The organism is Chryseobacterium sp. SSA4.19 (genome assembly GCF_022601875.1).
Classification (GTDB): domain Bacteria; phylum Bacteroidota; class Bacteroidia; order Flavobacteriales; family Weeksellaceae; genus Chryseobacterium.
Genome location: NZ_JAKVIP010000028.1, coordinates 1 through 48,645, shown reverse-complemented (window position 1 = coordinate 48,645; position 48,645 = coordinate 1). Strand labels below are relative to the sequence as shown.

Below are 48,645 nucleotides of genomic sequence, written 5' to 3'. Positions count from 1 at the left end.
TGGCTCTTTACCAAGTATGACAGCTACAACAGGATTGTCCTTACCGGCTTCTATCCCAATACAGAATCCCGTACAGCGGTGCAGGACTATGTAAACAACCTTCCTTCCACCAGTCTTAATCCCCTGAATAACGAAAGCCGTATTCCCAATCCTGTGGTGATTGGTGGCATGAATGTATACTACCGGAACCTGGCCTATCCTTCCACCGGGACGATTCTCCTCGGGATTAACTATTATGATACCTATCCGCCGGAAGCCCCGGCTGTTCCGGCAACGGTTTTAGGACAGTATATCCTGGGCCAGGCAACCGGTGCAGATAACGATGCCTCCACCAACAGTTTGTCCACGGCTTCCTATATAAGGAACATCGAGGATACCAACTGGACCAAGACCTATCCCTATTACGACACGATGGGAAGAGTGATTTTTACCCATTCTATCAACCACCTGGGAGGCTATACCAAAACAGAATCCCTGCTTGATTTTGCAGGCGTAGTGAAGCAGACCGTTACCCGACATAAAAGACTGAGTACGGATACCGACCGGATTATCACCGAGAATTTTACTTATGACCACCAGAACAGGCTCTTAACCCATACGCATAAGGTAGATAATAATACTCCTGAAATACTGGCTCAGAATACCTACAATGAACTTTCCCAGCTGAGCAACAAGAAAGTTGGAGGTACAGTGGCATCAAATCCGCTTCAGAGCATCGATTATCAATACAATATCCGGGGCTGGATGACCAGAATCAATGATCCTGCGAACCTTAACGGGAAGCTATTTGGGTATGAAATCAGGTATAACAACCCGGTATCTTCAAATATTGCTCCGGGAAGATTCAACGGCAATATTACAGAAGTGGACTGGAACAACGGTTCGGAAAACCTGATGAAAAGGTATAATTATGAATATGATAAACTGAACAGGCTGGCAAATGCCTTTTACAGGGAGCCGAGCACGGGAGTGAGTGGCAGCTTCAATGAGTATCTTACCTATGATTTGAACGGAAATATCAATACCTTAAAAAGATCTGCTCCACAGGTATTTTCTCCCACGGTAACTCTGATAGATGACCTGGCGTATCAGTATATAGGAAACCGCCTTACGAAAATTGTTGAGAACGTCCCTAACAGTACAGGTTATGAAGGCGGGAACAATCCGATAGACTATGATCTGAATGGAAACATGATCACAATGCAGGATAAAGGAATTCAGGACATCACGTATAACCATTTAAATCTTCCGGATGTTTTTGGCATTTCACAGGTTAATCCATTGTCAGGAAATCCTGTGAACTTCGGTTTAAGTTATTTATACCGTGCTGATGGTACTAAAGTCCGCAAAACAAACAGCAGCGGTGGAGGAAGAGGCCAGGCCACCTCATATAAATACACGGATTATTTAGAGGGTTTCCAGTACAGTTTCTCAGAGACGGTTCAGCCCTGTGCCTGGTGCAGGACCAGTGTTGCCTATGAGCAGGAGGCCTTCAAAGATCCCGTTATTATTCCGACTCCCGTAGCCCTGGGCTGGCAGCTGGATTTTGTGTCTACCGCAGAAGGGTTTTACAGTTTCACGGAAAACCGTTATATTTACCAGTACAGGGACCATCTTGGAAATGCGAGGGTGAGCTATGGTAAAAACAGCCACGGTACTCTTGAGATCACAGATACGAATAATTATTATGCTTTTGGAATGAACCATATCGGAGGAATGAAAAGTATGCTGGGAGCCTACCAGAACTATAAGTACAACGGAAAGGAGCTTCAGGAAACCGGAATGTACGACTATGGTGCGAGATTCTATATGCCGGATATCGGAAGATGGGGCGTGGTGGATCCGCTGGCGGAAAAGATGACGAGACACAGTCCTTACAACTATGCGTTTAATAATCCGATTAGATTTATTGATCCTGATGGAAGAGCTCCTTTTGGAGATTATTTTGGAATAAATGGACAGTATTTAGGATGGGATGGCAAGAATGATAACCGGGTAATTGTAGCTTTAACTAATACTACACAGCAAGCAATCCAAAATACACTGTCATCAGGAGGGGTGGTAAATGAAAGTGCCTATTCAGATCTAATTAGCAATCCTACTCAAGGGGAAATCAGTGCAATGGATACTGCTTTCGCAAACACTGAAGCTAACAATATGCAAGAACAAGGTTTTGCTGTAGGGAATAATGGTGGCTCTCAATCAATAGAAACTGTTTCTAATAATAATGCTGGAACTGTCAATGTTGGTCCTGCTGAGCGAGCACTTGTTAAAAATGGTTTTACTGTTGCTTATAATGGGCACAGCCATGGAGCAGTTATAAAACAAGAAAGTAATGGTACTATAAAAATTGGGGGAAATGGCTCGTCAACTACAGATAGAAATGAAATATCAACAATTCCAGATGTTGTATTGGGATACAATGTTGCAGGTAATACAGGGAGTATAACGACTGCAGACTATAGTAGTGCAAGTAATAATGTAGGTAAATGGATGCCGCTTAGTAACCCTGGTTCCTATCCGAAAACAATTACACATTATAATCAAAACGGTAATATCAATACTATGGATTATGGTACTTTTAAATCAAATACAAGTAATATTAGAATTCAAGCACAAGTTTTTCAAGTGATGAGAAATTTAAATACTTTACTTAAGCCCTAAAAAATGAAAAAAAAATTAATTCTATTATTTTCTTTTGTTAGCATTGTATGTTTTGGCCAAAAGATAAATTTGCAAGACATTATTAAAAATTCCTATTCTGCAAATAGGGACATTAACATAGTAAAAGGGTATAAAATCAATTATATATTACCCCATGAAATCGATTTTATAAATAAAAAATATGATTCAAAAAGTAATGTTAATTTATATTCTAATAAGAATGAGTTCTTAAATTATTTAAAAAGTCAAGATGGTGATGTATTAATACTAACTATTATATATGAAAATTTAAGAAATAATTATATAGATCTAGTATTAGAAATTGATAAAACTGATTATCAAAAATATAATAATGAAAGACCTTTTTTGGTATTTGAGGACAAACGTAGTGTTAGATTAAAATATGACGTTAATAAAGGATGGGTATTTGATAAAATCATTAAAATTTACGATGAACCCTCAGTAGACATTACTAATTAATCCCGCTACCTGATCTCGCGGATTTGTAATCCGTGAGCAACAAGAAAGAACCCACCGCAATTGCGGTGGGTTTTGTGTTATAATAAAGCTACATTTTTATTAAAGAAGTCTTTAAATTTTAGTAGTGAGTATTATTTTTTATGTTAATAAATTTTGCAGAAATAATCAATATATTTACCAGTATAAAGATCACTTAGGAAACACCAGGGTGAGCTTTGGAAGGAACAGCGCAGGTGCTCTTGAGATTACCGATGCCAACGATTATTATCCGTTTGGGATGAACCATCTGAAGACCGGAACTACAATGTTTGGAGCAGGGACTTATAAGAATTATAAGTACCAAGAACAGGAATTGCAGGAAACTGGATTTTACTCATTTAAATGGCGACAGTATATGCCGGATGTTGCTCGCTTCTTCAATATAGACCCGCTTGCTGAAAAATATACTCATAATAGTACCTATGCATTTTCTGAAAATAGGGTCATTGATGCTAGAGAATTGGAAGGCTTAGAAGCTGTAAAATTAAATGAAGGGACAAAAAATTTGATTATAGCTGTTAGAGGTTGGCAAGGAGGTAATCCAGACCCAGGAAAAACCCAAGTTAAGAATATAGGGAAAGATAATTTTGCAAGTACGCTTGTTAATGCTTATTCATCTCAAAAAGATACTCAAGTTGCTGTTTTTGATGCCTCATTTAATTCGCGAACCCCAAATGATATTTCGGAATCTATCAAAGCCTTTAGGGAATTAAGTCCTGATGGACAATTAGTATTGGTTGGACATAGTATGGGAGGGGATAATATCGTCAACGTGGCTAATGATAATCCAGATGTTAAAATTAATAAAATGGTAACTTTGGATATTTCAGATTATGGAGTAAATGATAATAAGATTCCTTCAAATACTGATGTTGCGATTAATTATTATCAAACAGAAACGCCAATAGGAGGAACAAAACTTGAACCTACAAGTAATAATAGTATGTCAAAAATTGTAAACGTTAAGACCTCAAATACAACACATACGACTATTGATAATGATTATCGTGTAAATATTTTGAATGAAGTAAAAACAGCAATACCACAAAAGAATAAATAAACTATGAAACGGACAATTCATTTTTCGCAGTTAATTTCATTAATCTCCCTTCTAATATTTTTACCTTCCTTTGGGTTTAATTTAAAAATAACAATTCTATTTATAATAGCACTTGTGCTAAATAGTATATCATTATATATACTTATTTTTAAGGATAAAATACTTAATAAGAGTAAGTTGTGGGTATTTTTAAATAGTGTAGTAATTTTGCTATTTATTTTTATAATGTTATATCTTGCTTTTATGACGTATTTTCTTACGGAAAATTGGTCTTTGTTTTATAAGTAAATTGCTTATAATTTAGATTTTAAGATATATGAAAATAACAAAGAAGCCAACATCCTCGATGTCGCGGATTTATAATCCGTGATTGATAACAATAAACAGAGCCAACTCCTTTGAGTTGGCTCTGTTTATTTTAAATCTCGTAGTAAATTACAGAAAGAGAACACGACTGTTGTAAATGGGATTTCCGGGGAAACCATCCAAAAGAAGACCACGGTTTACCTCGATGGCTTCCAGTACCTGAAAACAGAAAACTTCGGGATCAGCACTGAAATGATGGCCAGCCTTGAAACATCAAGGGCCCTGGAAAGACAGGCATTTTCTATGGAACCGATGGCAGCGGAACTGACAGTGGCCGCCAAGAACCGCAATCTCCAGTTTTTCCCGACCTCGGAAGGATTTTATGATTACCAGAAAAACCAGTATATTTACCAGTACAAGGACCACCTGGGAAACACCAGGGTGAGCTTTGGAAGGAACAGCGCAGGTGCTCTTGAAATTACGGATGCCAATGACTATTATCCTTTCGGGATGAACCATCTGAAAACTGGAAATACCTTATTTGGAGCAGGGACTTATAAGAATTATAAGTACAATGGAAAGGAACTCCAAGAGACCGGGATGTATGATTACGGAGCAAGGTTCTATATGCCGGATATTGGTAGATGGGGAGTAGAGGACGAGCTTGCAGAAAAATCAAGAAGGTTCTCACCTTATACTTATGCTTTAGATAACCCGATTATGTTTGTGGATCCTGATGGCAGAGAGGCTGAAAGGTGTTGTAGCAAATATTGGAAGGATGTTTGGACAGGCTTTAAGCAAGAGGCTAAAAATATAGTTGTAGGTGGTGCTCAATTAGCTGCAAGACCGGGAAAAGTAATTGGAACAACGATAGGAGGAGCAATAAATGATGCGAAAGCTGGTAGGTATACTTCTGCGTCCGATAAAATAACTAATCTGACCCATATGGGTACAACAGATATGGTTAAGAATGGATTCAAGGCAGTTAATGGCAATGGAAAAGCTGCTGGAGCATTAGGAGCTCAAGGCTTAGCAGTACTTGCAGCAGAAGGTGCTGGAAGAATTGCAGGCGTTGGAAAAGGAACAAGAGGAGTTGCTGCTGAAGCCGAATCGTCCAATTTAATATCCGCGAAAAGTACTGCTCCACAAACTGGTGAATCCTTTCAGAGTTTAGGAGTAAGTATAAGTGAAGGTAACATCTCAGTAGGTGGAAGATCTGTTACAAATGGGCGATTTGATTTTGTTGTAACAGAGTCAGGGGAGCTTAAAATTGGATCAGGACATTATTATCTATCTGGTGGAGCCAATGAAGTTCAAGCAGCAGGACAACTTCGTTTGTATAAAGGACAAGTTATGGAAATTAATAATGCATCAGGGCATTATCAACCATCTGCAATAGAAGCTAAAGGTTTCCTTATATCTTATCTAATATGGGAGTGGATGTTAGCAAAGCAAAATTAAAAGCATATACCGTTGATTAAAAGATATGAACAGAATATATATTGACCATCAAGTCAAAGAAATATCAGAATTATTAATTAGAGATTCCAAAAATAAGATTATAGACTATTTTCCAATTGATAGATTTTTTATTGAAAGAAATAGATATTTGGAGAAAATTTTATCACTAAACTATTTGGAACTTTTATTATATAATTTTGAAAAAACCAATCCGACTTATACGGTTCAGTTATTTGTGTGCCTTCCTGAATTATGGGAAAAGGTTTGCTATGAGGATATAAAAATATTAGTAGAAAATTTCACTAATTCTTTTTCTTTTTATTCACTTATAGAGTTTACTTATAAATATTTAGAAATAGATTTATTTGATGAAATAATCTATAATGAAAATATTGAAAATAATTTTAAAAGAGATTGTTTAACTTTTTTTATCAATATATTAGATTCTTTGTATTTAGATGAGTATGATTATTTGGAGTTTGAAGAGAATTTGTTTGGAATAAATATAGAAAAACTTCAGGCTCTTCAATTCAAGTTTAAAGAAAATAGAGAGTTTAAAAAAACTAAATCTAAAAAAGAGCTATATGAAAAATTATCTACAATGCTAAATTAACCTGAGGAAGCAATTATTATTCTTTCGGCTGGTAATGTATCAGAGTTAGTGATGATATGATTTAAATAATTAACTCATTGAAAATAAAAAAAAATAAATTCAAATTAATAGAAACAAGAGTAGATAATTTCTGCTCTTGTTTATTTTTGAACCCAGATGTCTGTATCCGATCTGAGCGGGAAGCTGTTTGCCTACAACATAAAATACACAGGTAAAGAAGGGATTACCAATCCTGATCCTGTTTTATTCCCGGGAAAAAACGTAGCGGGAAGATACAACGGGAATATTGCCGAAGTGGACTGGAGAGCAGTAGAAACGTTAGGACAAAATCCTTCATTAACCCCAAAAAGATACGGCTATGCGTATGATAAACTGAACCGATTGACGGCAGGCTATTACCAGAACCCGAATAACCCGAACAGTAAGGAAAATACCGAGTCCATCGATTATGACCTCAATGGGAACATCATCAACCTGTACAGGACTTCCGTGATAGTGTCCGGCAATACGGCCACCACCATTGACCGCCTGGAATACACTTATGCTTCAGGGAACAAAAGCAACAGGCTGACCAGTATCAAAGACCTGCAGAACAGCCCTACCGGGTATGAAGGCGGCGGCGGAACCATTCCTTATGACCTGAACGGGAATATGACCGGGATGCCGGACAAGGGGATCAGTACAATTAAATACAATTACCTGAACCTTCCGGATCAGCTCAATTATGCCAAAGGGTCTGAAACGGTTACCGTTAAGACGAAATACGGGGCGGACGGGGATAAATTACAGAAAGAGAACAGGACTGTTGTAAATGGGATTTCAGGTGAAACCATACAAAAAAAGACAACGGATTACCTCGATGGCTTCCAGTACCTGAAAACAGAAAACTTCGGGATCAGCACTGAAATGATGGCCAGCCTGGAAACCTCGAGGGCCCTTGAAAGGCAGGCATTTTCTGTGGAACCGATGGCAGCGGAACTGACAGTGGCCGCCAAGAACCGTAACCTTCAGTTTTTCCCGACCTCGGAAGGATTTTATGATTACCAGAAAAACCAGTATATTTACCAGTACAAGGACCACTTAGATAGGCTAGTAAAAGAGAATCTTTTACGAAGACTACGAACGAAGTTCAGCCAGGGTGAGCTTTGGAAGAAACAGCGCAGGTGCTCTTGAAATTACGGACAGCAATGACTATTATCCGTTTGGAATGAACCATCTGAAGACCGGAACTACAATGTTTGGAGCAGGGACTTATAAGAATTATAAGTACAACGGAAAAGAACTCCAGGAGACAGGGATGTATGATTATGGAGCGAGATTTTATATGCCGGATATCGGAAGATGGGGCGTGGTGGATCCGCTGGCGGAGCAATACAGAAGATGGTCACCTTATAATTATGTAGTAAATAATCCTATAAATTTTATTGATCCAGATGGACGTGGTACAGAAAGTACCCATACAGATAAGTTTGGAAATGTTGTTGCGGTTTATAATGATGGAGATTTAGGTGTTTATCGTCATAATGGTAATGCTAAAGAAACCCAAAAAGAACTTAATCAAAACTATTCTAAAGAGAATACTTCCGGAGGTGGGGATAGAATGGGAAGAACATTGGTTTGGGATTCATTCACTCAGTTTGATCAAGGTGGAGCACCGACAGGTAGAATAAATTTTGGATCTTATCAGGCGAGGGATTGGCTTAATAACTTTAGTAGTGAAATGTCTGAAAAAGTGAAAACAAAAGGAGGCTTTTTTTCAAGAATGGATTATGCATGGAATGGTGGTGGAGGCGATAAATATGATTATAAAACGCAAAATGGAGGCGGATTATATGCTGGTTCACAAATCGCAGATGGAGTATACGTTTCAGCAAGAGATGTTGGAAATTTTGCAGCAGGTAGGGCAGCTGAAATAACAGGACAAAATAAAATGGATTTCATGCTAAATGCAGGAGGCTTTAATCTATCAAAAAATAATAAATGGGAACTTATATTTAACAATTCTTACTGGAAAAGTAAAGCCCAAAAAGAAGGTTTCCCAGCTTATGGAGAACATTTTAATTCAAACCTATTTCAGCGTTTAGGGTATGAAAATGTAACAACAGCTGAAGGAATAATCAAAAAAAGCAAAATAATATGGGGAGATCGAAAATAAAAAATATCTTTCTGCTTTTAGCATTATCATTATCTATTATAGCATGTGGAAATTCGAATTTTGATAAATTGGAAGGTATTGGCTTTTCTTATCAAGTAAGTGCAGATAAATCGGATATAATACGTGTTAGATATACTACTGATCAAGGAGCTCCTTCAATTCAGCTTTTTGATATAAAAGGAAGATTTAAAGAAGAAGTTACTATTGCACCAAGTTGGCCATTCGGGATGACTGCAATGAAAAATGATACCATACAAATGACCTATATTGTTGGACAGCGTGACCTTGATATGTTTTTACATTGGTTCAAAAAAAAGAAAAGTAAATACAATCCTACTCATATAGGCCATTATTCGATACATTATAATTATGAAATACAAGATGCATTTTTTGCGGATGAAGATCCAGTACAGGTAGATTCATTGTTTATTAATAAGAATACACAAATGATGTCTTTATTTTTTAAACAGAAATTAATTGTTAAAAAGCCGATGTATTTATTTAGAGTTAAGTCTTCTGAAATATCACTCTATGACCCATCAAGTAAGTCATATACACCTTATACATTTGCAGCTAATAAGAATATTGCTGAGGAGTATCTCAAAAAAGTTCTTGCTTTGTATTAACTTTTAATATTTTTCTCGTTGGCCACCGCTCGTGCCGGTAGATAAGCAACTCCGATGTCGCGGATTTATAATCCGTGATTGATAACAATAAAGAGTCCGTCTCACAACTAGTGAAAACGGACTTTTTTTATGATTTTTATCGACCTCCTGTCAGAGAATGATTTTCGTACAGTCGATTCTCAACCCACATCATTAAGTTGTAAGACTAACTCTTTATTTTAAATCTCGTAGTAAATACAGAAAGAGAACACAACCACTGTGAATGGATCCTCAGGACAGACCACAATTAAAAGTACAGCGGATTACCTCGATGGCTTCAGATGATTGGGCGATTGTAGGTTCAAGAGAGTGGGAAATTGCGATTGCAGGATTCATATCTTTGGAAATGAAAGAAAAATTTTTGAGTTCTTTTGGAGATAATTCAGATATATTCACCTCTATTGAACAACAGGTAAATATATTAGATGATATGTTAAATTTTGATAAGGAGCTTAAAGAAGAATATAATGAACTGGTAAAGAATTATCAGGATATAGAATAATCTCCCGATGTCGCAGATTTATAATCCGTGACTGTTATAAAAAAAAGAAGCCGTCTCGTGAAATGAGACGGCTTCTTTTTTTTATAACATATTTAATTTAGTTGCTTTAATAAATTATCTACGGTAAGTAAAAGACATTCTTTATCTTTTTGTGGCAGGCGTTCTATATCTGCAATCCGATAGACTATGATCTGAATGGAAACGTGATCACAACGCAGGATAAAGGAATTCAGGATATTAATTTTTAAATAAAATATGATCATCAACAGTACTTCCGAAATGCTTAGCGGCAAAATGAGTCCAAGACTTACTTCTCAATCCTGTACACTTCCTCATACGGTTGAATCAGTACCCAGCCATGGCCGGAAAATTTCATCTGGAATTCTTCGCCGCTGCCTCTTCCGATCAGGCTTTTAAGAGAAACATTGGTTTTCAGTTCATGGCTCAGGTTTCCGGACCACGCTACTGTAGCATTCGGATCTGTAAAAACCGGGCTATCAGGTGTTACGATCAGGGTCAGAGGGTCTCCGTGGGTGGTAATGGCAATATGGCCTGTTCCGGATAATTTTACCTGAAAAAGCCCGCCAGACATGACGCCTGCCATACTCTTTAGCATCGTGATATCGCTTTTAATACTTTGCTCGTGCGCTAAAACATCATTCCCGTTGACGCATACGGATTCATTATCCAGATAGAGGATGCGTACTTTTTTCCCTTCATCAGCCACATACAGTTTTCCGGTCCCTTCCGCTTTCATCAGCTTTGAACCTTCGCCACTGATCGCTTTTTTCAATAAATTCCCCAATCCCCCGGCTAGCATTCCCTGTCTTTCAAAACTGATATTGCCGACATAGCTGACCATGCTTCCTGCTTTCGTCCAGACCGCCTGGTTATTAAGGTTGATTTCTAAAAGCTGCGGCTTTTCAAGTTCAAAGTAGTCCCTTTCCTGTGGATTTTCTTTTGTTTCATTGATAAACGCTTCAATTGAATATTTGCTCATAGGTGTAATTTTAATGTGTTCAAAAATAACTTTTTCAGAACTAAAACATGGAAAAATTAACGGCTTTTGAGCTTTATTAAAATTAATCGGCCATATACTTGACAAAGGGGTATCTGATGTCGTATATTTGCAGTCCGAAAATTACACCCTGTAATTTATAATTTTTAAACCGTAATTTAAAAAATGAAAACATCAGATTTTAATTTTGATCTTCCTGCGGAATTATTGGCAGAGCACCCTTCAGAACACAGAGATGAAGCCCGGTTAATGGTTTTGGACAGAAAAAACCAGACGATTGAGCATAAGCTGTTCAAAGATGTAGTGGATTATTTCAGTGAAGAAGATTTATTCATCTTTAATAATACCAAGGTTTTTCCTGCCCGTCTTTACGGAAACAAAGAAAAAACAGGCGCTAAAATTGAAGTGTTCCTTTTAAGAGAGCTTGATAAAGAAACCCGTGTATGGGATGTGCTTGTAGATCCTGCCAGAAAGATCAGGATCGGTAATAAACTCTTTTTTACGGAAGATGAATCTTTGGTAGCGGAGGTGATTGATAACACCACATCCAGAGGACGGACACTCAGGTTTTTGTTTGATGGTTCTTATGAAGAATTCAGAACCAAACTGAAAGAACTGGGGGAAACACCTCTTCCTAAATATATCAAAAGAGCGGTTGAGCCTGAAGATGCAGAAAGATACCAGACCATCTATGCAAAAGTAGAAGGCGCTGTGGCGGCACCGACTGCCGGACTTCACTTCTCAAAACATCTGATGAAGAAACTGGAGATCAAAGGGATCAATTTCGCAGAAATCACCCTTCACGTTGGCCTGGGAACCTTCAATCCGATTGAAGTGGAAGATCTTTCCAAGCATAAAATGGAATCTGAAGAAGTATTCATCGATGAGAAGAATGCAGACATCATTAATAAAGCTGTCGACTCTCACAGAAGAGTATGCGCTGTAGGAACAACGACCATGAGAGCTTTGGAAACTTCGGTATCATCCAATAAAAAAATCTCATCATTCCACGGATGGACCAATAAGTTCATTTATCCGCCTCACGATTTCGGAGTAGCGAATTCAATGATCACCAATTTCCACACGCCAAAATCAACATTGATCATGATGATTGCCGCCTTTGCAGGAAAAGAGTTCATCATGCAGGCTTATGAAGAAGCCGTGAAAGAAAAGTATAAATTCTATTCTTACGGAGATGCGATGCTAATCCTGTAATTAATTTTAAAATGATAGATTATAAATTTTAGATGAGATCACAAACTTGTGTGAAGGATCTTTTCTAAAATTTATAATTTAAAATCTATATTAACACTATTTTGAAAGACATCCGAACTTTATCACTCGACCAGCTTAAAGACTACTTTGCTTCTTTAGGAGAAAAGCCGTTCCGTGCGAAGCAGGTGTATGACTGGCTTTGGAGTAAAAATCTTCATTCGATTGATGAAATGACGAACCTTTCAAAATCTCTCCGTGAAAGGATTGCTGAAGAATATACCATTAATCCCGTTTCCGTTGACCAGCTTCAGAAAAGCACGGACGGAACCATTAAAAACGGAGTAAAGCTTCACGATGGTTTACTGGTAGAGTCTGTTCTGATTCCTACTGAGACCAGGACCACAGCCTGTGTGTCTTCCCAGGTCGGATGCTCGCTGAACTGCGAGTTTTGTGCAACGGCAAGACTCAAAAGAATGAGGAACCTTGAAGTTGCGGAAATCGTAGATCAGGTTGCTCTTATCGACGGTCAGAGCAAAATGTATTTCAACAGGCCGCTTTCCAATATTGTGTTCATGGGAATGGGCGAGCCGATGATGAATTACAAAAATGTAGTGGAAGCCATCCGGAAGATTACCCAGCCGGAAGGTTTGGGCATGTCGCCGAGGAGAATTACCGTATCCACTTCCGGAATCCCAAAGATGATCAAAATGCTGGCTGATGATGACCTCAGGGTGAAACTGGCTCTGTCACTGCATTCCGCTATTGAAACCAAACGGAATGAAATCATGCCTTTTTCCGATAAATTTCCGTTAACGGACATTATGGAAGCACTGCAGTACTGGTACCAGAAAACCGGCTCTGTCATTACTTTTGAATACTGTGTCTGGAAAGATATCAATGATAAGGATGAAGACATCAAAGCGTTGATTAAATTCTGTAAACAGGTTCCTTCCAAAGTAAACCTGATTCAATACAATCCTATTGGTGACGGAAAATATGATCAGTGCAATAAGCAGGCAGAGGAAAACTATATCCGTCAGCTTGAAAATGCAGGAGTCACCGTCATGGTACGAAAAAGCCGTGGGGGAGATATTGATGCCGCATGCGGACAGTTGGCCAATAAAAGCACGGATTAAATTTTCATTAAAAAATAAAAAAAATCTCTTAACATTTTCTTAAAATCCTAACTTTGTATCAAAACCGGTATACATGAAGGATTATTTTTGGGGCGAAAACGGACTTGAATATGTCTATTCATGGTCAATTCCGATACTTGCTGCGGTTATTCTTGCGGAGATGATCTACAGCCATGTTTCAGAAACAAAACTATACAGCGGAAAGGATGTGGCCACTAATATATATCTGGCTATGCTGAATTTCGGTCTGGATTTTATCATGAAAGCCTTTGCCATGGGCGTGATGTTCTTTTTTTACAATCACCGCTTCTTTTCATGGGATTTTACCGTATGGTATATGGTCATCTGCTTTGTGGTTACCGATTTTGCCTATTACGTTCTTCATTATATAGATCATCACTCAAGGGCATTCTGGGCAGTACATATTACCCATCACAGTTCTGAATATTTTAACCTTACTACAGGTTTTAGAAGTCCGGTACTTCAGCCATTGTACAGGTATTTGTATTTTTCTCCTCTTGCTTTCTTGGGTTTTAATCCATGGCATATTATGGTGGTATACGCCATAGGCCAGGTGTACGGAACCTGGGTACATACCCAGGCTGTGAAAAGTATGGGAATCTTGGAATATATTTTGGTAACTCCTTCTCATCACCGGGTACATCATGCCTGCAACATCAAATACCTCGACCGGAATATGGGCATGTGCCTGATTATCTGGGATAAAATATTCGGAACTTTTGAAAAGGAAGATCCTGCGGTTCCTGTAAAATATGGAATTTATCCTAAAATGCCGGACAACAAACCGGATACTGTTCTTCTGTACGAATGGCGTAAAATATGGAAAGACATGAAGCAGCCCGGATTAAAATTCTCAGACCGGGTCAATTACATTTTCAATTCTCCGGGGTGGAGGCACGACGGAAGCGGTAAAACGGTGAGACAGTATCAAAAGGAATATTGGGCAAAAAAGAACACAAAAAAGGAAGTTGCTCCAAAGAAATCGGCCTGAAGGTGTTTTGAAAAATTAAATATTGCAGATCCTTTGTAAAAAGATTTAATTTTATCCCATGAAAAAGTTTTTGCTGGTATGTACCTTTATTTCTTCCTTCGTATTCTCCCAGCAAGCGGAGTTCCTAAAAATAAGGCCGTACAGGATAAGTCATTTGGATGAAAAAATCCGGGAAACATCGGGATTAAGCCTTTTTAACGGTAAACTGTATACTTTCAACGACAGCGGCAATGCTCCGGAACTTTTCGAGATTGACAAAACATCTGGGAAAATAATAAACACAGTTGCTGTAAATGCCGAAAACAAAGACTGGGAAGCCCTGACAAACGATGGACAGAACTTTTATATCGGGGATTTCGGAAACAATGCCGGCACTAGAAAAGATCTTGAAATCTATAAAATACCTTTTGAAAACAATGAACTGAAAAATGACAGTGCTGCTTTAATTCGCTTCGAATATCCTGAACAGACGGAATTCATCCCCGGTTACCTGAAAACAGATTTTGATGCGGAAGCCATAATCTGGCTGAACGGTAAAATTCATCTTTTTACTAAAGAATGGAGCGCGAAATCAACTTCCCATTACATTATTGATCCTGAAGTTTCAGAAAAGCAGAAGGCTCAGAAAACAGAATCTTTTAAAACAGGTTTCGTGGTTACAGACGCATCTTATTTTGATGGAAAGCTGTATCTGGTCGGTTACACGAAAAAAACAGAAGTGTTTTTAGAAATTTTCACTGAAACGGAACCGGGAATCTTTTTTGAAGAAGCTCCTAAGAAATATTACATGGGAAGTGCTTTATCCATCGGCCAGATTGAAGGGATTACAGTGGATGAAACGGGGCTTTATATCTCAGGGGAAAAATTTCATTCTCCGCTAGGAAGTACAAAACCGGCATTGTATTTTATTCCGAAAGAAAAACTCAAAGATTAATTTCTGTTAAATTAAATGAAAAAAATTATCTTTGTGGTAATTAACAATTTATCCATCATTCGAATATTGTGGCCAACACTGTAGAAGAAATCAAGCGACCGATTAATGAGGAAATGAAACTTTTCGAGCAGAAGTTTTATGAATCGATGCAGAGCAAAGTACCTTTGCTAGATAAAGTCACCCGCTTTATCGTTACCACAAAAGGAAAGCAGATGCGGCCGATGTTTGTGTTTCTCTGTGCAAAGCTGGTTGGTGACGTTAATGAAAAGACCTACCGTGGCGCTTCGATGATTGAGCTGATCCATACCGCTACGCTGGTACATGATGATGTGGTGGACGAAAGTTTCAAACGCCGTAATTTCTTTTCCATTAATGCGTTGTGGAAAAATAAGATCGCAGTTCTTGTAGGCGATTACCTTTTATCAAAGTCCGTTCTTTTATCAACGGATCACAAAGACTATGACTTGTTGAGCGTAATTTCAAGAACCATCCGTGAAATGTCGGAAGGGGAACTTCTTCAGCTGGAGAAAGCCAGGAAGCTGGACATCACGGAAGACGTTTATTACGAAATCATCCGTCAGAAAACCGCTACATTAATCGCTGCCTGCTGTGAAATCGGGGTTTTATCAAACGATGCGGATGAAAACCTGGCGAAAAAAATGATGGATTTCGGAACCTATACCGGAATGGCATTCCAGATCAAAGACGACCTTTTTGATTATCTTACTTCCAATGTGATCGGCAAACCGGTGGGAATTGACATCAAAGAACAGAAGATGACCCTGCCTTTGATTCATACCTTGAAAATAGCTGATGAAAAAGACAGGAAATATTATTTCAACACGATCAAACGCTACAATAATGATCAGAAAAGAGTAAAGGAATTAATAAGTTTTGTTAAAAGTTCTGGCGGTTTGGAATATGCGGTCTCTGTCATGAAAAATTTTCAGCAGAAAGCAAAAGATATCCTGAATGAGTTCCCGGATTCCGAACCTAAAAAATCTTTGCACATCATGCTCGATTATGTTATCGAGCGTAAATTTTAGATTAAATAATTTTCAGCGTTACGATAATAACAGCCAATACAATACAAAATAAGGCGGTTAAAAATAAATAATCCGCAATAGTTTCAAATCTGTTTCCACGGTGTTCATGTCTGCTTCTGATGGCCAGGAAGGAAAAAAAGCAGCTGAATGCGAAAAAAAGGCATGCCACTCCTGCAAATTCATCCAGATACGTGTTGTGGCTGATTTTTGAGATCTTTAATGAGGTAATGATCACCAGCGAAAACCCCAGAAGATTACTAGATGCATTAAGAATATGAGTGGATTTTTTTTCCATCGCCTACAAATTTAATCCAAGATAAATACAATTTCTTTTATTATCAAATTTTTAAAAAATATTATTGAAAATTAAAATTAATTTAAAAATTGTATATTAGCAAAATACTTCAGGAACAAAAACTTTTTATTGGTTTATATGCAGACAACTTATATTGAAACACAGCAGATTTCTTTTCAAGATTTTAAAAATCAGATACTTGAAGATTATAAGCTAGGGAGGATCTCCCGTGAAATGTCTTATCTGGGAAGAAGGGAAGTGTTGACGGGGAAAGCTAAATTCGGGATTTTCGGGGATGGTAAGGAACTTCCTCAGTTGGCTATGGCGAAGGTTTTCAGGAACGGGGATTTCCGTTCGGGATATTACAGGGACCAGACATTTTCTCTGGCCGCAGAGGCATTGACGGTTGAAAGTTTCTTTGCCCAGTTGTATGCAGATACCAGCGTAGAAAGAGAGCCTGCTTCAGCAGGAAGACAGATGAACGGGCATTTTGCCACAAGAAGTTTACATGAAGACGGAAGTTGGAAAGACCTGACGGCCCAAAAAAATATTTCTTCAGATATTTCTCCTACAGCAGGGCAGATGCCAAGATTGTTAGGATTGGCTCAGGCCTCAAAAATATATAAAACCGTACAGTTTGAAGGTTCTGAAAAGTTTTCAAAAGACGGGAATGAAATCGCATTCGGAACCATTGGTGATGCTTCTACAGCAGAAGGCCATTTCTGGGAAACCCTTAATGCGGCTTGCGCACTGCAGGTGCCGATGATTGTTTCGATCTGGGACGACGGGTACGGAATTTCGGTTCCTACCATGAAGCAGCGGGCAAAAGCGGATATTGCGGAAATGCTGAGCGGTTTCCAGAGAAAAGAAGGCGAATTCCAGGGTTGCGAAATCATTCAGGTAAAAGCATGGGATTATCCGGCTTTACTGGATGCCTATGCAAGAGCAGAGCAGTTTGCCAGAGTGGAAAGCGTACCGGTTGTAGTTCATGTGATTGAAGTGACTCAGCCTCAGGGCCACTCAACTTCAGGATCGCATGAGCGATATAAAAATGAAGAGCGTCTTGCCTGGGAATCCCAGTTTGACGGATTGGTAAAATTCAGGGAATGGATCCTGAATTATTCCATTGAAATTGACGGGAATGAACAGATCATTGCAAGTGCAGAAGAATTGGATGCTATTGATGAAGAAGCTAAGAAAACAGTAAAGTCCGGTCAGAAAAATGCATGGGAAAATTACCAGAAAACCATTACCGAACTGGCTTTTTCCGTATTGCCTCTGGTAGAGAATTTAAAAGGCCAGCATGCTGACATTGAAACATATGTTAATCAATACAATAAATTAGTTTCCAAAGCCAAGAAAGATGTTTTCCATCTGGTAAGAAAATCTTTACTGGCTACAAGAGGAACGGATTCTGCAGAAAGAAATCAGCTGATGCAGAAATACCATGAGATTTTCGAGGTGGAAAAAGACAACTATTCTTCTCATCTATATTCACAATCTCAATGGAAAGCTGAAAACGTAAAAGAAATCAAGCCGGTCTATTCCGATGCATCTGAAGATGTCGACGGACGGGTAGTAGTTCGTAATAACTTTGACAAAATATTCGAGAAATATCCTGAAACTTTGGTCTTTGGTGAAGATGCCGGAAATATCGGTGACGTCAATCAGGGCCTTGAAGGAATGCAGGAAAAATACGGTGAAATCCGTGTGGCAGATACCGGGATCCGTGAGGCTACGATTTTAGGACAGGGAATTGGAATGGCGATGAGAGGATTGAGACCGATCGCTGAAATCCAGTACCTGGATTATATCCTATACTGCTTGCAGGGAATGAGTGATGATCTGGCAACCGTTCAGTACAGAACGAAAGGCGGTCAGAAAGCTCCTGTAATCATCCGGACAAGAGGCCACAGGCTGGAAGGTGTATGGCATTCCGGTTCTCCGATGGCAGGAATCCTGAACCTTTCAAAAGGAATATTGGTATTGGTTCCGAGAAACTTGACAAAAGCTGCCGGATTCTACAATACCATGCTTCAGAGTGATGATCCTGCTGTAATTGTGGAGTGTTTGAACGGATACCGATTAAAAGAAAAGCAGCCTGACAACTTAGGGGAATTTACCGTTCCTGTCGGAAAAATTGAAGTAACCAAAGAAGGAAAAGATGTTACTCTGGTAACGTACGGTTCGACCTGGAGAATTGTAATGGAAGCAGCAGAAGAATTGGAAAAACTAGGTATTTCTTCTGAAGTGATTGATGTTCAGTCCTTGATTCCTTTCGATTTAACACATGAAATTGCTGAAAGCGTGAAGAAAACCAACCGTTTGGTGGTCATTGATGAAGATGTGGAAGGCGGAACTTCAGCATTTATCCTTCAGCAGATCTTAGAAAAGCAGAAAGCCTTCAGGTATCTGGATTCTGATCCGTTAACGATTGCTGCGAACGATCACAGACCTGCGTACGCCAGTGACGGAGATTATTTCAGTAAGCCTTCTGCGGATGATATGGTAGAGAAAATCTATGCTATGTTTAACGAAACCAATCCTCAGAAATATCCGGCGATATTTTAATTGAGGATTCAGATAAATTTTGAAGAGTCCGTCTCACAACTAGTGAAAACGGACTTTTTTTATGATTTTTATCGACCTCCTGTCAGAGAATGATTTTCGTACAGTCGATTCTCAACCCACATCATTAAGTTGTGAGACTAACTCTTTTTGTTGTGTAATGTGTAAATTTGGAAATCTTCTTCTTACCAAAAATGATCTAATGAAAATCACGAAACTTGTTATTCTTTTCAATTATCAGAAAATACTGTTGGGAATTATCGTTTCAATTCTTCTTTTCGCATGGTCATTTTGGATAGAATCACAGGAATTTGTCTTAGTCTTAAGAATACTGAGCGGTCTTATTTTTTTGAACATCATCGCTTCACTTGTCGCTTCTTATATGTTGTATGATCATTCGGATGTATATACCTTAAAAAATGTAAAAGGTATATTAGACTGGCATAAAACCAAAGATGCCGTTCTGGTTCATGCAAGCTTCGATCCTTTGTCCAGAACTCTGGAAGAAGAACATCCCGAACTGCATCTGACCGTTTGTGATATTTTTGAAAACAGACACGAAAAAGATAAAGGAATAAAAATTTCAAAAAAAGTATTTCCGCCCAATCCTAAGGAAATCAAGATTTCACCGGATAAATTACCTTTCGAAGACCAATCCCAGGATGTCATTATTGCAGTCACTGCGCTCCACGAAATTTTGGATCATCACCAAAGGGTTTTATTTTTTAAGGAAGCCAAAAGGGTTCTGAAAGATGGAGGGATCATTATGATGTCCGAACAGTTCAGGGATCTCATCAATTTTATTTTCTTCAATATCGGAGCATTCCATTTTTTAAGGGAGAAACAATGGAAGAAGGCGATTCATGAAGCAGGCTTAAAGATTATTAAGAATAAGAAAATTACACCTTTTGCAAATATGTTGGTTGTAGGAGAATAATTTGAAGCATTTTAAATAAATTCCGGAATTGAATGTGATATTCAAAACGTACTTAAATTTATCTGGAAAATAATCACTCAAAGATTATAACGATTACGCAGATGTAAATGCAAACAAAAATCTGATGAATCAGCGGACATAAATTCAAAATAAGATTTAAATCAGTTATATAATTTAAAATATCTTTTTAAACAGATTCTACTGTATTGTTGCAAACGAAAGCTTCTTTACTTTTATTATTTTTATCCATAACATTACAGCCCTCCTCGTTGTTTAAATCCTTTACATGATATCTCGTTTCCCACTCCTCCAGCAAATAAAGAATCGGAAGTAGAGCCAGTCCTTTCTCCGTTAAAGAATATTCCACTCTTGGCGGAAGTTCCTTAAACTCTTCACGAATAACCAGGCCATCCGTCTGCATTTCTTTTAATTGGTCGGTTAACACTTTTCTGGAGATCACGCTGATTCGTACGGCAAGCTCACCGAAACGTAATTTCCGATCTTTGATCACCAATACAATAATAGGCTTCCACTTGCTTCCCAGGGCAGACATCGCTTTGCCTAAAGGGCAGCTGTATTTCATCAGTTCATTTTTTATCATGTGTTACTTTTATGTTACTAATGTAAGTTACTGCGAAGTTACCACTTTTTTCTTATCGTAAGATACAAAAGTGAACTATTATTAGTTACTTTGTGTAACAATTATAAACAGTTAATATAATAAGATGAGCACAGAATCATTATTTAAACCTTTTCAATATAAAAATTTACAGCTTAACAATAGAATCGTAATGGCTCCGATGACGCGGGCTCAATCCGATAATGGTGTTCCGACACAGCAGATCACAGAATATTATGCAAGAAGAGCAGCTGCAGAAGTAGGCCTGATTATTTCCGAAGGAACCGTGATCGACAGGCCGGCTTCCAAGAACATGCAGAATATTCCGGATTTTTACGGGACAGAAGCTTTAGAAGGCTGGAAAAATGTGATCAATGCCGTTCACGAAAACGGCGGAAAAATGGGGCCTCAGATCTGGCATGTTGGTGATACCAGAAGTTCTGATGATTACCCTTCAGCTCCTATGGAAAAAGCGTCTGCTATGACACTTGAAGACATTCAGGATACGATTGCACAGTTTGCAGCATCTGCAAAATCAGCTAAAGATTTGGGATTTGATGTGCTGGAAATCCACGGAGCACATGGTTATCTGATTGACCAGTTTTTCTGGGAAGTCACCAATACAAGAACCGATGAATACGGAGGGAAAACCTTAAAAGAGCGTAGTAGATTTGCTGTGGATGTTGTAAAAAACATGAGGGCGGCAGTAGGAGAGGATTTCACCATCATTATCCGGCTTTCCCAGTGGAAGCAGCAGGAGTACTCTGCAAAACTCGCCCACACACCGGAAGAAATGGAAGAATGGCTGTTGCCGCTAAAAGAGGCAGGCGTAGATATTTTCCACTGTTCTCAGAGACGTTTCTGGGAACCTGAGTTTGAAGGTTCTGACCTGAATTTCGCGGGATGGGCAAAGAAGATCACCGGACAGCCGACCATTACGGTAGGATCAGTAGGCCTGGAAGGGGATTTTATGTCGGCATTTGCCGGACAGGGAACTGAAAAAAGTGATTTGTCAGAATTAACCTACAGACTGGAAAGAGGCGATTTCGACCTCGTGGCCGTCGGCCGTGCCCTGTTACAGGATCCTGAATGGGTTAAAAAAATAAAAGAAGGAAAGACAGAAGAACTTCTTGATTTTTCCGCAGAAAGCATGGGCGTATTATATTAATGTGAATCGTCAATTATGAGTTTGTTCGGCGTCGGTTTGATTTTACAATTTTTTCTGAGCCGGATGTTCACTATTCACTTCCGTGCAATGCTCACTTTTGATGATTCATATCTTATATAAATCTTGATTTACCTATTTAAATTTTTTTTAAAAACCGCTCCTAGATCATTCTTGGAGCGGTTTTGTTTTAATTTGGACAGCCGGGAGTTATTGGTACACATCGCCAATATCCTGCATTTCCATTTTTGGGTGGATAATAACACTCTACTGTGTTAGGTGCACAATCTGGCGGATTTCCGCCGTTAATTCTTTTTAAATCTGATTTTGTTAATTTTTTTAAATTTTTCATATTCATTAATTTGATGATGATCAAATATAAATAAAAAAATAAAACCGTTCCCAAAAATGAAAACGGTTTAACAGATTAAATATCTAAAATGGCCATTTTTATGGCCATAGAGATTAATAATTTAAAGGCCAATATTTTTGGTCGGCTTCAATTGCTTTTTGATATTTTTAGGCAATGCGTTTTTGTGAACGAGGATGGCTGTCGATTTATATTCAACATAAGGTTTTGTTACATAAATATAACCTGCAAAATCATTGGTCACACCCCAGGAATTCTTCACCATATAATATTCTTTTCCGGACTGATCTTTGGCAAGGCCTACAATGTGCATTCCATGATCATCAGTAGTGGAAAGATTATTTAATGCCTGCTGGCGCATATCTTCAGTAATTGTTTTATCTTTTTTCGGTTCTGTAAACAATGTTCCCTTATTTTCTGTATTGATCTGGTTCAGATCCATATCAGGAACATAGGCCACACCGTTTTTATAGGAAAAGTAAGGTTCTGAAACATCAGTCGCCCATCCTATCGAATATCCTTTATTCACGGCGTTATCGATGATGGCTGTTAAATCTTTCATAGGAACATTCCAGTCGGAATCGTGGCTCCAGTTATCAGGGATCGGAACGACAAATTTCTGGTAGTACGGATAATCTTTGTAAGAAGACAATTCCACATAATCTTCAGGATTGATTCCTACTACTTCTTTTGCAAAAGTCTGCGGCGTATATGATTTCCCTTCATACATAAAGTTCGCAGGAACTTTCCCTAAATACTGGTCAAGAATGGCATCTACAGAAGACATCCAGTTATCCGAAAGTTTGCCTTTTGATGCGGCCTGGACAAGGCTGTCTAAAACAGGCTTTAATTTACCCTGCATTTCAGAGAAATTATTCATAGTCTGTCCCTGTTGTAATCCTGTATACACATCCTGGGGAACGGCTCCGTATTTTTTATACATATTGATGACATCATGCAGTTCGCCTCCGTCGCCCCAGCTGATGGAACCATTGTTCAGAACATATAATTTGGCTTTATCGTGATAAGAATTCCTTGCGGTAAAAATTTCTGCCAGGTCAACAGGCTTTTTACCCATTCTCTGCATTTCCGACTCAAGAAAAGAATTTCCGGAATAGCTCCAGCACGTTCCTGAAGAACCCTGGTTTTTCACCGAAGTGGCTCCTACATCTTTCAGGGTGGTAAACTGGAAATTGGCATTTTGAGACTGGTTGTTTTTTAACTTGTTGATAAGATCATCCTGAGCAAACATCATACTTCCTGCAGACAAAACAAAAAGCAATGATACAAATTTGGTATTCTTCATTACTGTAAAAAGATTATTTATATGAATAGTCGTTCATACTACAGATTCGTTACAGGCGTCAAAGTTAAATTGTACTGTAGGTTTTTATGAAAAGTATTAATAATAACAGGAGGAAATCAATAATTGCCGGGAAACTAATTTCTTGCTTTTAAATAAGCGAAAAATTTATTCAGAAGTTTCAATCCTTGGTTTTACCTGATCAGTTCAATATTCATTCTTTGTATATCCATTATTTTCAGGTATTTTTAAAAAAAATTAAAAGATTTCCAACCTGTTTTACATTTTATGCATCTATATAAGTATAAAGCCTGATTATGGAACGAGAGCTATTATTGGAATGTCAGCGGAACGACCGCAATGCGCAGCGGAAAGTCTATGAAAGGATGGCCGGAAAACTCTATCTGGTCTGTAAAAGGTATCTGAAAAATGATGAAGATATTGAAGAAGCTCTTGCCGACACTTTTTATAAAATTTTCACAAAGATAAGTCAGCTTAAGGATCCTGATATTTTTGAAGCATGGGCCAGGAAAATTGCGGTTAATGAATGTCTGCAGAAATTAAGAGCTGCAAAACAGCTGCATATCCCTCTTGAAGAAGAACATATCATCTATGCCGATTCGGAGATACAGGATGTTTCCTTTGAAAAAGATATCCTGAGCCTTCTGAATTTTCTTCCGGAAGGCTGCAGGGCCATTTTTAATCTCTTCGCAATCGAAGGCTATCCTCATAAAGAAATTGCAATCATGCTTTCCATCAGCGAAGGAACATCAAAATCACAGCTCAGCGTGGCAAGAAAAAAGCTTCAGGAACTTTTGGCACATCATAATCTCTAATTTTTACGGCAATGGAAAACAATCACGATATCGATAAAACATTCAGCGAGGCTTCTAAAACTTTGGAAGAGCCTGCGACTTTTCCCGGATTTGATAAGGTCTGGAATATAATTGAAGAAAAATTAGATAAAAAAAAGGATAAGAAAAAAAGTATCCCGGCATGGATTCCTTATGGTGTTGCTGCTTCTCTGTTGATCGCTTCAGGAATTTTTTACTTTACTGATAAAAAAGAAAGTAATGGTGCTGTTCATCCTGTAATCACTCAGAATAGAACACACTATCAAAAAAGTACAGCACCGGCTCTTCCGGAACACATCTTAAAACTGGACAGTATGGTAAAAAGTAATGTGCAAAAGGAAACCCGACAGGCAGCTTCAACAGAAATCGCCTATGAAAAAGTTCCTGAATTATATGCTTCTCCTTTATCTTCTCCAATACATGAAATGAGCGTTCCCGCTTCCGGTGCGGCACCTGTTGCAGAAAAAAATATGATGGATACGGTAAAAAGGCAGAATCTGGAAGAAGTGATTGCGATGGGAGTAAGGAAGGAGCGCGCTTCTATGGTGAATACCGTTGCTTCATCTGCTAAAAAGAAAATTTCGGATATTAATGGTGTTGCAGATACTGCAGAAGTAATATATCCTGGTTCTGCATCCAGCTTCGGTCAAAAAGAAAAAGAGCCGGAGATTTTAGCCTATAACAAAGAATATGCAAATAAGCATAAAGCTGTTGCTTCAGGCTCGGGATTTGACAATAAATTGGCAAATAAACCGGATGTCAATACCCTCAAAGGATATGTTTCCGGATTGAATGTCAGTTCAGGTTCAGAAGGAGTTCCTGTTTCAGGAAGAACTGGGATTTCTGTAAGGGGAAAAGCAAATACAGAAACTCATCCTTTGATTGTTATTAACGGAGTATATTCAGATACCGGATTATTCAAAAAGCTGGATCCCAAAAAAATTGAATCAGTGCAGGTTTTTAAAGGGGATAAAGCTGTTTCTGTTTTTGGCAGCCGTGCAGTTAACGGAGTTATCTTTGTGGTAACAAAAGATATTTCAAGAACAGAAAAAAGAAAACTGAAAAAACTTCTCAGCAATGATTTGCTTACCAATTAAATTCTGATATTTTAAAACTAATACCAATACTCATATCCTCCGGAAAAGCAATTTTTAAAATTGCTTTTCTTTCATCTCCTGTAAACTATAACAAAATGAAGAAAATTTATGTATTGCTTGCTTTGTTCATAGCCATTCATTTTTTTGCTCAGAATTCGCAGCTGTATTATTCCGGATATTTCCTAAATCATAAAAACAAACCTCAGAATTTTCTTAAAGTTTTTAATAAAAACAGCGGTGTTTATGAAATGACAGATGAGAAAGGTTTTGCTGTTATTGCCGGAAAGCCTTTTGATACACTGGTTTGGAACAATGATAAAAATAAGGCAGTCCTTAAGGATTATCAGTTAAGGGAACTTAAAGATATACTTACCTCACGAATTAAGAATGAGACGGTTAAAAATATCTATAACAAAACCTATGACAGTCTCGTTTCAAATCACCAAAATGATCCATACAGTATTGAAAGTGCTGATAATTTTCTCAGTAAGAATTACAATCCTTATTTTTTTAAGATAAAAAATATTAAACAGAAAAATGACTCAGTCTATAAGATCCAACAGCTTTATCAGGAAACGCTTGTAATCAATGGTAGTTTTACGGCTTCTTTTGAAATTAAATCAAGAAATGCCATTCCGCATGTCCAAAACAGATTTGTCCAGGGAAGATCCGAAAATGGATTATTGGTTTGGAAAGGACCGGAAACTCATGAAATGTTCAGCTTCGGACCTGATATTTCTACCCTTGGATTTGACCATGAACCTTATGAGTATGATCAGAACGGAAAACTGGTTGGTCTGGATAGTGGTATTTCTCCAGCAAAAGCATATGACAATAATATTTTTAAAACTACGGTAGGATTCAGTAATCAGCTGAGGGTTAATACAATTTTAAAAAAAGACCATTATGAAATACTTCGTCTGGCGGTAGATCTGGGGCAGCAGAAAGATCAGATGTATTTTGCTGACCAGTTTAATATGATCAATTCTTTAAAAACAAAACTAAGCTCAAATTTTAAAGGTTACATAGTAGACCTGTCATTTAATTATGATGACAATAAAGCAACCCATGCCAATCGGATAGGGTTTTTCAACAGGGTGTACCAGAATGCATTGCTCACTCCGGTTTCATTTTCGAATATGCAAAATGTATTGCTGTCAGACGGTTCACAGAGAAGGTATAGCCGGTTTGCAGATAATCCTATGTTTCTTCTTAAGCAGGAAGATAAATATACGTACCAGAGCAAACGGAAACAGTTCAGTGTTAATGCGATAAAAACATTCGGGAATTTCAGATTGAATTTCAGCCAGTCTTATGAAAATGACAGCTTCTGGAATATAGAACATTATCAACCATCCACGAATGGCTTTATCAATGGTTTACGGAATGAAAGAGTACAAAATAATTTTCTTTACAATTCTACTGTTTTCGGGAATTATTCATTCGGAGATTATGATTTTAAAAATGATTTCAGACTTAATTTTATTTTAAACAACCAGGAATCAGATGTTAATAATAGTTTAACGGATAAAAAACAGGTCTACCAAAGAACTTCTCAGGATTATCTGTTTAATTACAATCTAGAAATTCATAAGAATGATCTTGAAATGGGTGCTAACCTGGGCAATTCATTTTATATTTCCAACACTTCTGCTGAAAATAAGTATTGGCTTCCCAAAGCAAATGCTTACCTGCTTTTTAAAGATGTTTTTAATTGGCGCCGGTTTAATTTTAAAGTGTTGGGCGCCTACACCGCATTAAGTTCCGAACAGGAAATTACACGGTCATATGCATCTTATGCAACAACTTTGCTGAATGCGGAAAATGCCTTTCAATATTTTCCTGTAAATGAGGTAGAAACATTCAGAGGGCTTTCCAGTATCAATACAAAGGAATGGAAAACAGGTTTTAAAATAGATGCAGGGTTTAAAATAAGCATTGAAGGGGAATATTTCAACCGGAAGATTTTTAATGATGTTTTTCCGGTATATGAAAATAATCAGCTTATCTTAAAAAATCTTGCTGATCATACATATAGCGGATATGAATTTAATTTTTCCTACCATAATTTCAGGATCAGTAATAATTTTTTCAGTACTCAGAAAGTATCGTTTTTCAGATACAGAGATATGGTAGACCATGTGGAAAATGGCTATAATAATCTGGCAGTTTCAGGTTTTAATGATCTGTATAAAACTTTAACGCAGGGACAGACTCTGGGTGCTGTGATGGGAAGTTATTTCCTCAGAAACGGAAACGGGCATTTGGTAATTGATGAATCAGGTTATCCTGAAAAAGCAGACGGAGTAAAAATCATTGCAGATCCGACTCCTGATTTCGTAATGAAGTTTAACCACAACTTCAGTTTTAAAAGATGGACACTGGATATCAACTGGGAATGGCAGAAAGGCGGCCAGCTTTGGAACGGTACCCAGGCTGTTCTGGATTACTATGGACGCTCTCAGATTTCTGCAGATCAGCGGAATATTAAAAATTATATTTTTGAAGGGGTACAGGCTAATGGAAGCATCAATCATACACCTGTGGATTTTTATGATCCGAACCGGAATGTGAACCAAAATCGATGGATTAGATACGGATATCTGGGAGTTGCGGAAGAATATGTTCAGAAAGCAGATCATGTAAGAATCAGCAGTATTGCTTTATCAGCCAATCTACCCATTAACCGGACCGGAACTTCACTGATCATTACTTTCTATGTGAATAATATTGTTGTCTGGCAGGCGAATAGCGGAGCAGATCCCAATCAGAATTTTTACGATCAGGAAAACGGGAGGGGTCTTGATTTTTTTAATCTTCCGTCCTTTAAAACGTACGGATGTATGGTTTCATTTAAATTTTAAAAGATGAATTTTAAAACGACAGCATATCTCATTTATATTTTTTTGTTTTCAGGTACTTTTCTGAAAGCACAACATCAGTTTGAGAACTTTCAAAAGGAGAAAACATATATCCAGACCAGTCATGTATTTTACAAACCGGGCGAAACGATGGATTTTAAAATGTACGTGATCAATGCTCAGGACAATCTTCCCGCAACTTTAAGCAAAGTTGTTAATTTTGAGCTGATAGATCCGTCAGGAACTGTGGTTAATAAAGCAAAGTATGAAGTGAAAAACGGTCATGCTGAAGGATTTTTCTTTTTTAATGCTGAAATGAAAGGCGGGATTTACAGAATGAAGGCTTACACGGACTGGATGCAGAATGAAGGTGGTAAAAATTTTTTTGAAAAAGAAATTACCCTTCAGAAAGCAGTATCTCCCAGAATTCTGATGAAACTTGACTTTCCCAAAAAAGGCTATGGAGCCGGAGATGAGGTTTTAGCGGATTTTTCAATGCGGAGCCTGAGCAATCTCCCGATTCCTTTCCATGAAGCGGATTTTATGGTGATGCATCATGGTGAAAAGATTTCCGAGGGTAAGCTGCTGACCGATAAAGAAGGGAAATGCCAGCTTAAGTTTAACCTTCCGGATGTTTTAAAATCTTCTGATGCACTGCTTACTGTTAAAGTGGATTTTGATGGTTTTACAGAATCTATTTCACGGAATATCCCCATTGTCCTGAATAACATTGATGTGAAATTTATGCCGGAAGGCGGAACTTTTATCAACGGGATCGAACAGAACATCGCTTTTAAAATCCTTGATGAATTTGAAAAACCGGTGGATGCGACATTAGCTATTTTCAATCAGCACCATGAAAAAATGGCAGAGGTTTCAGCCTATAATTTCGGCATGGGAAGTTTTCTTTTTACTCCGAAAAAAGGAGAAAATTATTATGCAAAAATTATGAAGCCGGAACATATTCTGAAAATGTATCCGTTGCCGGATGTTAAAGAGGAAGGCATTGCTTTTAATATATCCAAAGAAAACGGACATGTCAGGTTAAAAATAATAGCTAAGAACAGAAAAAATGTTGTTGTAAAAGGCCATTTCAGGAATGAAGAGATCTACAGCCAGGAGCTAGCTTTACAGGACGGCAAAACTTTCATTACACTTCCTGAAAATGATTTACCAACCGGGATCTGCAGATTTACCATTTTTGAAAATAGTGTCCCGATTGCTGAACGTATTGTTTTTACCAACGAGGACAGGCAGCTTAAAATAAAAGCCAAACCATCCAAACAGCATTATGTACCGAGAGAAAAAGTAATTGTTGATATTGAAACTTCAGATCAGAATGGTAAACCGGTTTCCGCAAATCTGGCCTTAAGTGTAATTGATGATAAGCTCTGGACCTATGCTGATGATAAACAGAACCATATTATTTCCTGGTTTCTAATGGATTCTGAATTGCACGGAAAAATTGAAAAGCCGCAGTTTTATTTCGACAAAAACGAAAGCAAAGCTAGAAAAAGTCTCGATCTTTTGATGCTCACGAATGGCTATAGATATTTTGAACTGATTCCTGAGGTAATTAAGAGACATACTTATAAATATACTCCTGAAAAACGCAATCCGATCTACGGGATTATTGAAGATGAAAATAACAAGCCTGTGAAAGCAGAAGTATTTCTCGTAGAAGAAAGCTATCACACAAAAAGCAAATTAATAAAGCAGGTTACAGGTGAAAACGGACAGTTTTATTTCACTGATCTTACCTATTCAGGCAATTACAAAATCATCGCAAAATCTTTTCAGCCAAAACAGAATATTAAAATAAAAATGTTGGCCTACAGGCTTAATGTAAATCCTCTGACAAAACAAAACAGGAATAATGTACAGGTTGAAGAAGTAATTGTTGAAGCGGTAGAAAAAACGAATGCGAAAGAAGTGAAAAATAAAGTTCAGAATATACAAAAACCAGCCGGCAGAAATCTGGCAGTTGATACAATACAATCTCAGGAAATTAGTGAGGTGGTTGTAACGGGAGCATTGGGAATGAAAAAAGAAGCACTTTCAAATTCTGTAACCCTTGTGAGGCCGTCGGAAATTAATAATCCGGGTTACCTGTCATTGCTGAACGGAAAAGTTGCCGGAATTCAGATTTCTCAGCCATCCAATCAGATGGATGGTAATGTCATGATCAGAGGAACGCGTTCCGGACTCAATAAAAGTGCTTTATTTATTGTTGACGGAGTTCCGGTGGAGCATTTTAACACCCACATAAACCCGGATGATATAGGTTCAGTAACAGTACTAAAAGATGCTGCTGCAACCGCACTGTATGGCAGTCAAGGGGCAGCCGGTGTAATTTTGGTAACATCTGCAAAACAGGGGAATTCAAATATTAAATTTGATCTCACTCCTAAAACCTATTTTGCCGTCAGTGCCGTTCCTCGGGACAGTCTGACTCAATATGCATCAGCCCGGCAGTTTGCTTATCCGGTTTACGAAACAACAAATACTTCATATCGGTTTGACTATCGTGAAGTTATCTACTGGAATCCCGTGCTGGAAACAGATAAAAACGGAAAAGCAAGAGTGGAATTCTATAATTCTGATGCCAACACAACGTTCAGGATACGGACAGAAGGCATTTCAGCCAATGGACTCTTGGGCAGAGATGAAACTTCCTATGCGGCACAAAGTATGATTTCGATTGATGCTAAAATTCCGCAATATCTTACCAGAACAGACCAGATGATCATTCCTGTCGTGATTAAAAATAATTCTTCCGAATCGAAAACAATGAAGATGAATGTAATTGTTCCAAATCGTGTAAACTTAATGGAATCTGACAGCCTGATCACGTTAAAACCATTAGAATCAGGAAGGTTGTTTGTGAAAATTCAGACGGATCAGGTTATTAATTCAAATATCCAGTTTGTGATAACATCAGATAATTTCAGGGAAACAGCCATTCTTCCATTCAGCGTAGGGGAGAAGGGTTTTCCGAATCAGTATTCAATCATTAACAATAAAAATGAAAAGTTAGCCATTGAAATTCCTGAATATATTAACGGAAGTTTTTCTTCTTCGTATTACATATTTGAAAATTCCGCATTTCAGCTGTTTGAAGATTTGGAAAGGCTGAAACGTGAGCCTTACGGTTGTTTTGAACAGCTTTCTTCAACGGTGTATCCTAACGTTTTTATTCTGGATTATTTAAAATCAGGTCATAAAATTAATGCTGAAACTGAAAATATGGTCATTAAGAATATGAAAAAAGGCTTTCAAAAGATGTTGAGTTATAAAAATATAGATGGCGGCTTCGGGTATTTCAATGCTTCGGAATCCGATGTTTCGCTGTCTGCATTTGCTTTGCTGGAATTCAGGGATCTGAAAAAATATATAGCTGTTGATCAGAAAACAATCAATAATCTTAAGGCTTTTATTCTGTCTAAGAAAAATGGGAACGGACTTTTCGAAACGAGAAGAAGGTATGAAATCAGCAGTCCGTACTCAGAATATGCATGGTCACGAAATATGTATGTTGTTTATGCGCTGTCGAAACTTGGCTTTACAAAAGAGATTGAAGATTCTTACGAGGTCAGTCTGAAAAAAGCTTTGGCCACAAAAGATTCTTACCAGTTGGCATTAATGAGTAATGCTGCATTCAATCTTAATAAAATTCAGGATTATAATACTATTATAGACCTTCTGAATGTACAGTTTGAAAATAAACAGGTAAATCCCAATATTACATTTACAGGTTCAAAAGGACTGTCTGCACAAGCGGAAACTTTATCGCTTTATATGATGGCTTTGCAGAAAAATATACAGGTTAATGAATCAAGAATCAGGAATGTTGCTGATGCTTTAATTGAATATAATGGATACTATGGCTTCGGGTCTACACAGGGTACAAGTTTGGCTTTGGAAGCATTATCAGAATTTTTTTCAAAAAATGAAAAAATGTACGGAACGGAAAAGCCGGTTATTACAGTTAATAACGCAGTAATTATCCCGGATATAAATGCAACATCCGCCTATAAAACCGGTAAAAATGAAATTATTGTTGATTATCCGATGGCTCAAAAAGGCTTGCCATACAAACTTGAATATCAGTATTACAGTATGCAGCCGCCAAAAAGTTCAGAGATTCCTATACGACTTGAAACAAAGCTAAAATCTCAGGAATCAAAAGTAGGAGAAACGGATAGAATGACGGTAACCATTAAAAATAAAATTAATAATCAATTGCCGATGGTGACTGCTAAAATAGGAATTCCTTCCGGATTAACCCTGCAAAATGCGCTTCTGAAAGATTTAATGGATAAAAAGCAGGTATCTTATTACGAAATCTTCGATAATTATCTCGTCTTGTACTGGGAACATTTTGATGCCAATGAAACAAAAACAATCCATCTTGATCTGAAAGCGGAATTTGCAGGAGAATACACCGGAAAAAGCAGCAATGCCTATCTCTATTACATGCCCGAAGCGAAATATTGGAATGAAGGTATCAGAGCTAAAATTGAACCTTAACACTAAAAGTTTATGAAAAATCAGAAAATACTGAAACTTTTTTTGATTTCTGCATCCTTACTATAAACAGGCATACGCTCAGCCGTTAATTTTAATAGCATTAAAAAATAAGCATGAAAAAAGTAAGTGTAACGATAGCAGTTTTGGCTTTATCGGTGGGTTGTACAACCAAAACGGTTCCTGATGCGTCAAAAACTTCCAAAACCTTCGGCATCGAAAAAGACAAAGATCAGGATGGCGTAAGAAACAGCCGGGATAAATGTCCGGAAATTTCCGGACCGGTGGAAAATAGAGGCTGTCCCTGGCCGGATGTGGATAATGACGGAGTTCCTGATAAGGATGATTCCTGTAAAGAGATTCCCGGGCCTGCGGAAAACAGCGGTTGCCCGTGGCCGGATACGGATGGAGATGGTGTGTTTGATAAAGAAGATGCTTGTCCTACAGTGGCGGGACCGGCAGAAAACAATGGCTGCCCGTGGCCGGATACGGATGGTGACGGTATACTTGACAAAGATGATGCGTGTCCTACCGTTCCCGGGCTGCCGGAATACAATGGATGTCCGAAACCTAAACGGCAGACTGCGGTTGAAATTGAATCTTCATTGGAAAGTGTGGTAATAACCGGTTCGCAAAGGAAACAGCAGCGTCGGGTAAAACAGGCTAAGGCTGCTACTGATAACAAACTGTACGGTAAAAAGATAACCACTGTAAAAGGGAAAAAAGGAATCAGGCAGCTTAGCAATACCGACGAAGAATACAATGCTTTGATTGAAAATCCTTTTGAATCAACAAAAAATCAGCCTTTGTCTACCTTTTCTATTGACGTGGACAATGCTTCTTATTCAAACATCAGAAGAATGATTAACTACGGAAGTACCGTTGATAAAGATGCTGTGCGAGTGGAGGAAATGCTGAACTATTTCAGATATGATTATCCTCAGCCGGAAAATAAGCAGCCTTTTTCCATCAATACCGAATACAGTGATGCGCCGTGGAATCCTGGACATAAACTTCTGAAGATAGGTCTCCAGGGAAAAAATATAGCGATGGACGATCTTCCGGACTCCAATATTATTTTCCTGATCGATGTTTCAGGGTCTATGGATGAAAGCAATAAGCTCCCTTTGTTGAAAACTTCTTTAAAAGTGTTGGTCAATCAGTTACGTCCACAGGACAAAGTAGGAATTGTGGTGTATGCCGGAAATGCAGGGATGGTTTTGGCTCCGACTTCAGCGGCAGAAAAAGAAACCATTACCAATGCTTTGGACCACCTGCAGGCAGGTGGAAGCACGGCAGGCGGAGCCGGAATAGAACTGGCTTATAAACTGGCCCGGGAGAATTTTATTAAAGGCGGCAATAACCGCGTAGTACTGGCAACAGATGGAGACTTCAATGTGGGAGCTTCTTCAGCGAAAGATCTTGAAACGTTGATTGAGGAAAAAAGAAAAACAGGGATTTTCCTGACCTGTCTTGGCTATGGAATGAGCAACTACAAAGATAACCGCCTTGAAACGCTTGCAGACAAAGGGAACGGAAATTATGCCTACATCGATAATCTGCAGGAAGCAAACAAGTTTCTGGGGAAGGAATTTGCGGGAAGTATGTTTGCGATTGCAAAAGATGTAAAGATCCAGATTGAATTCAATCCGAAATTTGTAAAATCTTACCGCTTAATCGGCTATGAAAACAGGAAACTGAGAAATGAGGATTTTACAAATGATAAAATTGATGCAGGAGAACTGGGAAGCGGACATACCGTAACGGCGTTATATGAAGTTATTCCTGCAGGAATAAGCTCTGTATTCGCACCGAAAGAAACTCAATTAAAATATTCCTCAACAATAAATCCTAAGAATTTTGGTGATGAACTGGCTACCATAAAATTCCGCTACAAGAAACCGGATGGTGATAAAAGTACGGAATTAACTAAAGTCGTTAAAAATTCGGGTATCTCACTGACACAGACAAGTCCGGATTACCGGTTTGCAGCTTCTGTGGCCTGGTTCGGGTTGGTTTTGCGACAGTCACAGTTAATTAAAGAAAAAAATCTCCAAAAAATAGAGGATCTGGCAAAAGAAGGTAAAAACACAGATGAAGAAGGCTACCGGTCTGAATTTATAAGGCTTGTTGAAAGCTATCAATCGATTCAGAAGTAGTGTGATGACAGGTACTGGCAACAGTACCTGTTTCTATTTGATATAAAAATTAAATTAATTTTCAAATATTATTGAAAATTCAAAAATTATAATTATATTTGTGTAAGAAATTAAAGCAAAGGAAATGAAACTGTCAGAAGCCAAAGAAAAATACATTCAGACCTGGGGAACTTTTGCTACCAGCTGGGGAATCAACCGTACGATGGCACAGGTGCATGCGTTGCTTTTGGCTACCGGAAAACCATTGTCTACGGATGAGGTAATGGACTTACTTGAAATTTCACGGGGGAATGCCAATATGAACCTCCGTGCTCTGATGGACTGGGGAATTGTAAAAAAGGAATTCGTAAAAGGGGACCGTAAAGAATATTTTACCGCTGAGAAAGATGTCTGGTTTCTCTTTAAGCAGATCACAAAAGAACGTAGGAAAAGGGAGATAGAGCCGGTTGTTGCTTTTCTAGAAGAACTGAAAAATATTGAAGACAAGGATTCTGAAGAAGCTAAGGAATTCATTAAGCTGATGGACGATTTCAGCAATGTAACCAGTAAGATCAATAATATCATGGATCTCGCCATTAAAAGTGATGACCACTGGCTGGTTGGTAAGATTACCAACTTATTAAAATAAAAAGGATTCAGATCCTTTTTTATTTCAGATAAACTTTCAAAAATTATTGAAAATATAATAATTATAAAATGTATAGTATTATTTCATATGTCTTATTTCTGTCAATCAGCTCGTACATTACGGTTGATGTCGGAAGAAGATGTTATAATGCAGGGAAGTATTATCTGGAATACGTCATCCATGATTCCGATGTATGCCGTACCATCAATAAAATTCTTCTGGGATGCTATTGCCTGCTTAACATCGGATACATTGCGATCAGCCTCACCTCATGGGATCCGGTAGACAGTATAGAAAAAATTATTACTGTAACCGTCATCCGGATTGGAAACATCATGCTTATTCTCTCTGTTTTGCATTACATGAACATCTTTACACTTTATTTTTTAAGAAAAAATTTAACCATAAAATAAACGTATTATGACAGCAACTATTTTAACCACAGCAACGTACAATTTTTCTGCGTACATGATTTACTTACCGGTCGTGATCTGCCTTACGGTTTTTGTATCCCAATTTCTGTTTAAAAATTCAAAAACATTTATGATGGATATTTTTCATCAGAAAGCAGATATTGCAATGGCTACCAATTCACTTTTCAAGATCGGATTTTATCTTCTGAACATTGGTTTTGCCCTCTGCATCATAGAGTTGTATCAGATCACAACCCTGGAAGACGTAGTTGTCAATCTTAGTGAGAAGATCGGGAAATTTTCAATTTATCTTGGGATTATGATGCTTTTGAACTTACTGTTATTCTTAAGAGGCCGTAAGAATGCCATAAATAAAGACAAACACATTAAACATGAAAACACTGCTGTTTAAAATCTGGATGTATTTTACATTTAAAATGCAGAACAAAAGAACCCGCGGGGATTTTTTAAACCTTTAAACTTGATAGCTATGAAAACTTTGATCGTTCACTTGTTTCTTATTTTATATTTCGGGATACACTCAAAAAATTAAACTATTAAAACTATAATTATGGAAAAATTTGTTATCAGGGACTTTTACATTCAGACCGGACTTATTATTGCTTTTTTTATTTCTTTGTTTCTGGATTTGGCAGTATTTCAAAAAGGGATTTGTGTCATAATTTATTTTTTACTGGCTATTAACCATCTTATCAGTTCCAATACAAGATTTTTTTCAAAAAACTATTCAAAGAGTCTTCTGTTTAAAATTTATTACTATGTAAGTATGACTTTTATGCTAAGTTTTATATCACTGCTGCTTATTGGAAATTTTAAATTTTCAAATGAATATGTTAATGAATTATGGTATTCAGTATTAAGTTTCGGTCTTTTTGGAACACCTGTTTTAGCAGTAATTTACTACTTATCTGCAATAAAGATTATGATCAATTGAAAGTACAAAAAAATAATAATTATGAAAACTCTTGAAAACCATACCCTCATCTACGACAACAAATGCCCGATGTGCAATATCTATTCAAAAGGTTTTATAAAATCCGGAATGCTGGATAAAAACGGAAGGGAAGCTTTTACCAAATTGAGTTTCAGGAATAAAAACCTTATCGATTTTAACCGCGCAAAAAATGAAATCGCTTTAATTGATCATAAGAAAAATAAAGTGGTTTACGGTTTGGACAGTCTGCTTCTGATCATCGGAAACTCTTTTCCGCTATTGGCAAAAATTATAAGGATACAGCCTCTGTACTGGTTCTTTAAAAAGCTGTATTCTTTCGTTTCTTATAACAGAAAGCAAATGGCTCCTTCTGTAAAAGATGATACAGATCAATCCTCAATCCTGTATCCCTGATTTTAATCTGAAATATAGACTGGCTTACCTTGTATTTGTAGTATTGTTTTCGTCTTATATTGATCTCCATCAGAAATCTACGGCCAAAACTCATGAAAAAGCCATTGCCGGAAAAATTTCAGGCCTGATTGGTTTACATGAAACCGTAACATGGCGGGCAAGGCATTTAGGATTCTACCAAAATTTAACAACTAAAATTATCCACATGCACCGCCCCTATGATTTCACAGATATAATGATACAGGGTATTTTTAAATACATCAAGCATCAGCATATTTTCAGAAAGATCAAGAACTATACGGTGATGATTGACATTTTTGAATTTGAATCTCCGGGCGGAATTATCGGGAAATTTTTCAACCTCATTTTTCTTAAAAATTACATGAAAAATTTGTTAGAAGAACGAAATGAAATCATGAAGAAAGCCGCAGAGCAGAGATAAATGACAATCAGTAAATATAAAATATAATTCATAAAATAAAAATAATATGAACTTCCTGAAAGCAGAATGGCGGAAACTGGCCATTGTTAATTACGAAATCAATCCTGAAATCCTGATGAAATATCTTCCTGAAGGTACAGAACTCGATTTCTACCATGGAAAATGCTATGCAAGCCTGGTGGGTTTTATGTTTTTAAACACAAGGTTGTTAGGCCTACCTATTCCTTTCCACCGGAACTTTGAGGAAGTCAATTTAAGGTTTTATGTGAAGAAAAAAGAAGGCCACGAATGGAAGAGAGGAGTCGTTTTCATTAAAGAAATTGTTCCGAAGCCGGCTTTAAGTTTCATTGCCAATTCAGTGTATAAGGAACATTACAGCACAATGCCGATGAAGAACACGATCCGGGAAAAAGATCGGGAGCTGCTGATCCAGTATTCCTGGAAAGACAAAAGCTGGCATTCCATTAAAATCACAGCAGAAAATCAGCCATTGGCTATGGAACCGGATTCTGAATTTGAATTTATCACCGAGCATTATTACGGTTTTACCAAAAAAGAAAATAAAACATCAGAATATGAAGTCTGTCATCCTAAATGGGACTGGTATTCAGTTAAAAATCATCAGCTGAAAATTAATTTTAAAAATCTCTACGGAAATGATTTTGAAGAACTGAACCATCAGGGCCCAGCTTCGGTAATGCTTGCGGAAGGCTCTGAAATCACGGTGAAAACTAAGAAATATATATCAAAAAGATTAATCAGAATATCCTCCTCACACTCATAAAACCTTTCGAATAAATAAAAACAATTCACCTTTAAAACTCAAGATATGAAGATTATTATCGCTGCCGGAACGGGATTTCTCGGCAGAAACTTAAAAAAATATTTTACCGGAAAAGGAAATGAAATCTATATCCTGACCCGTAATCCCAAAAATGAAAATGAAATTCGCTGGGATGCCCAGACATTGGGCGAATGGAAACATGTTCTTGAAAATGCCGATATGCTCATTAACCTCACAGGAAAATCTGTAGACTGCCGGTACACGGAGAAAAATAAAAAAGAAATATATTCTTCAAGAATTAACAGTACAAAAGTACTTCAGGAAGCAGTTGATCAATGTGTCAGTAAACCAAAAGTCTGGTTAAATGCCAGTTCTGCCACGATATATACGCATTCTGAAACCCATCTGAATACAGAGGAAAACGGTATCATCGGTGATGATTTCTCCATGAACATCTGCAAAAGCTGGGAAGAAGAATTTTTCAGAGTTAAAAATGAAACTATCCGAAAAATAACATTACGTACTTCTATCGTATTGGGAAATAACGGCGGTGCTTTTACCAAACTTAAGATGATCACAAAACTCGGTTTAGGCGGAAAACAGGGACGCGGAAACCAGAAGGTAAGCTGGATTCATATTGAAGACTTCTGCAGGGCTGTTGAATTTATTATTCATAACAAAAATATTTCAGGGGCAGTAAACATAACCGCTCCGAATCCATTATCCAATAAACATTTCATGAGTTCATTAAGAAAAGAAATGAAAATCCCTTTCGGATTAAATGCTCCGGTATGGCAACTGGAAATCGCGTCCATCTTCTTACGGACAGAAACCGAATTATTACTGAAAAGCAGGAATGTATACCCTGAAAAATTAATCCGGAACGGTTTTGAATTTAAGTATCCTTATCTAGAAACTGCATTTCAGGATTTGATTTAAAAAATGTTGCCACCAAGTTAATGAATACGTTAAGTAGGTTTAATTGTATGTTAAAGCCCTGAAGTTTTAGAGATAGTTTAAACTCAGCTGGAATTATAATGTCTCGCAGATTAGGATGATTACGCAGATTACATTCAAAACAATCGTTTGCAGGTTCATCAAATGATGATTAAATTAGCGAAAACTAAACTTCGATGTTCATTAAACATAAAACGAAAACCTTATTTCTGTCATCCCTGTTCTTTTCATCCGCTTTATTTTCGCAGGCTCACCAGGTTTCAGAAGGCTACAAAAAGCCGGATGATCCGCTGGTGCAGCAAAACCTCGAAGAATGGCAGGACCTAAAATTCGGATTGTTTATGCATTGGGGAACGTACAGCCAGTGGGGAATTGTGGAAAGCTGGAGCCTGTGCCCGGAAGATGAATCGTGGACCCAGAGAAAACCGGAGCACGGCACATCATATGATGAATATGTGAAAAATTATGAAAATCTCCAGACGACCTTCAATCCGGTACAGTTCAATCCCAAAAAATGGGCAGATGCTGCTAAAAAAGCGGGAATGAAATATGTGGTCTTCACCACAAAGCATCATGACGGTTTTGCCATGTTTGATACACAGCAATCCGATTATAAAATTACTTCTTCCAAAACACCTTTCTCCAAAAATCCTAAAGCTGATGTGACGAAAGAAATATTCACTACCTTCAGGAATGAGGGCTTTAAAATCGGAGCTTATTTTTCAAAACCCGATTGGCATTCCGAAGCATACTGGTGGCCCTATTTCCCTCCGAAAGACCGGAATGTGAATTATGATCCGAAGAAATACCCCGAAAGATGGGACCGTTTCAAAAGCTTTACCTTTAATCAGTTGAACGAAATTACTTCAAACTATGGGAAAATAGACATTCTTTGGTTAGATGGCGGCTGGGTGCGTCCTTTCCATACAATTGATCCGAAAGTGGAGTGGCAGAGAACTATCAAGGTGGAGCAGGATATTGATATGGATAAAATAGGTTCCATGGCCCGCAAAAATCAACCCGGGATCATTATCGTTGACCGAACTATCCCCGGAAAGTGGGAAAATTATGTGACCCCTGAACAGGCTATCCCAGAGCACGCCCTTGCTATTCCCTGGGAAAGCTGCATTACGATGGGGGATTCATTTTCATATGTTCCTAATGACAACTATAAAACGTCTCAGAAAATCATTGAAAATTTGGTAAAAATCATTTCACGGGGCGGAAATTACTTAATGAATATTGCTCCGGGTCCTAACGGAGATTATGATGCGGTGGTATACGAAAGATTAAAAGAAATCTCAGGTTGGATGGACAAAAATCAGTCAGCGGTTTTTGCCACAAGAAGCGTAGCGCCTTACCACGAAGGAAATTTCTATTATACTCAGAGTAAAGATAAAAAAACAATATATGTTTTTCATTTGGATGAAAAAACTAATTATCAGTCACCGTCAGTTTTAAGCTTTACAATTCCTGAAAATTTTAAACCTAAAACATTGAAAATTTTAGGAATTTCCTCAAAAATCCGGTGGAAAAAAGCTGGGAACTCAATTGAGGTTGCTTTACCAAAAGAAAGAGCCGGATTAAAATATTCAACCGTAATCCAAATAACGCAATAATGAAATTTAAATTAAAACTCATTGGGATTTCATTATTGAGTTCTGTTTTTATTGCTGCTCAAAAGCCTTTATACAAAGATCCGAAACAGCCTGTTGAAGCCCGTGTTCAGGATTTGCTGAAAAGAATGACCCCGGAAGAAAAGTTCTGGCAGTGCTTTATGATTCCCGGAGATTTGGACAATGTTCCGAAAGGTCAGTATAGCCACGGGATATTCGGATTGCAGGTGAGCGCAGGAAATCAGGGAGGCGGAGCGGCTGGCCAGATGCTTCAGTACAATGCCGGTGAAAATGCGGAATATCTGGCGAAAAAGATCAATGCGATTCAAAAATATTTTATTGAGGAATCCAGGTTGGGAATTCCGATTATTCCTTTTGATGAAGCATTGCACGGATTGATGCGTGAAGGCGCAACGGCTTTTCCACAGGCAATCGGTTTATCGGCAACCTTCAATCCCCGGTTAATGAAAGAGGTTTCAACAGCCATTGCAAGAGAATCGAGATTGAGGGGAATCCGTCAGATTCTGACACCCGTTGTGAATTTAGCGAGTGATGTCCGTTGGGGAAGAACTGAAGAAACCTATGGCGAAGATCCTTTTCTTACGTCCGTAATGGGCGTCAGCTTTGTCAGTTCATTTGAGGATGAGAGCATCATTACCACCCCGAAGCATTTTTTAGCCAATGTCGGAGAAGGCGGAAGAGATTCCTATCCGATCCACTGGAGCAGGAGATATATGGAAGAAACCCATCTTGCCCCTTTTTACAAAGTTTTTATACAGGGGAAAAGCAGATCGGTGATGACTTCCTACAACCTTCTGGATGGAAGGCCATCGACAGCAAACCATTGGCTGTTAACTGAAAAACTGAAAAAAGAATGGAATTTCAAAGGCTTTGTCATCAGCGATGCAAGTGCGGTAGGCGGTGCCAATGTCCTGCATTTTACGGCTAAAGATTATGATGATGCTTCGGCACAGGCTGTTAATGCCGGTCTTGATGTTATTTTCCAGACCGAATACCAACATTATAAATTATTTATCCCGCCATTCCTGGATGGGAGAATTCCAAAAGAAAGGATTGATAATGCAGTGGCAAGGGTATTACGGGTAAAATTTGAATTGGGTTTATTTGAAAACCCTTACATTTCCGACAGCGATATTAAAGCATTGAAAAAGCTCGACCATAAGCCATTAGCCGAAAAAGCCGCTATTGAATCTTTTGTGTTGCTTCACAATAACCATCAGACCCTTCCGATATCCGGGAATGTAAAAAAGATTCTGGTGGTGGGTACAGATGCTGCGGATGCAAGATTGGGAGGATACTCCGGGCCGGGAAATAAAAAGATGAATATTCTGGAGGGAATAAAAAATTTCGTCAAGAATAAAAATATTAAAATCATTTATTCAAAAGGTATTGATTGGAATCTGAAAAATTTCATGACAGTTCCCACAGAATTTTTGTCTTCAGAAGATCAAAAAGGATTAAAAGGAACTTATTTCTCCAATAGTGACATGAAAGGTAGTCCCGCATTTGAAAAACAGGATGAGCAATTGAATTTCAAATGGACCTTGTATTCTCCCAATCCTGAAAAACTTCAGCCGGATCATTACAGTGTCCGCTGGAAAGGAAAACTGGAAGCACCGGATTCAGGGAAATATCAGCTCGGGCTGAGAGGAAATGATGGCTTCAGATTGTATATCAACGGGAAATTATTAATTGATAACTGGGAAAAGGTAAGCTACTCGACCAAAACTGTTGAAATTAATTTTGTAAAAGGCCAGAAATATGATCTTGCGGTTGAATTCCGTGAGGACAGAGGTGAGGCAAACATTGAACTGATCTGGAATTATGGGGTAAATGATTATCAAAAAGATTTTGATAATGCCTTAAAGCTGGCTCAAAATGTAGATTACATTATTGTAACTGCGGGAATTCATGAAGGTGAATTCCAGGACCGTTCTTCATTAAGCCTGCCCGGAAATCAGGAGCAGTTTATTCATAAGGTTTCAGAGCTGAACAAACCGGTAACTGTTGTTCTGGTAGGTGGTTCTGCCATAAAAACAACCGCTTGGAAAGATAAAGTAGGAGCGATTTTAGATGTATGGTATCCTGGAGAAGAAGGAGGGAATGCAGTCGCAAAAGTTCTTTTCGGATCAGAAAACCCTTCTGGAAAATTGCCGGTGACTTTTCCGGTTGAAGAAGGACAACTGCCTTTAACCTACAATCATCATCCGACAGGAAGAGGAAACGATTATTATGATCTGAGCGGAGAGCCGTTATACCCCTTTGGTTTTGGATTGAGCTATACGACTTTTGAAATATCTGATCTGCAGCTGAATAAAGCGAAATATTCTGAGGATGAAAAGATTGTTGCGAAAGTCAATGTGAAAAATACCGGCTCAAAAGCCGGAAGCGAAGTGGTTCAGCTGTATGTGAAAGATGTACTGGCTTCAGTTTCAAGACCGGTTCTGGAATTAAAGGGTTTTCAGAAAATATACGTACAACCGGGAGAATCAAAGCAGGTGGCCATTGAAGTTCCGGTAAAAGAACTGCAGTTTTTAGATGAAAAAATGAACCGGACTGTAGAAAAAGGAACGTATAGAATTATGGTCGGGAATTCTTCAAAAAATTTGCCGCTTAAGCAGAACATCGAAGTTGAATAATAGGCTATTAACGTTCGCATTCAATACAAACCGTTTCTTTTAGGGAACGGTTTTTGCAATTTTGGCAGTAAACACAAATACAAATCACACATAATAATTATGAAAAACTACCTTTTGCCTGCAGTTGCGATGCTTTTTTTCAGTTGTAAAGAAAATAAAAATACCCAACAGACTTCGGATGAAGCAATCACCCAAACCAATACTTTAAAACTGCCGCCGCCTGATGAGAAAGGCGCAAAAAATAAATTCAGCAATGTCATCGGTTGGCCTGCCGGTAAAACACCCGTTGCTCCTGATGGTTTTGCGGTTACACGTTTTGCGGAAAATATTAAAAGTCCGAGAAATATGATCCAGGCAGACAATGGGGATGTTTTTGTGGTGCTTTCCAATTCTGAACGGACTAAAACTGAAAAGATCAAAAACGACATCAGCGGAAAAAGCGATGCCGAAGTGGGCGGAAAATCGGCCAACAGAATTATCCTGTACAGGGATGCCAATAAAGATGGTGTAGCGGAGTCTTCATCTGTATTTCTGGATAATTTGAATCAGCCTTACGGAATGTTGATTATGAAGGATAAATTTTATGTGGCCAATACGGATGGACTTTGGGTATATCCTTATAAAGAAGGTGATACAAAAATCACAGAACCTGGAAAGAAAATCGTCAGCCTTCCTGCAGGCGGCTACAACAATCACTGGACGAGAAATTTAATTGCGAATAAAAATCAGACGAAAATTTATATTTCTGTAGGTTCAGGAAGTAACGTAGGGGAAAACGGAATGGAACACGAAGTGCGGAGAGCCAATATTCTGGAAGTAAATCCCGACGGAACCGGTGAGAAAATTTACGGTGCAGGTCTCAGAAACCCTGTCGGGATGAGCTGGAACCCTTCTACCGGCGAATTGTGGACAGTTGTCAATGAAAGAGATGAACTGGGCGATGATTTAGTACCCGATTACCTGACAAGTGTAAAAAGAGATGCATTCTACGGATGGCCATATGCCTATTTCGGGAAAAATGAAGACCCTAGGAGAAAAGGAGAAAAGCCGGATCTTGTAGCAAAAACAATTGTCCCTGATGTTCCTCTGGGAAGTCATACGGCATCTTTAGGCTTAACTTTTTATACCGGAAACCAGTTTCCTGAAAAATATAAAAATGGTGCTTTTATCGGACAGCACGGTTCATGGAACCGATCATCTCTAATGGGTTATCAGGTAGTATTCGTTCCGTTTAAAAACGGAAAAGCTTCTGGTTCCTACGAGCCTTTTTTAACTGGATTTATCGCGAATGAAGAAAATGGAGACGTCTATGGAAGACCCGTTAGTGTTTTGCAGATCGCAGACGGCTCACTGCTGGTTGCCGATGATGTAAGCGGAATTGTATGGAGGGTTGCCCATACAAAAAAGTAAATGGAGAGAGATTCAATGTACAGAATCACTGAAGAAAATAGAAGATGAAATGTGGTATGAAATATGTAGTCATCTGTTTAAATCTTATTGAATTTGTTAAACTAAATTCAATTTAAAAAGAAAAAGTCATGAAAAAGTTTTTAATAACAGCCGTTTTACTGGTAGGATTATCAACCACAGCTTCAGCACAAAGGCATCCGCCGCGTCCGGCACCACCGCCTCATCCGTCGAAAGCCCAATTGAAAGGAAGTAAAGCAAGTGAGCTTGAGAGAAGATACCGGTCAGAAAAGAAAATGATCATGAACCATCCTCTGGCTACTAAAAAGATGAAGCAGGAACAGCTGAGAGCTTTGAATCTGAGGTATCAGAATGAAAGGAAATTATTAAGGAGCGCCAGGTAATCTTTAAAATTTCCGATAAATTATATCATAAGGGAGAATGCATTTTGTGTTCTCTTTTTTATTTAAATCAAACTGATAAAACTCTGCAGAAGTGTGGTAAGAAACATGTTTCATCCAATATTTTTCCTTAAATTCGCATAAAATTTTATACTAATGAACTACGATATTATTGTCATCGGAAGTGGTCCTGGCGGATATGTTACAGCGATCAGAGCAGCACAGTTAGGTTTTAAAACTGCGATTATCGAGAAAGAAAATTTAGGAGGGATCTGCCTGAACTGGGGATGTATTCCAACCAAAGCTTTGTTAAAGTCTGCTCAGGTGTTTCATTATATCAACCATGCTGAAGATTACGGATTGAATAAAGTGGAAGCCGGTTTTGAATTTCCTAACGTGATCCAGAGAAGCCGCGGCGTAGCTAACAAAATGAGCAAAGGGATTGAGTTCCTGATGAAAAAAAATAAAATTGACGTTATTTTAGGAACTGCAAAAGTTCAGAAAGGAAAAAAAGTTTCTGTGACGGATAAAGACGGTAAAGTAACCGAATATTCAGGTACGCATATCATCATTGCTACGGGAGCACGTTCAAGAGAGCTCCCTAACTTACCTCAGGACGGTAAAAAAGTAATCGGATACAGACAGGCATTGTCTCTTCCTGAGCAGCCGAAATCTATGATTGTTGTAGGTTCAGGTGCAATCGGAGTTGAGTTTGCCGATTTCTACAATACAATGGGAACAAAAGTAACCGTGGTTGAATTTATGCCGAACATCGTTCCTGTAGAAGATGAAGAAATTTCAAAACACCTGGAAAAATCTTTGAAAAAGACCGGTATTGAAATTATGACAAACGCTTCTGTAGAAAGTGTTGATACCAGCGGAGAAGGTGTGAAAGCGACGGTAAAAACGGCTAAAGGAAATATTACCCTTGAAGCTGATATCTTATTGTCTGCTGTAGGAATTGCTGCCAATATCGAGAACATCGGTCTTGAAGAAGTGGGAATCCAGACAGACAAAGGCAGAGTATTGGTAAACGAATGGTACGAAACGTCTGTTCCGGGATATTATGCAATCGGGGATATCATTCCTACTCAGGCTTTGGCACACGTTGCTTCTGCAGAAGGAATCACTTGTGTTGAAAAAATCAAAGGAATGCATGTTGAGAAAATCGACTACGGAAATATTCCCGGGTGTACATACTGCCACCCTGAAGTTGCTTCTGTAGGTCTTACCGAAAAGCAGGCAAAAGAAAAAGGATACGAAATCAAAGTAGGGAAGTTCCCTCTTTCTGCCAGCGGAAAAGCAACTGCGAACGGAAATACAGACGGTTTCATTAAGGTTATTTTCGATGCCAAATATGGTGAGTGGTTAGGCTGCCATATGATTGGTGAAGGGGTTACCGATATGGTGGCTGAAGCGGTTGTTGCAAGAAAACTGGAAACAACCGGTCATGAAATCATCAAGTCTGTTCACCCGCATCCAACGGTTTCTGAAGCAATTATGGAAGCTGCTGCTGCTGCTTACGGTGAAGTAATTCATATTTAATTTTTGATTTGATAAAGGCTTACGTCTTTGACAGATGTTAACAATATTAAAACCACAGATTTTTCTGTGGTTTTTCTTTTCCTTAAATAATTTATTTGATTTTGTTTCACTTATTTTCTTAATTTTAGTCACTTAATAAAATACAAATTAAATAAACATGTTTAAAAAATTAGCTGCTGAAGCCTTAGGTTTAGGAGATATCGGTAAAATTATTCCGTCTCAGGATTATGATAAAGTAGATTCGGATGATTATATTTTGTCTGAAGACAATGAGAAAATTTTCTTTCTGATCAAATCCAAAAGAGACGAGTACTGTTTCACCAACAGGGCTTTGATCCATATCGACGGTGCCAGCGCTTTGGACAGAAAAAGGGTTTTGAAACGTTATGAATATTATCAGTTTCCTTTTTCAAACATTGTTTTGCAGACGGCAGGAACTATTGACCTGGATGTTGAAATTTCTTTTAATATCGGAAATGTTCCTTTGATGATCAGTGTGGCTAAAGGCCAGATTGATCAGCTGAAAGACTTATACAAAGCATTGTTAGCTATTCAGCAGGTCGTGCACCACAACCAGTCTTTACTCACTTTCTCAAATGACAGTCTGGTGAAAGCCGTAGCAACGGTAGCATCCGGCAAGCAGGAAAATGTTTCTAAAAGCCAGGAACTGAAGGCCATCAATGAATATATTTTCGCATGGAATACGAACAGTTTCGACAGATACACTCAGAAGGATTTTTCTAAAGTCTTTGAAAAGTATATTAATAACTAAGATTAATTTCTACTTAAAATATGAAGCTCAGATCTTTATCTGAGCTTTTTTAAAATTGTCAATAATGAAAAAACTCATTTTTTTACTATTTTTCTTTTGTTTCAATTTCATGTTTTCCCAAGAAATGAAAGGATTTTTTCCGGCTGAATATGTCTTGAAGAATTCAAGTGATACCATAAAAGCGCAAGTGAGAAACACAGGCAGATTTACGAACAAGAAATATTACTTTGCAACCATTTTATTTAAAATGAAAATGCGAGATGAAATCGGAAATGAAACCTGGATAGAACCGGATGATGTGGAGTACATTAAAATAACAGATGAGAATCATATAAAACATGAATACTTTTCTTCTTCAGAACGACTGCCAAGAGAGAAGGGGTTAATCGAAATTATGTATGAAGGGAGAAATATAAACTGGTATAAAGATTACTATAATCCAACACTTCTTATGCAGCTTGAAATTAAAGGATATATTGTTGATAAAGAGAAAAATATTTTATACTCAGGTTTTTTTAAGGTAGTGTCTCACTAACTGTGTAAGTTAAAAAGTTATTCTGGAAAATTTTGAGCCCTTACAGCTCAAAAAA

41 protein-coding genes are annotated in these 48,645 nt (G+C 38.0%); 36 read left to right on the top strand and 5 right to left on the bottom strand.

The window, feature by feature from the left end:
• From MKJ01_RS16385 to MKJ01_RS16345, 9 genes are all read left to right on the top strand, one after another.
• On the top strand, positions 1-2,664 hold a 2,664-nt coding region (locus MKJ01_RS16385; RefSeq protein WP_241615191.1), incomplete at its 5' end, for an RHS repeat-associated core domain-containing protein.
• A 3-nt stretch (positions 2,665-2,667) separates the two neighbouring features.
• Positions 2,668-3,144, top strand: coding sequence for a hypothetical protein (locus MKJ01_RS16380; protein ID WP_241615189.1), 477 nt, complete (start codon positions 2,668-2,670; stop codon positions 3,142-3,144).
• Between the two features lie 124 nt (positions 3,145-3,268).
• Entirely contained in the window at positions 3,269-4,243 is a 975-nt protein-coding gene (locus MKJ01_RS18975; protein WP_241615188.1) for an alpha/beta fold hydrolase, read from the top strand.
• A 558-nt stretch (positions 4,244-4,801) separates the two neighbouring features.
• Complete coding sequence (locus MKJ01_RS18970) at positions 4,802-6,010, top strand: RHS repeat-associated core domain-containing protein (RefSeq protein ID WP_241615187.1); 1,209 nt, start codon at positions 4,802-4,804, stop codon at positions 6,008-6,010.
• Positions 6,011-6,035: 25 nt separating this feature from the next.
• The gene (locus tag MKJ01_RS16365) at positions 6,036-6,623 is read left to right on the top strand and encodes a hypothetical protein (protein ID WP_241615186.1); all 588 of its coding nucleotides are present in this window, start codon (positions 6,036-6,038) and stop codon (positions 6,621-6,623) included.
• Between the two features lie 156 nt (positions 6,624-6,779).
• Entirely contained in the window at positions 6,780-7,796 is a 1,017-nt protein-coding gene (locus MKJ01_RS16360; protein ID WP_241615185.1) for a hypothetical protein, read from the top strand.
• A complete protein-coding gene (locus MKJ01_RS16355; RefSeq protein WP_241615184.1) occupies positions 7,762-8,778 on the top strand; it encodes an RHS repeat-associated core domain-containing protein in 1,017 nt (338 codons plus the stop codon). Before MKJ01_RS16360 ends, MKJ01_RS16355 begins: the two co-directional genes overlap by 35 nt.
• Positions 8,760-9,404 (top strand): hypothetical protein, encoded by a 645-nt coding sequence (locus MKJ01_RS16350; RefSeq protein ID WP_241615183.1) that lies wholly within the window; start codon positions 8,760-8,762, stop codon positions 9,402-9,404. Before MKJ01_RS16355 ends, MKJ01_RS16350 begins: the two co-directional genes overlap by 19 nt.
• Before the next feature lie 262 nt (positions 9,405-9,666).
• Positions 9,667-9,945, top strand: coding sequence for a hypothetical protein (locus tag MKJ01_RS16345; RefSeq protein ID WP_241615182.1), 279 nt, complete (start codon positions 9,667-9,669; stop codon positions 9,943-9,945).
• 307 nt (positions 9,946-10,252) lie between these two features.
• Here the strand turns inward: MKJ01_RS16345 and MKJ01_RS16340 are convergent, their stop codons facing one another.
• Positions 10,253-10,945: an AIM24 family protein gene (locus tag MKJ01_RS16340; RefSeq protein ID WP_241615181.1), complete on the bottom strand. Its 693-nt coding sequence runs from the start codon at positions 10,943-10,945 to the stop codon at positions 10,253-10,255.
• 183 nt (positions 10,946-11,128) lie between these two features.
• Between MKJ01_RS16340 and queA the strand changes: the two genes are divergently transcribed.
• The 5 genes from queA to MKJ01_RS16315 all read left to right on the top strand — a co-directional run bounded on the left by queA (position 11,129) and on the right by MKJ01_RS16315 (position 16,306).
• On the top strand, positions 11,129-12,178 hold the full coding sequence (gene queA / locus MKJ01_RS16335; RefSeq protein WP_241615180.1) for a tRNA preQ1(34) S-adenosylmethionine ribosyltransferase-isomerase QueA: 1,050 nt from the start codon (positions 11,129-11,131) through the stop codon (positions 12,176-12,178).
• 101 nt (positions 12,179-12,279) lie between these two features.
• A complete protein-coding gene (gene rlmN, locus MKJ01_RS16330) occupies positions 12,280-13,314 on the top strand; it encodes a 23S rRNA (adenine(2503)-C(2))-methyltransferase RlmN (RefSeq protein ID WP_241615179.1) in 1,035 nt (344 codons plus the stop codon).
• A gap of 73 nt (positions 13,315-13,387) precedes the next feature.
• Positions 13,388-14,326, top strand: a complete 939-nt coding sequence (locus MKJ01_RS16325) for a sterol desaturase family protein (protein ID WP_241615178.1) — start codon at positions 13,388-13,390, stop codon at positions 14,324-14,326.
• 58 nt (positions 14,327-14,384) lie between these two features.
• Positions 14,385-15,260: a hypothetical protein gene (locus MKJ01_RS16320; RefSeq protein ID WP_241615177.1), complete on the top strand. Its 876-nt coding sequence runs from the start codon at positions 14,385-14,387 to the stop codon at positions 15,258-15,260.
• Between the two features lie 68 nt (positions 15,261-15,328).
• On the top strand, positions 15,329-16,306 hold the full coding sequence (locus tag MKJ01_RS16315; protein WP_241615176.1) for a polyprenyl synthetase family protein: 978 nt from the start codon (positions 15,329-15,331) through the stop codon (positions 16,304-16,306).
• A 1-nt stretch (position 16,307) separates the two neighbouring features.
• Here MKJ01_RS16315 and MKJ01_RS16310 read toward each other — a convergent pair whose 3' ends face one another.
• A complete protein-coding gene (locus MKJ01_RS16310; protein ID WP_241615175.1) occupies positions 16,308-16,601 on the bottom strand; it encodes a hypothetical protein in 294 nt (97 codons plus the stop codon).
• A gap of 138 nt (positions 16,602-16,739) precedes the next feature.
• On the opposite strand from MKJ01_RS16310, the gene MKJ01_RS16305 reads away from it, so the two are divergent.
• Both MKJ01_RS16305 and MKJ01_RS16300 read left to right on the top strand, forming a co-directional pair.
• Complete coding sequence (locus tag MKJ01_RS16305) at positions 16,740-19,172, top strand: thiamine pyrophosphate-dependent enzyme (protein WP_241615174.1); 2,433 nt, start codon at positions 16,740-16,742, stop codon at positions 19,170-19,172.
• Positions 19,173-19,371: 199 nt separating this feature from the next.
• Positions 19,372-20,106 (top strand): class I SAM-dependent methyltransferase, encoded by a 735-nt coding sequence (locus MKJ01_RS16300; RefSeq protein WP_241615173.1) that lies wholly within the window; start codon positions 19,372-19,374, stop codon positions 20,104-20,106.
• A 187-nt stretch (positions 20,107-20,293) separates the two neighbouring features.
• Here the strand turns inward: MKJ01_RS16300 and MKJ01_RS16295 are convergent, their stop codons facing one another.
• Complete coding sequence (locus MKJ01_RS16295; protein ID WP_241615171.1) at positions 20,294-20,689, bottom strand: helix-turn-helix domain-containing protein; 396 nt, start codon at positions 20,687-20,689, stop codon at positions 20,294-20,296.
• Between the two features lie 142 nt (positions 20,690-20,831).
• On the opposite strand from MKJ01_RS16295, the gene MKJ01_RS16290 reads away from it, so the two are divergent.
• Complete coding sequence (locus MKJ01_RS16290; protein ID WP_241615170.1) at positions 20,832-21,893, top strand: NADH:flavin oxidoreductase; 1,062 nt, start codon at positions 20,832-20,834, stop codon at positions 21,891-21,893.
• Positions 21,894-22,080: 187 nt separating this feature from the next.
• Here the strand turns inward: MKJ01_RS16290 and MKJ01_RS16285 are convergent, their stop codons facing one another.
• Complete coding sequence (locus tag MKJ01_RS16285) at positions 22,081-22,242, bottom strand: hypothetical protein (protein WP_241615169.1); 162 nt, start codon at positions 22,240-22,242, stop codon at positions 22,081-22,083.
• A gap of 121 nt (positions 22,243-22,363) precedes the next feature.
• A complete protein-coding gene (locus tag MKJ01_RS16280; protein WP_241615168.1) occupies positions 22,364-23,566 on the bottom strand; it encodes an aminopeptidase C in 1,203 nt (400 codons plus the stop codon).
• Positions 23,567-23,880: 314 nt separating this feature from the next.
• Here MKJ01_RS16280 and MKJ01_RS16275 point away from each other — a divergent pair, with 314 nt between their 5' ends.
• The 19 genes from MKJ01_RS16275 to MKJ01_RS16185 all read left to right on the top strand — a co-directional run bounded on the left by MKJ01_RS16275 (position 23,881) and on the right by MKJ01_RS16185 (position 48,590).
• Entirely contained in the window at positions 23,881-24,399 is a 519-nt protein-coding gene (locus tag MKJ01_RS16275; RefSeq protein WP_241615167.1) for an RNA polymerase sigma factor, read from the top strand.
• Between the two features lie 11 nt (positions 24,400-24,410).
• Entirely contained in the window at positions 24,411-25,514 is a 1,104-nt protein-coding gene (locus MKJ01_RS16270; RefSeq protein WP_241615165.1) for a TonB-dependent receptor plug domain-containing protein, read from the top strand.
• 95 nt (positions 25,515-25,609) lie between these two features.
• The gene (locus MKJ01_RS16265; protein ID WP_241615163.1) at positions 25,610-28,378 is read left to right on the top strand and encodes a hypothetical protein; all 2,769 of its coding nucleotides are present in this window, start codon (positions 25,610-25,612) and stop codon (positions 28,376-28,378) included.
• A gap of 3 nt (positions 28,379-28,381) precedes the next feature.
• On the top strand, positions 28,382-32,905 hold the full coding sequence (locus MKJ01_RS16260; protein WP_241615161.1) for a TonB-dependent receptor plug domain-containing protein: 4,524 nt from the start codon (positions 28,382-28,384) through the stop codon (positions 32,903-32,905).
• A 113-nt stretch (positions 32,906-33,018) separates the two neighbouring features.
• Positions 33,019-35,061 (top strand): von Willebrand factor type A domain-containing protein, encoded by a 2,043-nt coding sequence (locus MKJ01_RS16255; protein WP_241615160.1) that lies wholly within the window; start codon positions 33,019-33,021, stop codon positions 35,059-35,061.
• Between the two features lie 124 nt (positions 35,062-35,185).
• The gene (locus MKJ01_RS16250) at positions 35,186-35,689 is read left to right on the top strand and encodes a GbsR/MarR family transcriptional regulator (protein WP_241615159.1); all 504 of its coding nucleotides are present in this window, start codon (positions 35,186-35,188) and stop codon (positions 35,687-35,689) included.
• A 68-nt stretch (positions 35,690-35,757) separates the two neighbouring features.
• On the top strand, positions 35,758-36,102 hold the full coding sequence (locus MKJ01_RS16245) for a hypothetical protein (protein WP_241615158.1): 345 nt from the start codon (positions 35,758-35,760) through the stop codon (positions 36,100-36,102).
• 7 nt (positions 36,103-36,109) lie between these two features.
• Positions 36,110-36,514: a hypothetical protein gene (locus MKJ01_RS16240; RefSeq protein WP_241615156.1), complete on the top strand. Its 405-nt coding sequence runs from the start codon at positions 36,110-36,112 to the stop codon at positions 36,512-36,514.
• Between the two features lie 564 nt (positions 36,515-37,078).
• Complete coding sequence (locus tag MKJ01_RS16235; RefSeq protein ID WP_241615155.1) at positions 37,079-37,471, top strand: DCC1-like thiol-disulfide oxidoreductase family protein; 393 nt, start codon at positions 37,079-37,081, stop codon at positions 37,469-37,471.
• Positions 37,437-37,913, top strand: coding sequence for an SRPBCC family protein (locus MKJ01_RS16230; protein ID WP_241615154.1), 477 nt, complete (start codon positions 37,437-37,439; stop codon positions 37,911-37,913). Before MKJ01_RS16235 ends, MKJ01_RS16230 begins: the two co-directional genes overlap by 35 nt.
• 46 nt (positions 37,914-37,959) lie before the next feature.
• Positions 37,960-38,697, top strand: a complete 738-nt coding sequence (locus MKJ01_RS16225) for a YqjF family protein (RefSeq protein ID WP_241615153.1) — start codon at positions 37,960-37,962, stop codon at positions 38,695-38,697.
• Positions 38,698-38,742: 45 nt separating this feature from the next.
• Positions 38,743-39,636 (top strand): TIGR01777 family oxidoreductase, encoded by an 894-nt coding sequence (locus MKJ01_RS16220; RefSeq protein ID WP_241615152.1) that lies wholly within the window; start codon positions 38,743-38,745, stop codon positions 39,634-39,636.
• A gap of 194 nt (positions 39,637-39,830) precedes the next feature.
• Entirely contained in the window at positions 39,831-41,273 is a 1,443-nt protein-coding gene (locus MKJ01_RS16215; RefSeq protein WP_241615151.1) for an alpha-L-fucosidase, read from the top strand.
• Positions 41,273-43,930: a beta-glucosidase gene (locus MKJ01_RS16210; protein ID WP_241615150.1), complete on the top strand. Its 2,658-nt coding sequence runs from the start codon at positions 41,273-41,275 to the stop codon at positions 43,928-43,930. Before MKJ01_RS16215 ends, MKJ01_RS16210 begins: the two co-directional genes overlap by 1 nt.
• A gap of 99 nt (positions 43,931-44,029) precedes the next feature.
• Positions 44,030-45,340 (top strand): sorbosone dehydrogenase family protein, encoded by a 1,311-nt coding sequence (locus MKJ01_RS16205; RefSeq protein ID WP_241615148.1) that lies wholly within the window; start codon positions 44,030-44,032, stop codon positions 45,338-45,340.
• A gap of 128 nt (positions 45,341-45,468) precedes the next feature.
• Positions 45,469-45,741: a hypothetical protein gene (locus MKJ01_RS16200; RefSeq protein ID WP_241615146.1), complete on the top strand. Its 273-nt coding sequence runs from the start codon at positions 45,469-45,471 to the stop codon at positions 45,739-45,741.
• A gap of 153 nt (positions 45,742-45,894) precedes the next feature.
• Positions 45,895-47,283: a dihydrolipoyl dehydrogenase gene (gene lpdA / locus MKJ01_RS16195; protein WP_241615144.1), complete on the top strand. Its 1,389-nt coding sequence runs from the start codon at positions 45,895-45,897 to the stop codon at positions 47,281-47,283.
• A gap of 157 nt (positions 47,284-47,440) precedes the next feature.
• Positions 47,441-48,055, top strand: a complete 615-nt coding sequence (locus MKJ01_RS16190) for a PH domain-containing protein (protein ID WP_241615143.1) — start codon at positions 47,441-47,443, stop codon at positions 48,053-48,055.
• Positions 48,056-48,179: 124 nt separating this feature from the next.
• The gene (locus MKJ01_RS16185) at positions 48,180-48,590 is read left to right on the top strand and encodes a hypothetical protein (RefSeq protein ID WP_241615142.1); all 411 of its coding nucleotides are present in this window, start codon (positions 48,180-48,182) and stop codon (positions 48,588-48,590) included.
• Positions 48,591-48,645: the final 55 nt, after the last annotated feature.

Coding starts and splice junctions, on each gene's coding strand:
- MKJ01_RS16380 (WP_241615189.1), top strand. CDS start 2,668: ATGAAAAAAAAATTAATTCTATTATTTTCTTTTGTTAGCATTGTATGT.
- MKJ01_RS18970 (WP_241615187.1), top strand. CDS start 4,802: ATGATGGCCAGCCTTGAAACATCAAGGGCCCTGGAAAGACAGGCATTT.
- MKJ01_RS16365 (WP_241615186.1), top strand. CDS start 6,036: ATGAACAGAATATATATTGACCATCAAGTCAAAGAAATATCAGAATTA.
- MKJ01_RS16360 (WP_241615185.1), top strand. CDS start 6,780: ATGTCTGTATCCGATCTGAGCGGGAAGCTGTTTGCCTACAACATAAAA.
- MKJ01_RS16350 (WP_241615183.1), top strand. CDS start 8,760: ATGGGGAGATCGAAAATAAAAAATATCTTTCTGCTTTTAGCATTATCA.
- MKJ01_RS16345 (WP_241615182.1), top strand. CDS start 9,667: ATGGATCCTCAGGACAGACCACAATTAAAAGTACAGCGGATTACCTCG.
- MKJ01_RS16340 (WP_241615181.1), bottom strand. CDS start 10,945: ATGAGCAAATATTCAATTGAAGCGTTTATCAATGAAACAAAAGAAAAT.
- queA (WP_241615180.1), top strand. CDS start 11,129: ATGAAAACATCAGATTTTAATTTTGATCTTCCTGCGGAATTATTGGCA.
- MKJ01_RS16325 (WP_241615178.1), top strand. CDS start 13,388: ATGAAGGATTATTTTTGGGGCGAAAACGGACTTGAATATGTCTATTCA.
- MKJ01_RS16320 (WP_241615177.1), top strand. CDS start 14,385: ATGAAAAAGTTTTTGCTGGTATGTACCTTTATTTCTTCCTTCGTATTC.
- MKJ01_RS16310 (WP_241615175.1), bottom strand. CDS start 16,601: ATGGAAAAAAAATCCACTCATATTCTTAATGCATCTAGTAATCTTCTG.
- MKJ01_RS16305 (WP_241615174.1), top strand. CDS start 16,740: ATGCAGACAACTTATATTGAAACACAGCAGATTTCTTTTCAAGATTTT.
- MKJ01_RS16300 (WP_241615173.1), top strand. CDS start 19,372: ATGAAAATCACGAAACTTGTTATTCTTTTCAATTATCAGAAAATACTG.
- MKJ01_RS16295 (WP_241615171.1), bottom strand. CDS start 20,689: ATGAAATACAGCTGCCCTTTAGGCAAAGCGATGTCTGCCCTGGGAAGC.
- MKJ01_RS16290 (WP_241615170.1), top strand. CDS start 20,832: ATGAGCACAGAATCATTATTTAAACCTTTTCAATATAAAAATTTACAG.
- MKJ01_RS16285 (WP_241615169.1), bottom strand. CDS start 22,242: ATGAAAAATTTAAAAAAATTAACAAAATCAGATTTAAAAAGAATTAAC.
- MKJ01_RS16280 (WP_241615168.1), bottom strand. CDS start 23,566: ATGAAGAATACCAAATTTGTATCATTGCTTTTTGTTTTGTCTGCAGGA.
- MKJ01_RS16275 (WP_241615167.1), top strand. CDS start 23,881: ATGGAACGAGAGCTATTATTGGAATGTCAGCGGAACGACCGCAATGCG.
- MKJ01_RS16270 (WP_241615165.1), top strand. CDS start 24,411: ATGGAAAACAATCACGATATCGATAAAACATTCAGCGAGGCTTCTAAA.
- MKJ01_RS16265 (WP_241615163.1), top strand. CDS start 25,610: ATGAAGAAAATTTATGTATTGCTTGCTTTGTTCATAGCCATTCATTTT.
- MKJ01_RS16260 (WP_241615161.1), top strand. CDS start 28,382: ATGAATTTTAAAACGACAGCATATCTCATTTATATTTTTTTGTTTTCA.
- MKJ01_RS16255 (WP_241615160.1), top strand. CDS start 33,019: ATGAAAAAAGTAAGTGTAACGATAGCAGTTTTGGCTTTATCGGTGGGT.
- MKJ01_RS16250 (WP_241615159.1), top strand. CDS start 35,186: ATGAAACTGTCAGAAGCCAAAGAAAAATACATTCAGACCTGGGGAACT.
- MKJ01_RS16245 (WP_241615158.1), top strand. CDS start 35,758: ATGTATAGTATTATTTCATATGTCTTATTTCTGTCAATCAGCTCGTAC.
- MKJ01_RS16240 (WP_241615156.1), top strand. CDS start 36,110: ATGACAGCAACTATTTTAACCACAGCAACGTACAATTTTTCTGCGTAC.
- MKJ01_RS16235 (WP_241615155.1), top strand. CDS start 37,079: ATGAAAACTCTTGAAAACCATACCCTCATCTACGACAACAAATGCCCG.
- MKJ01_RS16230 (WP_241615154.1), top strand. CDS start 37,437: ATGATACAGATCAATCCTCAATCCTGTATCCCTGATTTTAATCTGAAA.
- MKJ01_RS16225 (WP_241615153.1), top strand. CDS start 37,960: ATGAACTTCCTGAAAGCAGAATGGCGGAAACTGGCCATTGTTAATTAC.
- MKJ01_RS16220 (WP_241615152.1), top strand. CDS start 38,743: ATGAAGATTATTATCGCTGCCGGAACGGGATTTCTCGGCAGAAACTTA.
- MKJ01_RS16215 (WP_241615151.1), top strand. CDS start 39,831: ATGTTCATTAAACATAAAACGAAAACCTTATTTCTGTCATCCCTGTTC.
- MKJ01_RS16210 (WP_241615150.1), top strand. CDS start 41,273: ATGAAATTTAAATTAAAACTCATTGGGATTTCATTATTGAGTTCTGTT.
- MKJ01_RS16205 (WP_241615148.1), top strand. CDS start 44,030: ATGAAAAACTACCTTTTGCCTGCAGTTGCGATGCTTTTTTTCAGTTGT.
- MKJ01_RS16200 (WP_241615146.1), top strand. CDS start 45,469: ATGAAAAAGTTTTTAATAACAGCCGTTTTACTGGTAGGATTATCAACC.
- lpdA (WP_241615144.1), top strand. CDS start 45,895: ATGAACTACGATATTATTGTCATCGGAAGTGGTCCTGGCGGATATGTT.
- MKJ01_RS16190 (WP_241615143.1), top strand. CDS start 47,441: ATGTTTAAAAAATTAGCTGCTGAAGCCTTAGGTTTAGGAGATATCGGT.
- MKJ01_RS16185 (WP_241615142.1), top strand. CDS start 48,180: ATGAAAGGATTTTTTCCGGCTGAATATGTCTTGAAGAATTCAAGTGAT.